The organism is Streptomyces polyrhachis (assembly GCF_042663125.1).
GTDB lineage: Bacteria > Actinomycetota > Actinomycetes > Streptomycetales > Streptomycetaceae > Streptomyces > Streptomyces polyrhachii.
This window is the reverse complement of record NZ_JBHSZO010000027.1, coordinates 1-56,997: the sequence shown is the minus strand read 5'-3', so window position 1 is coordinate 56,997 and position 56,997 is coordinate 1. Positions and strand designations below refer to the sequence as shown.

Genomic DNA, 56,997 nt, shown 5'->3' with positions numbered 1-56,997 from the left:
CGATCACCAGGATGGTGACGAAGCCGACCACGGTCTGGACGTTCTGGCGCAGGATGCCGTTGTAGAGCTGGAAGCCGACACCGTGGATGTTGAAGATCTTCTCGGTGATGATCGCGCCGGCCATGAGCTGGCCGATGTCGGCGCCGATGAAGGTCACCACGGGTATCAGCGAGTTGCGCATCAGGTGCACGCCGACGATGCGGCGGCGGGGCAGGCCCTTGGCGACGGCCGTGCGCAGGAAGTCGGTGCGCATGTTCTCGGCTACCGAGGTGCGCGTCAGGCGGGTCACGTAGGCGAGGGAGACACCCGCGACGACGAGGCCGGGGATGATCAGCTCGTTGAGGCGGACCTCGCTGGAGACGGAGACGTCGATGACGCCCCACTTCACGCCGAGCAGGTACTGCAGCACGTATCCGCTGACGAAGGTCGGGATGGCGATCAGCAGCAGGGTGAAGACAAGGGAGGCGTTGTCGACGAACTTCCCCGGGCGCAGGCCGCTCATCAGGCCGAGCGCGAGACCGATGGCGGCCTCGAAGGCTATCGCCACCAGGGTGAGCTTGAGCGTCACCGGGAAGGCGCCGGCCATGAGCTCGGAGACCGGCTGGCCGTTGAAGGCGGTGCCGAAGTCCCCGCGGAAGATGTCCAGCAGGTAGTTGCCGTACTGGACGAAGACGTTCTGGTCGAGTCCGAGCTGGTGGCGTATCTGCGCCGCCGTCGCCGGGTCGGGCTTGCGGTCGCCGAACATGGCCGCGACGGGGTCGCCGAGCACGTGCACCATGGCGAATATCAGAAAGGTGGTGCCTATGAAGACCGGCACCATCTGGAGCAGGCGTCGTATGACGTAGCGCCCCATGGGTCCTCCTCAGGAGAGCGCCGCACGCATGGGCGTGGCCGGGTCCGGGGGCACAGGGCCCCCGGACCCGGCGTCGACCGCCTGCGGCGGATGGCGCGTTACTTGACGGTGATCTCGGTGAAGACCGGCTCGCTGAACGAGTTCAGCGCGACGTTGTCGACCTTGTCCGAGTAGCCGGCGGTGCCGTTCTGGTACCACAGCGGGATGACGGGCATGTCCGTGAGGACCTGCTTCTCGGCGTCCTTGAAGTCGGCGACGGCCTTGTCGGTGTCCGACTCGCCGTAGGCCTTCTTGACGTCGGCGTCGACCTTCTCGCTGCTGTACTTGGCGTCGTTGCTGGAGCCGTTGGTGGTGTACAGCGGGGCGATGAAGTTCTCGATGTTCGGGTAGTCCATCTGCCAGCCGGTGCGGAACAGGCCGTTCATCTTCTCGTCGACGACCTGGTTGCGGTAGTCACCGAAGGTGCCGACCATGTTCGCGGTGCAGACGTTGGAGCCGAGCGTCTTGTTGATGCTGTTGCAGGCCGCGTCGATCCAGTCCTTGTGCGAACCGGTGTCGGCGTTGGAGCTGATGGTCAGCTTGCCGCCGGGGATGCCGCCACCCTCCTCGATCAGCTTCTTGGCCTCGGAGGGGTTGTAGGTGCAGGCGTCGCCGCAGAGGTCCTTCTGGTAGCCGCCGGCCTCGCCCAGCACGGGGGAGGTCAGGTCGGTGGCCGGGGTGCGGGAGTCCTGGAAGATCTGCTTGGTGATGCTCTTACGGTCGATCGCCATCGACAGGCCCTTGCGGACCTTGTCCATGCCCTCGGCCTTCCACTCCTCCTTGTACATCGGGAAGGAGAGGGTCTGGATGATGCCGGCCGGCTGGTTGATGAAGCGGCCGCCGAGGTCGGACTCCGCGTTGCCCAGCTGGGCGGCGGGGATGTCGTCGACCAGGTCGAGGTTGCCGGCCTGGAGGTCGTTGTACGCGGTGTTGTTGTCCGTGTAGACCTTCAGCTCGACGCCGTCGTTCTGCGCCTTGTTCTCGCCGGAGTAGTCCTTGTTCACGGACAGCTTCATGCCCGTGCCCTTGGTGTACGAGTCGACCTTGTACGGGCCGTTGCCGAAGGGCTTCTTCAGGTAGGCGGCGTGGTCCTTGAAGAACGCCTCGGGCAGCGGGGAGTACGCCTTGTAGCCCAGGCGCTCCGGCCACAGGGAGTTCTTCGCCGTGAGCTTGACCGTGAAGGTCGTGTCGTCGACGACCTTCAGACCGGACATGGTCTTGGCGGTCGGCTTGGCGTTCTCGTCGGCCGGGTGGACCGCGTCGTAGCCCTCGATGTCCGAGAAGAAGTACGCGTTGGCCTGCGCGTTGGTGAGCAGCGCGCCGTAGTTCCACGCGTCCACGAAGGACTTGGCGGTCACCTTGGTGCCGTCGGAGAACTTCCCGCCGTCCTTGATCTTGACGGTGAAGGTCTGCTGGTCCTTGGACTCGATCGACTCGGCGACCGCGTCCTTGGCCTCGCCCGTCTTGGCGTCGTACTTCTTCAGCCCCTCGAAGATCATCTCGAGGACCTTGCCGCCCTGCACCTCGTTGGTGTTGGCCGGCTCGAGCGGGTTCTGCGGATCTGCCCAGGACGCACGGACGATCTTGCTGCCGCCATCACTGGAACTGCTGCTGGAGTCGTCGCTGCTGCTGCAGGCGGTCGCTGCCATCGCCACGACGACGGCAGCACCGAGCCACTGGGCGCTCTTGGCACCACGCATGAGGGTTTCCTCCTCAGGAAGCCACTGTTTCTACGAGACGGGGCGGTTCCGTTTCGGCGCTGACACCCCTGACAGCAGCCGTCCGGCCGGCCCCCTGAGCTCGCGGGCATACAAATCACCCGTTGACCCGAGCTGAAGTGGCTACATCCTTGTCTACGTACGTCCCGGAAGTCACGAGCGAACACTGACGCGCACGTCACATTGCCCCGAATCGCCCAGTGAATGAGGCCCAAAACAGGACAATCGGCCGGACAAATGCGAGATGGATCACGCCCAGCCGTCCGGATAGCGGACACCGAATTCACTCTCCGGGCAACGAAAAAGGGTCGGTCCGGGTGAACCCGGACCGACCCGAAGCGGACTTACCGCCCGCCGATGCCTCAGCCGTTCTTGGCGCGCGAGGCGGCGCGCGAGCGCTCACGCTGGTCGAGGTTGACCTTCCGGATACGCACGGCCTCCGGGGTCACCTCCACGCACTCGTCGTCGCGGCAGAACTCCAGGGACTGCTCCAGCGACAGCTTGCGCGGGGGCACGATCGCCTCGAAGGAGTCGGCCGAGGACGACCGCATGTTGGTGAGCTTCTTCTCCTTGGTGATGTTGACGTCCATGTCGTCGGCGCGGGAGTTCTCGCCGACGATCATGCCCTCGTAGACCTCGGTACCGGGGTCGGTGAACAGGACGCCGCGCTCCTGGAGGTTGGTCATGGCGAAGGCCGTGACGGCACCGGAGCGGTCGGCCACCAGGGAGCCGTTGTTGCGGGTCTGCAGCGGCCCGAACCAGGGCTCGTGGCCCTCGTGGATGGAGTGCGCGATACCCGTACCACGGGTGTTCGTCAGGAACTCGGTGCGGAAGCCGATGAGGCCGCGCGAGGGCACCACGAACTCCATGCGCACCCAGCCGGAGCCGTGGTTGGACATGTTGTCCATCCGGCCCTTGCGGGTGCCCATGAGCTGCGTGACGGCGCCCATGTGCTCCTCGGGCACGTCGATGGTCATGCGCTCGACGGGCTCGTAGGTCTTGCCGTCGACCTCCTTGGTGACGACCTGCGGCTTGCCCACCGTCAGCTCGTAGCCCTCGCGGCGCATCTGCTCGACCAGGATGGCCAGCGCCAGCTCACCGCGGCCCTGCACCTCCCAGGCGTCGGGGCGCTCGGTGTCGAGCACCCGCAGCGAGACGTTGCCGACCAGCTCGCGGTCGAGGCGGTCCTTGACCTGGCGGGCGGTGACCTTGCGGTCCTTGACGGCGGCCTTGGCCTCCGCGCCCTTGCCCGTGCCGCCGCGGCCGACCAGCGGCGAGGTGTTCGTACCGATGGTCATGGAGATCGCCGGCTCGTCGACCGTGATCAGCGGCAGCGCGATCGGGTTCTCCGGGTCGGCCAGGGTCTCGCCGATCATGATCTCGGGGATGCCGGCCACCGCGCAGATGTCACCGGGGCCGGCCTTCTCCGCCGGCTTGCGCGTCAGCGCCTCGGTCATCATCAGCTCGGTGATGCGGACGTTCTGCATCGTGCCGTCGCGCTTGATCCACGTGACGGTCTGGCCCTTGCGCAGCTCGCCCTGCTCCACGCGCAGCAGCGCGATACGGCCGAGGAAGTTGTCGGCGTCGAGGTTCGTCACGTGGGCCTGCAGCGGCGCGTCCTCGTCGTACGAGGGGGCGGGCACCGTCTCCAGGATGGTCGTGAAGAACGGCGCCAGGCTGTCGGAGTCCTGCGGAACGGTGCCGTCGGCCGGCTTGGTCAGCGAGGCGACACCGTCACGCGCGCACGCGTAGACGATGGGGAACTCGATCTGCTCCTCGTCGGCGTCGAGGTCGAGGAAGAGGTCGTACGTCTCGTTGACGACCTCGTCGATCCGCGAGTCGGGCCGGTCGGTCTTGTTGATGCACAGGATGACGGGCATCCGCGCCTGCAGCGCCTTGCGCAGCACGAAGCGGGTCTGCGGCAGCGGCCCCTCGGAGGCGTCGACCAGCAGCACCACCGCGTCCACCATCGACAGACCGCGCTCGACCTCACCGCCGAAGTCGGCGTGGCCGGGGGTGTCGATGATGTTGATCGTGACGACGTCGCCGCCGTCCTTGGGGTGGTACTTGACTGCGGTGTTCTTCGCGAGAATGGTGATGCCCTTCTCGCGCTCCAGATCGTTGGAGTCCATCACCCGGTCGTCGACCGACTCCAGCTGGTGGGCCGCGAAGGCGCCCGCCTGCTTGAGCATCGCGTCGACCAGGGTCGTCTTGCCGTGGTCGACGTGGGCGACGATGGCGACATTGCGGATATCGTGGCGCTGAGTGACAGCCATGCGTGCGGCGCTTCTCCCGGATCGTAAAAGGCGGCGGACGCGCCACAACCGACCGGCGACGCCTCACCCTCGCCGGGCAGGACAAGCCACGGCCACACCCATTCTACGAACCCCGCCGCCCTCCGCCGCCCGACGGGGGCGGTAGGGGCACACCGGGAATGTCACACCTGCGCCGCGGCGGCCCCCCGCGCGGCCTCAGCGCCGGTAGCCGATGTCCTGGTAGCGGGGCGTGGCGAACCCGAACGCCCCCGCGTTGTGCAGGCCCTTGCGCACCGCCACCAGCTCCGGCCGCTGGTACAGCGGCACCGACCCCGCCGCGGCCCAGATCCGTGCGTCGGCCTTGGCCAGCAGCTCATGCTCCCGCTGGGAGTCCAGTTCCGCCCCGGCGGCCGCGAACAGCCGGTCGATCTCGTCCGTGCCGACGCGCGTGTAGTTCCGCTCCACCACGAGCGACCCGTCCGCCGCGGGCACCGGCTTGGCGTAGATCGGCCGGGCGTCCGTGGCCGGGTAGGCCGTCCCCGGCCAGGAGTACAGCGCCAGGTCGTAGTCACCGGAGGCGACGTAGTCGCGCAGGTAGCTCTCGCCGTCGGCCTCCACCACCGTGGTCCGCACCCCCACCGCGTCCAGCATCCGTACGATCCGCGCGGCGACGTCCCGCTGCGGCGCGCCCTCGGCGCCACCGGGTACGACGAACCGCAGCGTCAGCGGCTTGCCGTCCTTCACGAACGGCCGCCGCACCGGATGCGCGGCGGCGTGGGCCAGCGGCGAGCTGTCCCGTACCAGCTTCGCGACCTTCGCCCGCGCCCGCTTCCTGGCCTCGGTGTACTCCTCGCTGTCCGTCCCGTTCTCGGCGGCGACCGCCGCGAGGCGGGCCTGCGCGGCCAGCGCCCCGTACTGCACGCCGAGCGCGGGCCGCACGGAGATCGGCAGCGCGGACGGCGGCGCCTCGGCCCGCCGCCCCGGCTTCGCGTCGTCCCCGCCCGGGCCGCCCTCCGGCCCGCCCGTGAAGCCGGCCTCGGCGATCAGCGCCTGCGCGGCCTGCACGTCCTGCCGCCCGAGGGCCGCGCTGCGGTCGGCGTAGCCGTCCTGGGCGGACATCAGCAGATGGCTGCCCAGCGGCGCGCCGGGCAGCCCCAGCGGATCGAGCACGCCGCGTGCGATCGAGGCGCGGTCGACGGCCCGCGCGACGGCCCGGCGCACCTGCTCGTCGGCGAGCGGACCCGAGCTGCCGTTGAGCGCGAGCTGGGTGTAGGCCGGCTCCAGCGCGCGGTGGAGGGTGTACGCGGTAGCGGGGTCGAGCTTCTTGGCGGACGTCCTGCCGGAGTTCTTGGCGGAGTCGGAACCGGAGTCGGAGTCAGAGTCAGAGCCGGAATCGGAGTCCTCCGAGGACTCCTCCGCGGCCCGCCGCATCTGCTCGACGCTGACCTGCACCTCGTCCACCCGCTGGTTGGGCGCCCCGGCCCGCCCCTGCCCGTACCCGGCCTGCCCGTGCACCGCACCACCCGGCGCCTTGCCGTCGCCGTCCCCGTCGCCGGCGTCCGCGCCCCCGGGGTTCTTCCCCTCGGCGTTCTTCCCCTCGGCGTTCTTCCGCCCCGCGTTCTTGGCGTCCGCCCGCCGCGCCTCGATCGCGAAGTCCCGCCCGACCTCGGCGATCTCCACCGTCCCGGCCCGCAGCGCGGCCTCGCGCTCGGCCTGCGGCACAGCGGTGAAGACGAGCCGGTCCAGCAGCGCCGGCTTCCCCCACCAGGCGTCGTTGCGTACGAGCGTCACCGACCCGGCGCCGCCCTTGCCCGCCCCGCCCTTCCCGGACGCCTTGGCGTCCGCGAGCCGCTGCTTGACCGCGAAGGGCCCCGCGGACACCTCCAGCCGGGTCCGCGACCGGGTGTTGAACGCCTCCGGGCTGCTCATCGTGCGCTGCGGGTAGAGCGGGGTGAAGAGGGACTCCCAGTCCGCGTACCGCTGGGAGAAGACGACCCGGACCTCGCCCGGCTTCCCGCCCGGCGAGACGGACTCGATGCGCTCGTAGCCGGCGTTGCGGGCCGTCCAGTACGCGGCGTCCTTGCCGTTGAGGGCGTGCCACTGGGCCTGGAAGTCCTCCACCGAGACCGGCTCGCCGTCGCTCCAGCGGGCGCGGGGGTTGAGCCGGTAGACCACGGTCTGCTTGGGGGAGCGCTCGACGACCTCGGCGGAGAGCAGGTAGTCGGGGTTGGCCTGGGGCCGGCCACGCTCGTCGAGGGTGAAGAGGGAGGGGAGTACGGCACCCGCGATGCGCTCGGCGGCCTCGTCGGCGTCCGCCTGGAAGACGTTGAAGGTCTGCGGGGGCGCGTCGACCGCCCAGCGCACGGTCCCGCCGGAGCGCAGGTGCAGCCGCTCCGCCGGGGAGACGTCCCCCGCGGCCCGGAGCGGGGCACCGGCTCCGTCGCTGCAACCGGTCACGGGCAGGAGCAGCCCGGCGGCGAGCAGGGCGGCGGAGTAGCGCGCGGCCCGGTGGGGGCGCGTGCTGCGGGCGGTCCGGGGCGACTGGGGACGGGACATGACCATTACCTCCGCGATGCCCTCTTTTGGGCTCTTTTGACGCTCATCACATCGGTCGACGCCCGACCACTGAAGGTGAGTGGCACGCCCTTGCGCGCGCGACACGGCGCGCCCGCCGCGCGATTCAACCCGTCCGGGCCAGTCGTGCGGCTATACGCAGGTGGGGTTTACGTACCACCGCCGCGCGGCCCGGCGGCGGCGGCCCCGACGGCGTACGGACAGAGCGGCCCCCGGGGCCCGGTGCACCCGTACGCCCGGGCGGATCCGTGCAGATCCCTTCCCAAGCGCGAGTGTGACGCGCGACACTCTCCAAGGTCAGCGCCGCACCGTCGCGGAGAGGTGAGGGCCATGTCCCCACGCAAGTCCCTGCACGCAGAACTGACCGCGGCCCAGCGCTGCCTGGACGAGCTGGCCCGCGCCATCGGCCGCCTGGAGCAGGCGGTGGGCCGCGAGACGCTGGAGATGCGCCGCGTGCGCACCGACTGCGGGCATCTGCGCGAGAGCCTCGCGCTGCTGCACGCCGGCACGCCCGCCGCGCGGCCGGAGTCGCGCGACGTGATCCGGATACCGGACCAGCCCTACGACCGCTCGCTGTGGACGGACGTCGACGACGAGGGCCTCGGCGCCCGCGACCGGCACGCCCCCTGAGCAGCCCGCCCCGATCCGCCCCTGAACAGCCCCGGAGCCACCAGCGCACCCACCACCGCCATCCACCCGCCGGAGACCGCCTTGGCAACCCAGGCCACCGAACGCCCCGCCCCCGACGAGCCGCCCGAGCCCCCGGCCGGCGGCGTGCGCGCGCCGGGCCGCGCCGCGATAGCCGCCCGCACCCTGCGCACCGACCGCTGGTGGCTGCAGCCCGCCGCCACCTTCGCCGGCCTCCTCGCCTTCGTCGTCTACTCGACCTGGCGCGCCTTCGCCGACACGGACTACTACGCGGCGCCCTACGTCTCGCCGTTCTACTCGCCCTGCCTGGCGGAGAACTGCCGGGACATGAAGGGCGGCCCCAACTTCGACCTGCTGGGCAGCTGGTGGGGCCTGTCCCCCGCGCTGCTGATCCTGGTCTTCCCGCTGGGCTTCCGGCTGACCTGCTACTACTACCGCAAGGCCTACTACCGCGCCTTCTGGTCCTCCCCGCCGGCCTGCGCGGTGGCCGAGCCGCACGCGACGTACACCGGTGAGACGCGCTTCCCGCTCGTCCTGCAGAACATGCACCGCTACTTCTTCTACGCGGCGATCCCGGTCGCGGCGATCCTGACGTACGACACGGTGCTGGCCTTCCGCGACACCCACTACGAGTGGGGCCACATGGGACTTGGCACCCTGGTCTTCCTCGTCAACATCGTGCTGATCTGGGCGTACACCCTCTCCTGCCACTCCTGCCGGCATCTCGTCGGCGGGCGGCTGCGGCACTTCTCCAAGCACCCGGTGCGCTACCGGCTGTGGACGTGGGCCGGGCGGCTCAACGAGCGGCACATGTTCTTGGCCTGGGCCTCGCTGATCAGCGTGGCCTGCGCCGACCTCTACGTCTATCTGCTGGCCACGGGCGCCTTCACGGACCCGGCGATCTTCTGACAGGGAAGCGACTCACACATGACGCACGTCGAACGGCAGCGCTGGGACGTGGTGGTCGTCGGGGCCGGCGGCGCCGGGCTGCGGGCGGCCATCGAGGCCCGCGAGCAGGGGCTGCGCACCGCGATCATCTGCAAGTCCCTCTTCGGCAAGGCCCACACGGTGATGGCCGAGGGCGGGATCGCCGCCTCCATGGGCAACGTCAACGAGGGCGACAACTGGCAGGTCCACTTCCGCGACACGATGCGCGGCGGGAAGTTCCTCAACCACTGGCGGATGGCGGAGCTGCACGCCCGTGAAGCCCCCGAGCGGGTCTGGGAGTTGGAGACCTGGGGCGCGCTCTTCGACCGTACGGCCGACGGGCGGATCTCCCAGCGCAACTTCGGCGGCCACGAGTACCCGCGCCTGGCGCACGTCGGCGACCGCACCGGACTGGAGCTGATCCGCACCCTCCAGCAGAAGGTGGTGGCGCTCCAGCAGGAGGACTTCAGGGAGAGCGGCGACTACGAGGCGCGGATCAAGGTCTTCCAGGAGGTGACGGTCACCCGCATCCTGAAGGACGGCTCTTGTGTCTCGGGGGTCTTCTGCTACGACCGCGAGTCGGGCCGCTTCTCCGTCATCGAGGCGCCCGCGGTGGTGCTGGCGACCGGCGGGATCGGCAAGTCCTTCAAGGTGACCTCCAACTCCTGGGAGTACACCGGCGACGGGCACGCGCTGGCGCTGCTGGCGGGCGGCTCGCTGATCAACATGGAGTTCGTGCAGTTCCACCCGACGGGCATGGTCTGGCCGCCCTCGGTGAAGGGGATCCTGGTCACCGAGTCGGTGCGCGGCGACGGCGGGGTGCTGCGCAACAGCGAGGGCCGGCGCTTCATGTTCGACTACATCCCGGAGGTCTTCAGGGAGAAGTACGCCCGGTCCGAGGAGGAGGGCGACCGCTGGTACACCGACCCGGACCACAACCGCCGGCCCCCCGAGCTGCTGCCGCGCGACGAGGTGGCGCGGGCCATCAACTCCGAGGTCAAGGCCGGGCGCGGCTCCCCGCACGGCGGGGTCTTCCTGGACGTCTCCACCCGGCTGCCGGCGGAGGAGATCCGGCGCCGACTGCCGTCGATGCACCACCAGTTCAAGGAGCTGGCGGATGTCGACATCACCGCCGAGCCGATGGAGGTCGGCCCCACCTGCCACTACGTGATGGGCGGCGTGGACGTCGACCCGGACACGGCCGCGGCGGTCGGGGTGCCGGGGCTCTTCGCGGCCGGCGAGGTCGCGGGCGGCATGCACGGCTCCAACCGGCTGGGCGGCAACTCCCTCTCCGACCTGCTGGTCTTCGGCCGCCGCGCGGGACTGCACGCGGCTGAGTACGCGGCGGGGCTGGCGGGAGAGCGCCCGGTGGTGGACGAGGAGCAGATCGCCGCCGCCTCGGCGGAGGCGCTGCGCCCGTTCAGCGCGGAGAGCACCGGAGAGGAGGGCACCCGGCCGCCCGAGAACCCGTACACGATCCACCAGGAGCTGCAGCAGGCCATGAACGACCTGGTCGGCATCATCAGGAAGGAGGCGGAGATGACGGAGGCGCTGCGCCGCCTGGCCGACTTCCGGGTACGGGCGCGGCGGGCCGGGGTGGAGGGCCACCGGCAGTTCAACCCGGGCTGGCACCTCGCCCTGGACCTGCGCAACATGCTGCTGGTCAGCGAGTGCGTGGCGCGGGCCGCGCGGGAGCGTACGGAATCGCGCGGCGGCCACACGCGCGACGACTACCCGGGGATGGACCGCCGCTGGCGCGGCGCGAACCTGGTCTGCCGGCTCTCCGATCCGACGGGCGGACTGGCCGCCACCGACGCGCAGCGCGGCCAGATCCGGCTGGAGCGGCGCGAGACGCCGCCGATCCGCGCCGATCTGCTCGACCTCTTCGAGAAGGAGGAGCTGGTGAAGTACCTGACGGAAGAGGAGTTGAGCGCATGACCGCCGCGCCGGCCACGGGGCCGACCAGAGAGCCGGCCGGGGACTCCGCCGGGGAGCCGGCCGGGGAGTCCGCCAAGGGCTACACCGCGCGCTTCCGGATCTGGCGCGGGGACACCGGCGGCGGTGGCCTGGCGGACTTCGAGGTCGAGGTCAACGAGGGCGAGGTCGTCCTTGACATCATCCACCGGCTGCAGGCCACCCAGGCACCCGACCTCGCGGTGCGCTGGAACTGCAAGGCGGGCAAGTGCGGTTCGTGCAGCGCGGAGGTCAACGGGCGCCCGCGGCTGATGTGCATGACGCGGATGTCGGTCTTCTCGCCGGACGAGGTCGTCACGGTCACCCCGCTGCGGGCCTTCCCGGTGATCCGCGACCTGGTGACGGACGTGGGCTTCAACTACACCAAGGCGCGCGAGGTCCCCGCCTTCGTACCGCCGCCCGGGCTGGCGCCGGGTGAGTACCGGATGGCGCAGGAGGACGTGAACCGCTCGCAGGAGTTCCGCAAGTGCATCGAGTGCTTCCTCTGCCAGGACACCTGCCACGTGGTGCGCGACCACGAGGAGAACAAGGCGGCCTTCGCCGGCCCGCGCTTCCTGATGCGGGTGGCGGAGCTGGACATGCACCCGCTGGACGCGGCCGGGGAGTCGGGCCTGGACCGCAGCCGCAGCGCGCAGGACGACCACGGCCTGGGCTACTGCAACATCACCAAGTGCTGCACGGAGGTCTGCCCGGAGCACATCAGGATCACGGACAACGCGCTGATCCCGCTGAAGGAGCGCGCGGCTGACCGCACGTACGACCCGCTGGTCTGGCTCGGCTCCAAGATCCGCAGGCGGGGGGAGTAGGGCCTGTCCGAAGCTCTCCGCCGGGCGCCGTTCACTCCGACGGAGCACACCTCATGCGGCGCGTACGGGCGCGTGTCACGCTCCAGACCCGGACACCCCTGATCGAGCGGTCCTGGTACGGAGAGGTGGGCGCGCCCGTATGCACATACGCCGACCGGCCGCGGCGCTCGCCGCCGCGCTCGCGCTGCTGCTGGCCCCCGGCGCCGCTCCGGCAGCGGGCGCCTCCGCGGACACGGTGGCCACCAGGGACACAAGGGACACCAGGGACACCGTGTCCACCGTGGACACGGCCCCGGCCGTCGACCCCGTCAACCTCGACCGCGGCAGCCAGATCACCGACCGGGTCGACGCCCTCGGCGAGCGCCGCCCGCAGGTCGCGAAGGCGCTGTCGAAGCTGGACGAGGAGCACCGCGTCCAGCTCTACGTCGTGTACGTACGCGACTTCGCCGGCCGCGGCGGGCAGGACTGGGCGGACGCCACCGCGCAGAAGAACGGCCTCGGCCAGGACGACGTGCTGCTCGCCGTCGCCACCCACGCCCGCCAGTACGCCGTCTCCGCCGCCACCGACTCCGGACTCACCGCCGCCCAGATCCGCGAGGTGAACGCCGAGGCCGTCGAGCCGGCCCTGCGCCGCAACGACTGGGCCGGGGCGGCGATCGGCGCCGCGGACGGCCTGGGCGCGGTGCTGTCGGGCTCCCCCGTCCCGCGCCCCGTGATCACCCCCGGCCCGGCGGACCCCGGCGGCTCCACGAACTCCGGTGCCGCCGTCCTGATCCCGGTGGTGCTGGTGGGCGCCGTCATCCTCGTGGTGTACCTCCTCTACGTCCGCCGCCGGCGTGCGAACGGCGGCGCGCCCACCCCGGGCGGCGCTCCCGCCCGTACACCCCCCGAGGTCCCGCTGCCGGAGCTGGACGCGCGCGCCCGGCAGGCGCTGGTGGAGACCGACGACGCGGTCCGCACCAGCGAGGAGGAACTCGGCTTCGCCGCCGCCCAGTTCGGCGAGGAGACCGCCGCGCCCTTCCAGGAGGCCGTCGGCTTCGCCAAGCAGGAGCTGACCGGGGCGTTCCGGCTGCGCCAGCAGCTCGACGACGCCCATCCCGAGGACGACGCGGCCAAGCGCCGGATGCTGGAGGAGATCGTCCAGCGCTGCGCCCGGGCCAGTGAGCGCCTGGACGCCGAGTCCGACGCCTTCGACAGCCTGCGCCAGCTGGTCGCCGGCGCCCCCGAGGCGCTGGCGCGCGCCGAGGCCGCCGCCCAGCGCCTGCCGACGGAGATCAACACCGCCGAGTCGGCGCTGTCGACGATGGCGGCGAGCTATCCGCCCAGCGCCGCCGAGGCCGTCTCGGACCATCCGCGCGCGGCCCGCGAGCGCTTCCAGTTCGCCGCCACGCACCTCAGCGAGGCGCGCGGCGCCCTGGACGCGGGCAACCGCGACGCGGCGGCCGTCCACATCCGCGCCGCCGAGGGCGCCATCGACCAGGCCGCCACCCTCGCCGGCTCGGTGCTGCGCCGGCAGGGCGAGCTGCGCGAGGCCGGCGAGCGGCTCGGCGAGGCGCTGCGCGACGCGCACGCCGACCTCGCGGACGCGCGCGGCATGGTCGGCGGGACCCCGGCCGGCGACTCCACCGCCGATCTGCGGGGCCGGATCGGCCGGTTGGAGAGCGTGGTGGCGGAGGTGGAGGGCGAGATGACGGCCGGCCCCTACGACCCGCTGACCGCGCTGCGGCGCATCGAGGAGGCGGACGCGGCGCTGGAGGAGTCGCTGACCGGCGCCCGCGAGCGCGAGGCGGCCGACCACCGGGCGCGGGTGCTGCTCGACCAGGCGCTGCTGGCGGCCCGCAGCGAGGTCGGGGCGGCCCGCGACTTCCTCACCACCCACCGGGGCGCGGTCGCCAGCCAGGCCCGTACCCGCCTGCACGAGGCCGAGCGGCATCTGGAGCAGGCGGTCGCGCTCAGTACGTCCGACGCGCCCGCCGCGCTCCAACACGCCCAGCGCGCCGATCAGTTGGGGCGGGAGGCGCGCAGCCTCGCCGAGCAGGACACCGCCGGCTACGGGCCGGGCCCGGGGCGGATGGGCGGCGGGGGGCTCAACACCGCGATGCTGGGCGGTCTCATCCTCGGCGGGATGCTCGGCGGCTCGGGCGGCGGGGGCGGGGGCGGCGGCTTTGGCGGCGGGGGCGGCGGCTTCGGTCCCGGCTCCTTCGGCGGGGTCGGTACGACCGGCCGGATGGGCGGCGGCGGCCGCTTCTGAACGTACCCCCGTCCCCCCGTCCCCCCGTCCCCTCCTCCCCCACCCCCCCCAACCACCCAGGGAGCACAGGCAGATGTCCGGAAAGCAGACCATCCTCGGCCGCACCGTCCAGCTCGCGCGGGCCAACATCAACGCGCTGATCGACCAGGCCGAGGACCCGCAGAAGATGATCGACCAGCTGATCCGCGACTACACCGCGAACATCTCCGAGGCCGAGCAGGCGGTGGCCACCACCATCGGCAACCTGCGCCTGCTGGAGCAGGACCACGCCGAGGACGTCACCGCCGCCGCCGAGTGGGGCGGCAAGGCGCTGGCCGCCAGCCGCAAGGGCGACGAGCTGCGGACCGCCGGGGACACCGTGAAGGCCGACCAGTTCGACCAGTTGGCCCGGGTGGCGCTGGAGCGCCAGCTCCAGCACGAGCGCGAGGCGAAGGACGCCGAGCCGATGATCGCCTCCCAGACGGAGGTCGTCGCGAAGCTGCGGGCCAACCTCGACGCCATGAAGCAGAAGCTCCACGACCTGAAGGCCAAGCGCGACTCGCTGGTGGCGCGGGCCCGTACCGCACAGGCGCAGAACCGGATGCTGGACGCGGTGAAGTCCATGGACGTCACCGACCCCACCTCCGAGCTCGGCCGCTTCGAGGACAAGATCCGCCGCGAGGAGGCCAGGGCGCTGGGGAAGGCGGAGCTGGCGGCGTCCTCGCTGGACGCGCAGTTCGAGTCGCTGGACGACCTGGCCACCGCCTCGGAGGTCGACGCGAGGCTGGCGGCGCTGAAGGCGGCCTGACCGGGCGGCCGTCTCCGCGGGCAGGGCTGCCGCCGGTGTTCGAAGCCGCTCAGAACACCGACAGCAGCGCCTCCACCGTGGCCTCCGAGGGGGTCGTCCCCTCGCCGGGTAGATCCAGCTCGAACCAGACCGTCTTGCCCTGGGGCGTACGACGCGAGCCCCAGCTGCTGCTGAGCAGGGAGACGAGCTGCAGCCCCCGGCCGCCCTCGTCCGTGTCGCGCGCCCGGCGCCGGCGCGGCTGGCGCAGGGCCGCGTCCCAGACCTCGCAGACCAGGGTGCGCCCGAGCAGCAGCCGCAGCCGGATCTCGCCCTCGCCGTGCCGCAGCGCGTTGGTCACCAGCTCCGAGACCAGCAGCTCGCTGGTGTCGACCAGCGCCTCCAGCCCCCAGGCCAGCAGCTGCGCGCGCGCCAACTCCCGGGCGCGGGCGACCGACTTGGGCTCCGCGTCCAGCCGCCAGTCCCCCACGCTGCCGACGGGCAGCCCGCACACCCTGGCCATGAGCAGCGCCACGTCGTCCTCTCCGTGACGGGTGTGCAGGGTGTCCAGTACGTGGTCGCAGGCGTCCTCCAGCGCGCGCGGCGAGCCGGTGAGCGCCTTGCGGAAGACCTCCAGACCCTCGTCGAGCGGATGGTCGCGGGACTCCACCAGCCCGTCGGTGTACAGGGCGAGCATCGCGCCCTCGGGCAGCTCGACCTCCACCTCCTCGAAGGGCTCGCCGCCCACGCCCAGCGGCATGCCGGTGGGGACCTCCAGCAGCAGCGGGGTCTCGCCGGGCTCGACCAGCATCGGCGGCAGGTGGCCGGCGTTGGCGATCACGCAGCGGCGGGTCACCGAGTCGTAGACGGCGTAGACGCAGGTCGCCAGGTAGACCTCGGAGACGTCGCCCAGGCCGCTGGCGATCTCGTCCAGCGCGGTCAGCACGTCGGCGGGCTCCAGGTCCAGGAGCGCGAGGGTGCGCACCGCCGTACGTAGCTCGCCCATCGCCACCGCCGCGCGCAGGCCGCGGCCCATCACGTCGCCGACGACCAGCGCGGTGCGGTGGCCGGGCAGCTCGATCACGTCGAACCAGTCGCCGCCGACCTCGGTGGCGGTGTTGCCCGGCAGGTAGCGGCAGGCGATGTCCAGCCCGGCGGCCTGCGGCTCGCCCGGGGGGAGCAGGCTGCGCTGGAGTATCAGCGCGCGGGCGTGCTCGCGGCGGTAGAGGCGGGCGTTGTCGATGCACACGGCCGCGCGCGCGGCGATCTGCACGGCCAGCGCGATGTCGCGCTCGCCGAAGCCCTCGCTGCCCTTGGTGCGGGAGAACTGCACCAGCCCGACCACCGTGTCCCCGGCGACCAGCGGCACGGCGAGCGTCGCGCGCACCGGGCCCGCCGCCCCGCCCGCCTCCTCCTCACCGACGTCCCCGGCGGGGACGAACTGCACCTGCGCGGTGCGCAGCGCGGCGGCGTACGGGGAGTGGAAGGGGAGGCGGTGGGTGGCGCCGACGGCGGTCACGGGGGCGTCGGAGACGGCGGAGGCGAAGGCGACGCGGCGCAGCTCGGCGCTGCCGTCGGCCAGTCCCGGGCGGCCCTCGTCGCCGTCGAGCAGGCTCTGGTAGAGGTCGACGCAGGCCAGGTCGCAGAACTGCGGGACGGTGACGTCGAGCAGCTCGCGGGCGGTGGTCTCCAGGTCGAGGGTGTTGCCGATCCGGGCGCCGGCCTCGTTGAGCAGGGCGAGGTTGCGGCGGGCGTTGGCGGCCTCGGTCTCGGCGCGGCGCCGGCCGGTGACGTCGTTCGCTATGGCGGCCACGCCCATCGGGCGGCCGGCGGCGCTGTGGACGCGGTAGAGGGAGACCGCCCAGCGCTGGCGCTGCGGCTCCGCCGGGGAGGGGCCCAGGATCTGCATGTCGGTGACGGGCTCGCCCGTCTCCAGCACCTGCCGGCAGGCGGCGGTGAAGCGCTCGGCCTCGGCGCGGGGGAGGTAGTCGGCGGCGCCGCGGCCGATGTGCGCGTCGGCGGGGCGGCCGAAGGCGGTGGCGAACCGCTCGTTGACGCGGATCAGCCTGAGGTCCGTACCGAAGAGGAGGAAGCCCATCGGGGACTGGCCGAAGATCGCCTGGGAGGCGGCGAGGTCGGTCTCGATCCGGCGCAGTGCGTAGACGTCGACGGCGACGCAGAGCGCGCCGCGCCGGCCGTCGGCGGTGCGGGTCGGCATCACGTACAGCTCGGTGATGCCCTCCGGCTCGTCCCCTCTGCCGTACGGGACCAGGCCGATCCACTCGCGGCCGTCCAGCACGCGCTCGGGGGTCAGCGCGGCGGCGGGGCCGCAGGAGCGGGCGGCGTCGTGGCGGAGCCCGGGCGGGATGAGCGTGGTGACGGGGTCGGCGCCCAGCGCCCGTTCGGCGGGGACGCCGAAGAGCTCGGCGGCCCGGTCGCTCCACTGCTCGATCCGGCCGTCGGGGCCCAGGCAGAAGGAGGCCACTTGGATGTGGTCGTAGATCGAGCCCGGCGGGCTGCTCTGCCACAGCGGTTCCGTCACGCAACCCCCCTCACTTCTCCTGCTCCGGGTTTCGCGTAGGCCCGAGTATGCGACAGCAAGCGCCGTCCGGAACATGGTCCTCAGATCGCGGTTGGGTCTCGGTGGTCGGCGGGACCGTCGCGATCAGTGTTCTCCCTTCTTCTAACCAGCGCGGGGGTGCTCGAACCTCCCCTTTGCCGGCGCGTCTCAGGGAGGTGTCCGGCGCGTCTCCGGCACCTCCGGAAGGGGTTTGCCCGCCCAGGGGGCCGTCAGCCCAGGAGGGCGAGTTCGAACCAGACCGTCTTGCCGCCGTGCCCCGGGAGCGAACCCCAGCTCCGGGCCGCGCAGGCGACCATCTGCAGGCCGCGGCCGCCCTCGTCCTGGGGGCCGGCGAACCGCAGGCAGGGCGGGTCGGGCAGCGGGTCGGAGACCTCCACGCGCAGGGCCGCGGCGGCGGTGGGGGCGGGGGGTCCGGTGGCGGGGACGCGGCTGAGGCGCAGGCCGATGGGACCGGCCGCGTAGCGCAGGGAGTTGGTGACCAGCTCGCTGACCAGCAGCACGGTGACGTCGCTGACCGGGTCGAGGTGCCAGCTGCGCAGGGTCTCGCGGACCACCGCGCGGGCGGTGCGCACCGCGCCGGGGTCGGCGGGGAAGGTCCACTCGGCGGGGCCGTCCGGGGGCGCCAGGACAAGACGTGGGGCAGCGGCGGCAGCAGGGGCCGCCGGGGGGAACTCCGCCGCATCAGCGGTGTGTGTCACGCCGACCACATCCCAGGTCAGAATCGGGGGATCGACTCCGAAATACCCGATATGGGAGGTTTGTCACAAAATCAATGTAACCATTGCGCCACAAACCCGGCACGTGGAGTAAGGAACGGCCCGCTGGCGACGAGGGGCGCCCCGCGCGCGGGGCGTCAATTCCCGTTGTGCGCACCCCCGATGCGCTCCACGAGATAGAGCTGCCTGCGGCCCGCGCCCTCGAAGCGCTCGGCGACGCGCTCGGCCTCGGCCCGCGTGGCATAGCTGCCCACGCGGTAGCGATTGCCGTTGCCGTCCTGGCGGATGACCGCCCAGGGACGCGCGGCCCCGCTGTCGCTCATCGCCACTCCCCCGGCCGCATCACCGAGCCATCGGATCCCCTGCTGCGCATATGCCAGAGCTTACGCATGACCTTCACGGGGTGGATACGACTTCATACAAAGCGGTGTCTTAATCGCCGCAATGTTCGAATGGTGGGGGATGGCGGCATACCGGAGGCGGCCGGGAGGAAACGGCGTCGGGGGCCGGCCGACCCCGCCCCGGACGCCCCCGCCGCCCCTCGACGCCCCCCGCCGCCCCTTGAACTGGCCCCGCTACTTCACCGGGAGGTGGTAGGTGAGGCGGTGGCGGTCGGCCAGCGTCACGATGTCCGCCGTCTCCACCGGGCGGCCCGAGGCGTGGAACGTACGGGAGACGACCAGCACCAGCTGCCCCGGGAAGCCGCCCAGCGCCGCCGTCTCCTCCGCCAGCCCCGGCCGGGCGGACACCTCCTCGACGACGTTGTCCACGACCACGTCGATCGCGGCCATCCGCTCCACGACGCCGAGCCCGGCCAGCGGCCCCTCCTCCGGCAGCATCACCGGCGTGCGGCCGGTCAGGGCCAGCGGCTCGTAGGAGAGGGAGCGCATGACCGGCCCGCCGCCCGCGTGCAGCACGTACTCGGTGCGCATCACGCGCCCGCCGCGCTCGATCCGCAGCCGGCCCGCGATGGCGCGGTCCGCCGGGACCTGCTCGCTGCTCGACTCCCAACTGCCGCAGACGCGCTCGTCGGACTGCTCCTGGCGGAACGGCGAGGAGTCGCCGATGATCCGGTAGCCCGCGCGGAAGATCGGCCGCGGGACCGGGTGTTCGCGCACGTACGTCCCCGAGCCCGACCTGCCCTCGACCAGCCCCTCGGCCATCAGCACCTTGCGCGCCTCCAGCGCCACGGTGTCGGAGACCCCGTAGTCCTCCCGGATGCGCGCCTGGGACGGCAGCCGGGAGTGCGGGGGCAGCTCCCCCTCGACGATCTTCTTGCGCAGGTCCCCCGCCACCCGCAGATACGCGGGCTGCTCACCGAACGGCACATGTGCTCCCAAAGCTTGACAGTCTGCGACAGCTTGGCAACCGGGGGTCGCGGGCCGCAAGCTCAGGCCAGAGCCTGACCGTCCGCAATGGCGGGTGGCTCGTGAGTTATCCACAGGCGGCGTGCAGCGCCCGCCGGATCCGGCGGGCGCTGTGCCACGATGGCGGACATGACGGACACGGAGAGTGGCAACGAGACGGGTTCCGGCGGGGTTTCGGCGCAGGCGTCCTCGGCGCGGGCGCCCCGGTTGGCGGCGATGCCCGAGGACTGGGAGCGCGCGCTCGCGGTCGTCGCGCACCCGGACGACCTGGAGTACGGCGCGGCGGCGGCGGTCTCGTACTGGACGGGGCAGGGCAAGGAGATCACGTACCTGCTCGTCAGCCGGGGCGAGGCCGGCATCGACGGGATGGACCCGGCCGAGGCGGCGCGGGTGCGCGAGGCGGAGCAGCGGGCGAGCGCCGCGGCGGTCGGCGTGGCGGACGTGGAGTTCCTCGACCACCACGACGGGGTGATCGAGGAGGGGCTGGCGCTGCGCCAGGACCTGGCGGCGGCGATCCGGCGGCACCGGCCGGAGCTGCTGATCACGCTCAACCACCACGACACCTTCGGTACGGGGGCGGGGGCGTTCTGGAACATGCCCGACCACCGCGCGGTCGGCCGCGCCACGCTGGACGCGGCGGGCGACGCGGGCAACCGGTGGATCTTCCCCAAGCTCCTCGGCGAGGGGCTGAAGCCGTGGGGCGGGGTGCGGTGGGTGGCGGTCGCGGGCTCCCCGCATCCCACGCACGCGGTCGGGGTGGAGGCCGCGGATCTGGAGCGGGCGGTGGACTCGCTGGCCGCGCACCGGGCGTACATCGAGGGGCTGGGCGTCGAGGAGGAGCCCCGGGCGTACGCGCAGGGGTTCATCGAGCAGATGCTCCGGGGTGCGGGTGAGCGCTCGGGGGCGGAGCTGGCGGTGGGGTTCGAGGTGTTCGGGCGGCGCTGAGCCGGGGTTGACCTTTACGTAGCGTCAACTTCTAGCGTGGTGGTCGTACCGAGGGCGAGAGGCGCCGGCGGGGTGGCCGCAGGGCTGTGGCTGGCCGTGAGGGTGCGGTGTGCCGCGGGGAGTACGGAAGGGGTGCGCGATGACGGAGTGGACCATCCACGACCTGGCGAAGGCCGCCGGGACGACCAGCCGCACCCTGCGCCACTACGGCGACAAGGGGCTGCTCCTACCCAGTCGGATCGGCGGCAACGGATACCGCTACTACGACGAGGAGGCCCTCGTCCGCCTGCAGCGGATCCTGCTGCTGCGCGAGCTGGGGCTCGGGCTGCCCGCGATCGCCGAGGTGCTCGCGGGCGCGGCGGACACCGGAGCCGCCCTGCGCACCCACCTGGCCCTGCTGGAGCAGGAGCAGCAGCGGCTGGCGCGCCGGATCACCTCGGTACGGACCACGCTGGACAAGACGGAACGAGGTGAACCGCTCATGGCGGACGAGGTGTTCGACGGATTCGACCACTCGCGGTACGAGCAGGAGGTCAAGGAGCGCTGGGGGGAGAGCGCCTGGCGCAGCGGCGACCGCTGGTGGCGCTCGCTGTCGAAGGACGACCGGGAGGGCTTCCAGCAGGCCCAGCTGGACATCGCCCGCGACTACGCCGCCGCGCTGGCGGCGGGGCGCCCGGCGGACGGCGAGGAGGTCCAGGCGATCACACGCCGCCACTACGAGTGGGTGGCGGCGGGCTGGCAGGGCCGGCGCCCCACGGCGGAGGCGTTCACGGGCCTGGGCGAGATGTACGTGGCGGACCCCCGCTTCACGGCGACCTACGACCGCCACGGCGAGGGCACGGCGGCCTTCGTCCGCGAGGCGATGCGCGTCTACGCGGAACGGGAGCTGGGAGGTCAGACGGCGTAGGCGCTGCCGCCTCCGATACCCGGGACGGAGGGTGGGATGGCGGCGGGCTCGTATACGAACCCGCCGCCCCCGCCTCGGTTTCCGGGGGCGCGGTGGGGCGCGGGGCGGCAGCGGTCGGGGCGTGGGCGGACCGCCCGTGGGTCAGGCGACGTGCCATTCGATGTAGCTCGGGGTGGAGCCGTCCGGGGTCGTCTCCACCACCGAGTAGCGGGGCGACCAGCGGTGCCAGTGCAGGCTGCCCGCGATCCACAGGCCCAGGTCGCTCATGGAGTCCTCGACCCGCGACCACTCCTCGTCCGACATCGTGAACAGCGGCCGCAGCGCCCGCAGATCACGGCAGGCGGACTGGTAGTCGCGCGTGGCGGTCTCGATCATGCCGGCCGCGGCGTCCAGCGCGCCGTCCCAGTCCGTCTCCTGGCGCTCGCGCAGGAAGGGCACGAGGTGGTCGTGGTCGCCGCGGGCCGTCTCCTTGCGGATGGAGTAGACGTCGTTGGTCCAGCAGATCGCGTCGGAGGCGGAGGCCCGTACGGCCTCGTAGGCGTCGACCTGGGTGACCTCCTCCGGGACCTCGCTGAGGTTGCCGGTCTCGATGAGGTCGAAGCTCAGCTCGCAGCCGGAGTGGATGCGCCGCCGGCGCAGGTGGGTGTAGAGGCTGGCGGCGTCCTCGGGCTCACTCGGGAGGTGCTGCAGCATCGACTGGCCGACCCAGTCCGCGTAGTGCGCGACATAGCGCTTGCGCCAGGCGACGGACATCGGGGGCGCCGAGCGCTCCCACAGGTCGGCGACGGCGGCGGTGAGCGGGCTGGTGGGGCGCGGCGCCCTGAGGTTGACCGGCATCTGCGCGAGCACCTCGCGGCAGATGCGTATTCGGTCCTCGTGCGTGGCGTCCTTGTGTCCCTCGTCCAGCAGGTCGTCGAGGATCCAGTTGTAGGCGTTCCACTCCGACATCAGGTCCAACCGCTGCGCGCGTGGGTAGGTCGCGGCGCAGAAGTATCCGTATCCGGCCTGGTAGAAGCGGTCCGCGGCGGCGTCGCTGCGGATCAGGTCGAACTTGCGGGCCCAGGTGAAGAGCCGGTCGTCGGCGCCCTCCGCCTCGGGGTGGAGGCGGAGGTCGATGGGGCACCATAGGGCGGGGATCTGGGTCACTGCCGGGAAGTCATGCGTAATGGTCACTTCTGATCTCCTCGCGATCCGATGGGCTCGAACGAAGGCGATTCAGCAACTACCTCCGTTCAAACCTGTCTTGAGTCGCTCGATACCTCCCCCAACGGTCGACCGCATAACCGTTTGAAACATTCCCGGGGCCTACGTGGCCTGAATATGCCCTTCCGCTCCGGAACCGTCCGTTCCCGCCCACCGCTACAGCAGCTCGGGTCGCTGCCACCGCTCCCCCCGCACGTGGTGGTCAAGGAAGTTCAGGAAGGTGCCGTACCAGACGCGGGCGTGGTTCGGTGTGAGGATCCAGTGGTTCTCGTCCGGGAAGTAGAGGTACGTGGCCGGAACCTGACGGCGCTGCAGGTCCTGGAAGAGCGCCGCCCCCTGGGCGACGGGCACCCGGTAGTCCCTCGCCCCGTGGATCACCAGCATCGGGGTGCGGATCGCCTCGGCGTCCGGGTACGGGTTGTCGGCCTCGTAGCGCTCGGGCCGGGCCAGCGGGTCGCCGAAGATCGTCTGGAAGTACCAGGGCGCGTCCGTGTCCCCCTGGAACGTCCGCAGGTCCCACACGCCGGCGTGCGAGACGATCGCCCGGAAGCGGTCGGTCCGGGTGGCGGTCCGGTTGGCGAGGTACCCGCCGTACGAGCCGCCGGCCAGCGCCGTGCGCTCGGCGTCGATGTCGGGGCGCGCCTCGGTGGCGTCGGTCAGCGCCATGACGTCGTCGTAGGGCCGCCCGCCCCACTGGCCCCAGCCCCGCTCGTGGTTGCGCTGCCCGTAGCCGGTGGACAGGGCGGGGTCGGGAAGCAGCACCGCGTAGCCGCGGGCCGCGAAGGGCCACGGGTTCCACCGCCAGGTCCAGCCGTTCCAGCTGCCCTGCGGGCCGCCGTGGACGGTGACGAGCAGCGGCGCCGGCTGCTCGGCGCGGGCGCCTTCGGGCAGCACCAGCCAGCCGCGCAGGGGGAAGCCGTCGTCGCCCTCGGCCCGTACCTCGGTGAGGGTGCCGGGCAGCGCGCCGATACCGCCGGGGGCGGGCAGCGGGGCGGGCTCCTGGTCGGGGGCGGCGGCGTCGAGGCGCACCGGCCGGGGCGGGGAGTCCACCGCGTGGCGCAGGGCGTAGAGCGTACGGCCGTCGGGGGCGACCTGGAGTGCGCTGTGGGCGCCGGAGGCGGTCAGCCGGGTGACGGTGCCGTCGGGGTCGCGGCGGAAGACGGGGGCGTGGCCCTGCTCGTCGGCGGTGAACCAGAGGGTGTCGTCCACCGGGGACAGGAGCGTCTCCCCGGGCCAGTTGTCGAAGCCGGGCAGCAGGTCGCTCTCCTGGCCGCCGGCCAGGTCGATCCGTACCAGCGTGAGGTCCCCGGAGGTCTCGTACGTGGGGTAGCGCATCCGGCCGCAGACCAGCGCCGTGCCGTCGGCGGTGAAGGCCGCGCTCTCGTAGAGGTGTCCGAGCCGGTCGACGAGGCGCAGCTCCGCACCGGTGGCGGCGTCGGCGACCACGACCGAGGTGCGGTTCTCGGCCGGCACCCGGCCCGCCGTGAAGCGGACGTACGCCACCCGGTCGCCGTCCGGCGAGAAGGCCGCCTCCGCGGCGTGCTCCAGCCCCACGCCCTGGCCGCCGGCGTCGACCACCGGGCCGCCGTCGGCGGGGCGGACGAGGGTGTGCGGCTCCTCGGGGCCCAGGTCGTGGTCCCACATCCGGGTGGGCCCGGCCTCGTACAGGATCGCCGTGACCTTGGCCTCCTTGCGGGCCCGGCGGAGCTTGCCGTACGCCTCGGCGTCGGCGGCGCCGTCCGCCAGTCCGCCGGTGTAGGCCAGCGCGCCCGTCCCCCGGGCGACAGTGAACCCGTCGATCCCGCCCGGGTGCTGCGCGACGAGCGCCGCCTCGCCGCGCTCGGGCAGCGCCCAGAGGGTGGCGCCCTCGTCCGCACCGTCCTGCGTCACGCCCGGGTCGTTCTCCGCCCGCCCGGAGAGGAAGAACAGCGTCCCGTCCGGCCCGAAGGCCGGCGCGGACTCGCCCTTGACGGACCGGGTCAGCCGCCGCGCCTCCCGCTCCCCCGCCGGATCGAGCTCCCACAGCCCCGACACGAACCTCGTCCCGTCACCGCTCAGCGTCTGCACGGCGGCGACCAGCCGGGTGCCGTCGGCGGAGAGCGCGAGGGAGGCGACGCGGGGTACGGCGACGAAGGCGGACAGGTCCTGGAACACGGAGGTCTCAGACATGCGCGCGATTCTGCCGCGCGGACGCCGGGGAGGACAGGGGTTTACGAGCCGCAAGGGGCGGGAGGGGACGGCAGCCCACCGCGTGGACCGGCTCCCGGCGCGGCGCCCGAACGGCGTAGCCGCCCTGCCGCCCGCACCCGGCGCGCTTATCCTCACTTTCCGGGACATGCCACCCGCACCCCGCCCACCCCACAGAACACATCGCAGGGGGAAGCTTGAAGCTCGCGCGAACTCCCGCACGCGTGACGGCGATAGCCGCGGCCCTCGCCGCCGCGGCAGTGCTGGCGGAGACGACGGCCGGCGCGACCCCCTACCCGTCCACCGTCTACGCCCACCGCGGCTTCTCCTATGCCGCGCCGGAGAACACCCTCCCCGCCGTGGACGCCGCCGCCGCGGCCGGGATCGAGTGGATGGAGAACGACGTCCAGCGCACCAGGGACGGCGCGCTGGTGGTCATACACGACGCGACCCTCGCCCGTACCACCGACGTCGAGGCGAAGTTCCCCACCCGCTCCCCGTGGCGGGTCGGGGACTTCACGCAGGCGGAGATCAACACCCTCGACGCCGGCAGTTGGAAGGGCCCGCAGTGGACGGGCACCCGGGTCCCGACCCTGGCGCGGTACCTGGCGCGGCTCGACGCCAACGGGCAGCGGCTGCTCCTGGAGGTCAAGCGCCCGGAGCTGCACCCCGGGCTCGCCGCCGACGTCGTGGCGGAGCTGCGGCGGCTCGGCTGGCTCGGCACCGCGCACACCGGCCGCCTGATCGTGCAGTCCTTCGACCTGGCGAGCCTGAAGGCCGTACGCACCCGGGCACCGCAGGTGCGGACGGCCTTCCTCACCGACGACCCCTCGCTGGCGAACCTCCCCGGCTGCACAGCGGTCGCCGACCAGATCCACCTTGAGCACACCCGCGTCACCGCCGCCTACGTCGACGCGGTCCACCTGCGCCGGGGCCCGCACCGCAGGCAGGTCAAGCTGGTGGTGTGGACGGTCGACGACCCCGCCCGCACCGGGCAGCTCCTCGCCCTGCGGGTCGACGGCTTCATCACCAACCGCCCGGACGCCATCAGCGAGGCGGCGACCACGGCGTAACCGCCCTCCCCCGCCCGCCCCACGGTCAGTGGCGGGGGTGGGGGGCGAAGACGTCACGTCACGCCGGACGGTGGACCGCGGAAGGGCGTACGAAACCCCCTTGACCAATGGTCAAGAATCGTTGACCATTGGGCGCATGCCTACCGACGATCTTCCCGAGACGCTGCACGTCACCACCGACGAGCAGTTGCGCGCCGTCGCCAACCTCACCCGCCACCGGATCATGGCCGTGCTCCGCTTCGAGCCGGCGACGATCACGCAGATCGCCGCGCGGGTGGGTCTCGCGAAGGGGAGTTCCAGTTATCACGTGCGGCTGCTGGAGCGGGCCGGGCTGGTGAAGGTGGTGCGCACGCGCAAGGTGCGGGGGGTCACCGAGCGGTACTACGCGATGGCCGCGCGGTCGATCACACTGCCGGACCCGGGGCCGGGGCAGCCGGACCTGCTGATGCGGCACGCGGTGGCGGACCTGGAAGCCGCGCCGGCGGACAGCGAGCGGCACGTACGGATGGCGCATCTGCGGCTCACCGAGGAGCAGTTCGCGGAGCTGGGGGAACGGCTGCGGGCGCTGGCGGACGAGTACCGCGAGGCGTCCGATCCGTCGCTGCCGGACGTGTCGCTCGTCTTCGCGCTGTTCCGGCCGGCGCAGCCCGAGCAGACCGAGGGGGAGTCCAAGTGACCATGAACACAAGGACGTTGCCGACCGGCTTCGGGCGGCTGTGGACCGCGCAGACGGTCTCCTCGCTCGGCGACGGGGTGATGCACGCCGCCCTGCCGCTGCTCGCGCTGACGCTGACGCACGATCCGATGGCGCTCGCCGTCGTCACGGCCGCCGGGACACTGCCGTGGCTGCTCTTCGGGGTGCTCGGCGGCGCGCTGGTGGACCGCTGGGACCGCCGGCGCACGATGTGGGTCGCGGACGCGGCGCGTGCGGCGCTGCTCGCGATACCGGCGGCGGCCGCCGCGCTCGACATGCTGAGCATCGGGCTGCTCGCCGCCGTCGCCTTCCTGCTCGGCCTCGGCGGACTCTTCTTCGACACGGCCGCCACGGCCTATCTGCCGGATCTGCTCGGCCGCGACCCCGCGCTCCTGGAGCGCGCCAACTCCCGCCTGCGCGGCACCCAGACCGCCGCCTCCGGCTTCGCGGGGCCGCCCGCGGGCAGCGCCCTGCTCGCCCTCGGGCGGACGGTTCCGCTGCTCGCCGACGCCGTGTCGTTCGCGCTCTCCGCGCTGCTCGTACGGTCGCTGCCCGCCACCCCCCGGCCCGTACCGCAGGCCGGGGAGTCCCTGCTGCGACAGGCGCGGGCCGGAGCCTCGTACGTCTTCCACGACCGGCTGCTGCTCGGGCTCGCGCTGCGCCCGGCCGTCGGGAACGTCGCCTTCCTCGCCGTGGAGACCGTCCTCGCCCTCTTCGCGCACGACCGCCTCGGCATCGGCGCCTTCGGCTTCGGCCTGCTCCTCACCGCGGAAGCCGCCGGCGGCCTGCTCGGCGCGGGCATCGCCTCCTTCCTCAGCCGCTGCCTGGGCACCGGCACCGCACTGACCTGCACGGCCGCGGTCGAGGGGCTGGCCATCCTGGGGCTCGCCGCCGCCCCGAACCCGTACGCCGCCGGCCTCGCACTCGCCGTCTGCGGCGCGGGCATGGGCGCCACGATGGTGCTCGGCCCCTCGCTGCGGCAGGCGATCGTCCCGGCGCCCCTGATGGGCCGGGTCGCCTCCACCTCCCGCATGCTCGCCATGTGCGCCGCCCCGTTCGGCGCCCTCCTCGGCGGCTGGCTGGCCACCGCCCACGACGTCCGCACCCCGCTCTACGCCGCCGCCGGCCTCCTCCTGGCCATGACCGCCGTCACGGCGACCATGACCACCAACCGCAGGGTGGAGGCGGCACTGCGCGACGCGGCCCCGACCGGCGCTCCGGGCCGCCCGGAATCCGAGGACGCGGTCCGGGAGGACGCACCCGCGCCGTCGTGACGCCTTCGCGGGAGATGGCGGGCACGGTGCGGAGGTCGACCGACAGCCGTCGTCAGTACCGACGCCACCCGGCACGGGAAAGGCAATGGGCCCGGTCTCAAGGATCGGAAGTGGCCCCGGTGGGATATCCAGGTGCCACCCACCGGGGTCGAAGCCGCCGCCCTCCCCCGCCGAACTCCGCACCCATGTACGCGCGTTGGCCGTTCCGAACACCATGATCGGAGACGATCCGAGGTTCCGCCGCCACACCTTCGACCCCGTTCCACCCCTGCGAGGCAGGATGGATGACGCTCAGTCGGCCGTGCCGGGCTCCACGACCCACTCGGCTTGCGACCCGCTCACCGAGGCGATCATGTCGAAGTCGCCGTCGTAGTGCAGGACCGTGGCCCCGTGCCGTTCTGCGGTTGCCGCGATGAGGACGTCGGCCAGCGACAGCGCCCGGTGAAAGCCGGCGTTCAGCGCCGATGCCTGGATCGCGAGCGCCTGCTCGAACTCCTCGTCGTTGCAGGGCAGGTAGTCGAAACCACGGAGCAGGGTACGCAGGCGCAGCGCCTCGGGCTTTCCGCGCGCCGAGTACAGAACCTCGTACTCGGTCGGGGCGCACACTGCCAGGAGTCCATCGCGGTCCAGCGCATCCAGCCGTGCCCGCACTGCCGGTTTGCCCCGGCGGGCCAGCGCGGACTTGTCGATGAGGTAGCGCCCTTTCACGCCGCCGAAGCCCCGTCTTCGCGCTTGAGCGAGCCGTCCGGATTCCGCGGCCCCGTCTGCGACCGGATCTCCGCGAACACGTCATCGAACTCACCATCGTCCATGGCATCGAACAGCTCCCGGCGCAGCCGCAGCCTCACCCCCTCCGCCATGGCCGCCCGCACTGCGGCGGCCTTCGTCTTCACCCCGTACACCCGCATCGCCTGCTCGACGATCTCCTCGTCCAGATCGATCACAGTCCTGGCCATCAGTTGTCCCTCCACAGCTCGACGCTCTAACAACGATATCAATTAGACCCGAGAAATGGCATCAAAATGCTGGAGCCCGTCGAGGGCGCCGCATTCAGAGCCGGGAGCACGACCTGGACTGGTTGATCAGCTTCGGATCGGCGAGCAACCGCTCGACGAGACCCTGCACGAACTCCCTTATCCGGGACCCGGCGAACGAATCGGCGCAATGTTGCCGGAGCGGCCACTCCGCACGACATGGGAAACCAGCGAGAACGAACCCGGGCGCGGCAGACTGCGCTCCCCACGACGATCGGCTCGCGGTCTCGGGAAGACTCATCAGAGTGGAACTGGCACCGGCGGCCCGTCCACGTCCCAGCACCATCCCAGCACGGGAAAAACCAAGGGCCCAGACCCGCACCGACCCCAGCCCCGCAGGCCATCGAGTCGGCGAGGTCCTTCCGCTGGATACACTCACGCCCTCCGCGCTCGTCGGCACGCGATCCGCGCATCGGCATCGAAGGCCATACCACGCTATGGTTGATGTATGGCTACCAAGAAGGTGACTATCACTCTCGACGAATCCCTGGTCGAAGCCCTGGCCGGAGCCGCCGAGGAAGAAGGCATTCCACTCTCCCGCCTCGTCGCCGGAGCAGCCGAACGCGAGCTGCGTCTGCGGGCCGGCCGGGCCGTCATCCAGGAGTGGCAGGCAGAACACGGCACCTTCACTCCCGAAGAACTAGCCGCCGCCCGCGCGGACCTTGCCGCCGCCGACGCCGAGTACCTCAGCAGCCCGCGAGCCTCGGCCGCGTGAACATCCCCTACCTGTACGACGCCGGCGTACTCATCGCCATCGACAACGACGACCGACGCATGTGGGCCCGCCACAGCCTGGCCCTCGACGACGGCCGGGACATCCATGTCCCATCCGTCGTCGTCAGCCAGGCATGGCGGGACTCCCGCCGCCAGGTCAGACTCGGCAAGTTCCTCGCCGGGTGCCGTGTCGTACCCGTCGGCCTCGAAACCGCCAAAGCCGCAGGCATCCTCTGCGGCAAGGCCGGCACTTCCGACATCGTCGACGCCACCGTCGTGACCATGGCAGCCAGCCTCGGCGCCATCATCTGGACCTCGGACCCGAACGACATCCGCACCCTCGTCGACGCCCAGGACATCAAACCCGCCCCTGTCATCCGCACCGTCTAGTTGAACCGCCCCCGTCGGCGGCCCTACTCTGCCCCGGACTCGGGCGGCTGCTCAGATTTCACCCTTCTGGTAGCCCGTCAGTCGATCAATCTGCTTGTCAAGGTTGCGTACCTGAGTTGAGTTGGCTCCGACGGAGGCCCTCTGCGTCGCGGCGATCGCCTCACGGTCGTCGAGCTGTCCCGGCTCGGCCGGTCGACGACCCAGCTGACCGCGCTGCTGCGCGACTTCAAAGACCGAGGTATCGGCCTGCGCATCCTCAACCTCGGCATCGACACCTCCACCCCGGCGGGCGAGCTCATCTTCACGATCGTGGCGCCGGGGCGAGCGGGTCGGCGGCCGGAAGCCCACGCACACGCCACAGCAGGTCGAGCGGGCGATGCACCTTCTCGACACCACCGACATGACCGGCACAGAGATCGCCGGCGCGGTCGGCATGAGCCGGTCGCGGATGTCTGCCCTCATCTCCAGGACGCGGGCAGAGCAGGAGAAGAGCACATGAGCACCAACACTGGAGTGAGCGTCAAGGGAATGCGGATTCACCAGCACGCCGCGGCGCTGCTCCTCCATCTCCCGGTGGTGCACCATGCCTACGCGGCCTTGCCACTCGTTGTCGTGCCGGCGCTCCGGCCGTCCCGGGCCAGGGATGCGCATCCGTCGCACGCTGCTCTTCGCGCTGCGGCGGTCCACGAGGTGCCGGGTCCCGTGCTCGGCCGTCAGTTCCCAGACAACGCCTTGGTACTCGATAGGCTCGACCATCACCATCGCCTACACGTCCCTTCTGGCCCGTGAGGCGTGGCTGCTCAGCCAAGGTCGGCTGCGGACTTCACGACGACGCCGTAGAGATCGCCGATCGTCGCGAGCGCGGCCTCGTGCAGCTGCTGCGCGGAGACCGGCGCGATCCCGCTCTCGAGCGGCCGGGTCGCGGAGGCATCGGCGACGACGGTGGGCTTCTTGCCGGCGAGGAACGTGCCCTCGGTGGTGAACTGCACGCACATGTTGGTCATGAAGCCGGCGATGACGACGTCGTCGTTCCCGGCCTTCTCCACGAGCTCGCCGAGCTCGGTGCCGACGTAGGCGTTCGGCGCGGTCTTGACGACCGTGGGCTCGCCGTCGATCGGCGCAACCTTCGGGTGGATCCGGCCGATCTCCGCGTTGATGTCGTAGGGCGTGCCCTCGCCGCCGTCGTTGACGATGTGGATGACCGTCGAGCCCGCCGCCCTCGCCTTGGCGAGCAGGTCGGCGGCGGCGTCGAGCGCGGGCTCCCAGCCCTCGAGCTCCATCACGCCGGTCGTGTACGTGTTCTGGTAGTCCACGAGGACGACGGTCGAGTCCTTGAGGACCGCGGGGGTCTGGTCGAATCCGTTGAGCTCGCGGAGCGTGATGCGCGCCATGGGTGTGTCCCTCTCTTTATGAGTGTTCTCGGCCGCCGATCGGCGGCCATCGTCAACGCTATGAGCGCGTGAACGTGTCGGCAATGTCGCGTAACCTGCAAATACAGACATGGCAGATCAGGGAGGACGGACGTGATCGAGCGATTCGTCGTCATCGTGCTCTTCGAGGGCGTCGACCTGCTCGACGTGACCGGACCGCCGGAGGTCTTCTCACTGCTTCAGAGGGAGATGGAAGAGCCGACCGGCTATCGGGTGGTCCTCGCCGCCGAGACGATGGACCCGGTGACGACCTCCGCTGGCGTGCGCGTCCTCCCGGACGTCACCTTCGACGAGGTCGGTGGGAGGAGCATCGACACGCTCATCGTCCCGGGCTCTGTCGAGGTCGACGAGCAGCGACGAGTCCGGGCCATCGCCGATCCGGCCGTCGTCGCCAGGATCGGCGATCTCGCCGCGAGGACCAGGCGCGTGACCTCGGTCTGCGTCGGCGCGCACATCCTCGCCGCGGCTGGACTGCTAGACGGGAAGCGGGCGACGACGCACTGGTCGACCGCCGCTCAGCTCGCCGCCGAGCATCCCGAGATCGAGGTCGACGCGGATCCGATCTTCATCCGCGACGGGGACGTGTGGACCGGGGCGGGCATCAGCTCGTGCTTGGACTTGTCCCTGGCGCTCGTCGCCGACGACTTCGGCGCGGAGCTGGCCCAGAAGGTGGCGAGGCAGCTCGTCGTCTACCTCAAGCGCCCGGGCGGGCAGAGCCAGTTCAGCGTGCCGCTCGTCCAGATCGCGACCTCGACGCGGGTCGACGACCTGCGGCTCTTCATCGCCGAGCACCTCGGCGAGCACCTGACGGTGACGAGCCTCGCCGAGAGCCTGCACATCTCGGATCGGCATCTGACCCGCATCTTCAAGACCGAGCTCGGCACGACGCCGGCGGCCTACATCGAGCAAGCGAGGATCGAGGCGGCGAAGAACCGGCTGGAGACGAGCGACGACACGCTCGCCCGCGTCGCGACGACGTGCGGGTTCGGCACCGTCGACACGCTCGCCAGGGCGTTCCGGCGCGGCCTCGGCATCACGCCCGGCGAGTACCGCCAGCGGTTCCGTCTGCAGCGGGCCTGAGGCGCTCACACGTCTCTCTTGCGGAAGACGACGATCGACGGGGTGAGGGCCGCGAGTGAAGCTTCCCCCGGCATCGCGTACCCACTCCCCGATCGCGGTGAACCCCCGCGCTCCGGCCACCACCGCGCACACCGCCACCGCGATCAAAGCACCCACCGGATGCCGCACCCCACGCCGTCGGCGCGGATCAGGTATCCGAGCGAGCAACTGGACGAGCAGCTCGTAATCCGAGACAGGCGTGCGAACAGGCGTGGGGATAAGAGACGATGACATGGCGCGGACGTGATCCCCCGGTCGGACGGTACGGCGTAGGAACCTCCATCCAACCGGACCTGACCACGTCCGCGCACACGTGGTCAGGTCCAAGCTCATCGATCAGCTCGTCGAGCAGGCCCGGAGCAAGGGGCTGCGGCTGACCGGCGAGGGCGGACTGCTGCAGCAGCTGACCAAAACGGTTCTGGAGTCCGCCCTGGAGGGCGAGATCAGTTCGGCGACGGCGATTTGGTCTTCCTGCGCGAGACATCAGCGCCCGACACGGTCGTCACCACGACACGCACGAAATGGGACGCCTTCGCACGCGGCGTCCAGGCCGGAGAGTTCGACCACTTCACCCAAGGCGCGCAGACCGCCGACGCCCCCGACTGACTCGCCGTTCAGCCCCACCCAACCACAATCCAGCCGCGGCGCAGAGAACGACGCATGATCACGGGTGACGACAGATGATGACGATCCGTCAGTTCATCCAGCCACCATCCAGCCACGGGTACGCGAACGGGGCCGACCCGAAACCGGGCCGACCCCATCTGACCTGCGAGCTTGACTAGTTCAGCAGATCCGAGCTATCGCGCGACCTAGACGTTGAAGCGGAACTCCACCACATCCCCGTCCTGCATCACGTACTCCTTGCCCTCCATGCGGGCCTTGCCCTTGGCGCGGGCCTCGGCTACCGAGCCGGTGGCGAGGAGGTCGTCGAAGGAGATGACCTCCGCCTTGATGAAGCCCTTCTGGAAGTCCGTGTGGATCACGCCGGCCGCTTCGGGGGCCGTGGCGCCCTTCTTGATCGTCCAGGCGCGGGCCTCCTTCGGGCCTGCGGTGAGGTACGTCTGCAGGCCCAGGATGTCGAAGCCGACGCGGCCGAGGGTGGCCAGGCCGGGCTCCTCCTGGCCCATGGACTGGAGGAGTTCGAGGGCTTCCTCGTCGTCCAGCTCGATCAGCTCGGACTCGATCTTCGCGTTGAGGAAGATGGCCTCCGCCGGGGCGACCAGGGCGCGCTGCTCGTTCTTGAAGTCCTCGTCGACCAGTTCGTCCTCGTCGACGTTGAAGACGTACAGGAACGGCTTCGTGGTGAGCAGGTGCAGCTCGTGCAGGAGCCGCCCCTTCTCCGTGCCCGCGGTGATGCCCGCGGAGAAGAGCGTGTCGCCCGCCTCGAGGATCTTCTGGGCCTCCTCGACCGCGGCGAGGACGGCGATCTTCTCCTTCTGGAGGCGGATCTCCTTCGTCAGGCGCGGGATGGCCTTCTCGACGGACTGCAGGTCGGCGAGGATCAGCTCGGTGTTGATCGTCTCGATGTCGTCCTTGGGCGAGACCTTGCCGTCGACGTGGACGACGTTCTCGTCCTTGAAGGCGCGGATGACCTGGCAGATCGCGTCCGACTCACGGATGTTGGCGAGGAACTTGTTGCCCAGGCCCTCGCCCTCCGAGGCGCCGCGCACGATGCCGGCGATGTCGACGAAGTCCACCGTCGCGGGGAGGATGCGCTGCGAGCCGAAGACCTCGGCGAGCTTGCCCAGGCGGGCGTCGGGGACGCCGACCACGCCGACGTTCGGCTCGATCGTGGCGAACGGGTAGTTGGCCGCCAGGACGTCGTTCTTGGTCAGGGCGTTGAAGAGGGTCGACTTGCCGACATTGGGCAGGCCGACGATTCCGATCGTGAGCGACACGTGACGACTTCCCGGGACGAGGGTGATGGGGCTTGCGCCCGATTCTACGGGCCGCGGGCATCCCCGTCCGCATCGGCTGTACGGGGGACGGCGCGGCAGACCCGACACCTCCGGCCAATCGCCCCACGGGGGCTGTTTCCCGCCACTTCGGGCCCTACGGTGGAGGGGTGCAGCATCACCGTACGGATACAGACCCTCACGCAGAGCCCCCCCACCGCCCTGCCGCCGGCCGCCTCCCCCGGCCCACTCGGGGCGAGGCCGCCGACGGGGCGCGCTCCTCGGCGCCGTCGGTCTACCGCGTCTCCGCGCGCCGCTCCGTACCGCCCGTGGTGCAGACCGTCCTCGTCCCGCCCGGCCCGCGGCTGACCGCCCTGGGCATGGGGCTGATGGCACTGGGCTCGATGCTCGCCACCGGTCTGCTGCTGGCGCTGCTGGGCGCGCACGCGCCCGTCTTCTTCGGGCTGGTCTTCGTCCTCGTCTGCGGGCTGACCGCCTCCTGGGTGCGGGCGGCGGACGCGATCACCGCGCCGGTCGCCGCGCCGCTCGCCTTCGCCACCGGGATCGTCGCCGCCGGCGAGGGCGGGGGCGGCCTCACCGGCCACGCGATGACCGCCGTGACGGAACTGGCCCTGCAGGCCCCGTGGTTGTACGCCGGGACGCTGCTGGCCGGGGTGATCGCCGTGCTGCGCCGCGTCGCCCTCATGGCCGTACGGCACACGCGGCCCCCGGAGCGCACGCGGCAGCCGCAGGCCGGCCCGCGCCCCGCTGTCCCCCGGCGGCGCGGCGCCCCCGCTGTCAGGCCCCGTCCGCCAGCGCGGCGGCGGCCTCGGCCCTGAGGTCGCGGCGCAGCTCCTTGGGCAGCGAGAAGGTGATCGACTCCTGGACCGGCTGGACGACGTCCACATCGCCCCAGCCGCGCGCGGCCAGATACTCCAGCACCCCGTCGACCAGCACCTCCGGCACCGAGGCGCCCGAGGTCACGCCGACCGTCCCCACGCCCTCCAGCCACGCCTCGTCGATCTCCGCGGCCTCGTCCACCAGGTACGACGCCTTCGCGCCGGCGCCGAGGGCGACCTCGACCAGCCGCTTGGAGTTGGAGGAGTTCTGCGAGCCGACGACGATCACCAGGTCGGAGTCCTCGCCGATCATCTTCACCGCGACCTGGCGGTTCTGCGTGGCGTAGCAGATGTCGTCGCTGGGCGGGGAGATGAGGCTGGGGAACCTCTCCTTCAGCCGGTCGACCGTCTCCATCGTCTCGTCCACGGAGAGCGTGGTCTGCGAGAGCCAGACGATCTTCTCCGGGTCGCGGACCTCGACCTTGTCCACGTCGTCGGGACCGTCGACCAGCGTGATGTGCTCGGGGGCCTCGCCGGTGGTGCCGATGACCTCCTCGTGGCCCTCGTGGCCGATGAGGAGGATGTCGTAGTCCTCGCCGGCGAAGCGGACGGCCTCCTTGTGCACCTTGGTGACCAGGGGGCAGGTGGCGTCGATGGTCGCGAGCTGCCCGCGCTGGGCCTCCTCGTGCACCTCGGGGGCCACGCCGTGCGCGGAGAACATCACGATGTTGCCGGGGGGCACCTCCTCCGTGCGCTCCACGAAGACGGCGCCCTTGCGCTCCAGCATCTTCACCACGTACTTGTTGTGCACGATCTCGTGGCGCACGTAGACCGGCGCCCCGTACTGCTTGAGCGCCTCCTCGACGGCGATCACCGCGCGGTCCACACCCGCGCAGTAGCCGCGCGGGGCGGCGAGGAGGACCCGGCGGTCGGAAGCAGCTGCAGCAGTCATGCCCCCATCGTACGGAACACCGCGCGCCCGGCGGCAGGGGCGGCAACAGCCTGTGGATAACTCCGTGCTGTCACCCCCGCCCACTAGCCTTTGGACCCATGGCCATCAACTCAGCGGAAGCCCCGCTGCCCGTCGGCGAGGTCTCGCGGAAGATCGGCGGCTGGATCGACCGGCTCGGCGCGATCTGGGTGGAGGGGCAGATCACCCAGCTCTCGCGGCGCCCGGGCGCGGGCGTGGTCTTCCTGACGCTGCGCGATCCCAGCCACGACGTCTCGCTGACGGTGACCTGCTACCGGCAGGTCTTCGACGCGGTCGCCGACGTGGTGGGCGAGGGCTCGCGGATCGTCCTGCTCGCCAAGCCCGTCTGGTACGCGCCCAACGGCAGCCTCTCCCTGCGCGCCGCGGAGATCCGCCTGGTCGGCATGGGGGAACTGCTCGCCCGGCTGGAGCAGTTGAAGAAGTCGCTGGCGGCGGAGGGGCTGTTCGCCCCGGAGCGCAAGAAGCCGCTGCCCTTCCTGCCGCGGCGGATCGGCCTGGTGACGGGGCGGGCCTCGGCGGCCGAGCGCGATGTGCTGGAGACGGCGCGCCAGCGCTGGCCGGCGGTGCGCTTCGAGGTGCGCGCGGTGGCGGTCCAGGGGGTGCACGCGGTGCCGCAGGTGGTCAAGGCGGTGCAGGAGCTGGACGGGCACGCCGAGGTGGACGTGATCATCGTGGCGCGGGGCGGGGGCAGCGTGGAGGATCTGCTGCCGTTCTCCGACGAGGCGCTGATCCGGGCGGTGGCCGCGTGCCGTACGCCGGTGGTCTCCGCGATCGGGCACGAGCCGGACAATCCGCTGCTGGACTACGTCGCCGACCTGCGCTCCCGTACGCCCACGCACGCGGCGAAGGACACCGTGCCGGACGTCGGGGAGGAGCGCGAGCGGATCGGGCAGCTGCGCGACCGGGCGCTGCGGGTGGTCGCCGGGCGGCTGGAGCGCGAGGAGCGGGGGCTGCGGGACTGGACGAGCCGGCCCTCGCTGGCGCATCCGTACGGGCTGGTCGAGGGGCGGTCGGAGGAGGTCGCGGCGCTGCTGGCGCGCGGGCGGCGGACGTGGGGGCATCTGCTGGAGCGCGCCGGGTCGGAGCTGGAGCACACCCGGGCGCGGGTGGTGGCCCTCTCGCCGGCGGCGACGCTGCGGCGGGGCTACGCGGTGCTGCAGCGCGCGGACGGCGCGGCGGTGCGGGCGCCGGGGGAGGTCGAGGCGGGCGAGGCGCTGCGGGCGCGGGTCGCGGAGGGCGAGTTGGCGGTGGTGGTGGCCGCGGCGCAGGGGTAGGGCGGCGGAGGGTTACGGGGCCGGGGGTTGCGGGCCGGGGCGTCTCACCGGGGTGCCCCCTCGGCCTCCGGGTCACCCGCCAGCGCCGCGTCCAGGCGCTCGCGGGCGCCCTCCAGCCAGCGGCGGCAGATCCGGGCCAGCTCCTCGCCGCGCTCCCACAGGGCGAGGGACTCCTCCAGCGTCGCGCCGCCGGCCTCCAGGCGCCGGACGACCTGGATCAGCTCGTCGCGCGCCTGCTCGTAGCCGAGGGAGCCCTGCTCCCCGGCCGGTGCTTCGGCGGTCTCGGTCGTCGCGTCGGTCGTCTCGGTCGTCTCAGCCATGCGGGCAAGCCTAGAGCCCGGGGCCGACAACGCCGGCCCGATCTCCGTACGACCGAGGGGAACAGCCCTTATGCCGGACGCAGTGCCGCTGCCATCGCCTTGAGCTGCGCCGCCGGGGCCGTGCCCGTCACGACGGTGACGCCCTTGGCGTCGTGCTTGACCAGCGCGTCGTACTTCGGGCCCTCGTAGCGCACCCAGTCGGCGCCGCCGATGTGCTCCACGGTGTCCGTCGCGCGCGCCCCGAACGTCACCTTGCGGACGAAGGCGTCGGTGTCCTTCGCCGCCTGCTCCACCGCGACGTAGTGCTCGGCGGCCGTCACAAAGCCCACGTGCCAGCGCGGGCCGTACGCGGCGTCCTCGGTGTAGCGCACGGAGGTCGCCCGCACGCCGGTGGGTGCGTCGACCGGCGGGGCGAGCACGGTGTAGGGCGCGATCCGGGCCACCTGGGTGGCCTCCTGCGTGTACGTGACCTGCCGCACGGGGTCCGCGCCGTCGTCCCTGGGGATGAACAGCAGCCACATCGCGCCGGAGAAGGCGCAGGTCACCAGCAGCGAGAGGACGAGGTTGCGGACGTTCTTCCGCGCGGCACGGGAGGGGGTGGGGTTCTGCGACACGCCCCCATCGTCCCCCATCGCCGCTGCCCCCCGATGACCGGGGCGTCGGCGGATGCTGTGAGAGGCGTCGCGGGCCCCTGTGGGAAAGCGCTCATCCGTAGGGCCCCCTGCTCATAGTGGCGCCGAACATATAAGGTCATAGGACCCTCCCCCCTCCGGGCGCGCCGGACCAGAAAGGCCCCACACATGACCGAGATCTCCCCTCACATGCCGCAGCAGCTCGAGGTGAGCCCGGAGGCGCCCGACCGCAACCTGGCCCTGGAGCTGGTCCGCGTCACCGAGGCCGCCGCGATGGCCGCCGGCCGCTGGGTCGGTCGCGGCGACAAGAACGGTGCGGACGGCGCGGCGGTGAAGGCGATGCGCACGCTGATCTCGACCGTCTCGATGAACGGCGTCGTGGTCATCGGCGAGGGCGAGAAGGACGACGCCCCGATGCTCTTCAACGGCGAGCGCGTGGGCGACGGTACGGGCGCGGAGTGCGACGTGGCCGTGGACCCGGTGGACGGCACGACCCTGACCGCCAAGGGCATGAGCAACGCGGTGTCGGTGCTGGCGGTGGCCGACCGGGGCACGATGTTCGACCCCTCGGCCGTCTTCTACATGGACAAGCTGGTCACGGGCCCGGAGGCCGCCGAGTTCGTCGACATCGACGCACCCGTGGAGACCAACATCCGCCGGGTCGCGAAGGCCAAGGGCTGCGCGCCGCAGGACGTCACGGTCGTGGTGCTGGACCGTCCGCGCCACGACGGCATCGTGCGCGAGATCCGCGAGACGGGTGCCCGGATCAAGTTCATCTCCGACGGCGACGTCGCCGGCGCGATCGCGGCGGTCCGCGAGGGCACGGGCGTGGACCTGATGCTGGGCATCGGCGGCACGCCGGAGGGCATCATCGCGGCCTGCGCGATCAAGTGCCTGGGCGGCACCTTCCAGGGCAAGCTCTGGCCGAAGGACGAGGCGGAGAAGAAGCGCGCGCTGGAGGCGGGCCACGACCTGGACCGGGTGCTCTTCGAGAACGACCTGGTCAGCGGCGACAACGTGTTCTTCGTCGCCACCGGCATCACCGACGGCGACCTGCTGCGCGGCGTGCGCTACCGCCGCGAGTCGGCCTACACGCAGTCGCTGGTGATGCGCTCGCGCAGCGGCACGATCCGGCAGATCGACTCGGAGCACAAGCTGTCGAAGCTGCGGGCGTACTCCGCGGTGGACTTCGACCAGGCGCGCTGAGGCCCGTACGGGACGGAAAGAGCGGGCGGGGTGCGGCCTCCGCGGCCGCACCCCGGCGTGCTCAGCCCGCCTGCGCCACGTCCGGCGCGAGCGGGGCGGCGGCGCGGCGGCGGCGGGAGAGGACCACGCGGCGCTCGGCGGCGGTGAGTCCGCCCCAGACGCCGTAGGGCTCGGGCTGGATCAGCGCGTGCTCGCGGCAGTCGAGCATCACCGGGCAGCCGGCGCAGACGCGTTTGGCGGCGGCCTCGCGGGAGAGGCGGTCGGCGGTGGGCTCCTTGGAGGGGGCGAAGAAGAGCCCGGCCTCGTCGCGGCGGCAGGCTGCCTCCGCGTGCCAGGGACCGTCGTCATCGGTGCTGCGGGTCCGGCCCCACGCCCTCGGCTCCGCCGCACCGGGCGGTATCGCCCGCCTCGGCGCCGTGGTGGTGGGGGGATCGCCCAGGGGCCGATGAGGCGGGAGCTGCGGCACGTCTACTCCTGACGACAGCGTTGGCGGGATCAGGCGGTCCCGCAGCACGGTCCGCAGGGGGTGTACGGGACCGTGTGACGCGGCGGGACGATGCGCAAGTCCTACCCGCTGTATACGCTCCTAAGCGCCTCAGTGAGCACCGCGGCGCCCCCGGAAGCCGTCAACAGAGCGTTGACACAGGCCAGTTGTACGGGCTCCGGGCCGCGCTTCCCCAACGCCTCCGAACCGCAAACCACTTCGGCCGCGCGCTCTCGCCGATCTCGCCGACCTCGCCGTCCTCAGTGGCCGAGGTGCTTGCGCAGGCGGTCCGAGAGGTCCTTGACCACCTTGCCGCGCTTGGGCTTCGCGTCCACGCCGCCCATGATCGCCAGGCCCTGGATGACGACCGTCGGGGCGCCGGGCTCCACGGCCTCCATGGTCTTGACGTCGAAGCCGCCCATGATGCCGATGCCCGACTCGCGCAGGGTGACGTTCTCCGGGACGCGGATGCTCACGCCGCCGCAGAGGGAGAAGGTGTTGATCACGACCGTCTGGTGCTCGAAGAGCGCCTCGGTGAGGTCGATGTCCACGCCGCCCATGATGGCCACCGCGTTGATCCGGGCCGGGACGCGCCAGCGGCCCTTGCGGGTCGCGCCGCCGAGGATCCCGATCAGGTTCTGCTTAGCGAGGGGGCGGCCCGGCAGCTCGTACGGGGCGGCGGGCGTCGTGCCGGCCGGGGACTTCGGGTGGTCGGCGGAAAGGCCGGCGGGAAGGTCCGCGACGAAGACGTCCAGCTCGGCGACGGTCTTCGCGCCGTACACCCCCTCAATGCGCTCGGCGTGCTCCTCCGCGTCGAGGCGGCCCTCGGCGAGCGCCTCGCGCAGGATGGCCGCGACGCGGTCGCGGTCGGCGTCGGAGGCGCGCAGGCCGGGGGCGGGAGAGGCCGCGGGCTTGACCATATTCACCGGGTCCACTGGGGTGCTTTCTTCGGCTGGGGTCGGCGTTGAGTCCGTCACATCCCTCAGCCTGCCAGACGCGATACATCGTGACTAGTGGGGGAAACCCCTAGGGGAAGGCGGTTGTCCGCCGGCCCGCTCACTCGTACGGGGCACGGAGTTGTCCGCATCCGCGCGGTCGTCCACAGGCGACCGACCTCACACCGGGCGCCACGGCGCGCCGCTCTACTCTGGTATCGCCAGCCGAAGCCGCCCGCGACCGCCCCGCCACCACCACCCTCGACCGCCCTCGACCAGCCGGCCCACACCACAGAGGAAGCGCACCCGATGTCCCCCTCCGCCCGTCCGTCCCCCGAGTTCGCCTACACCGACCTCCTCCCCCTCGGCGAGGACACCACCGAGTACCGCCTGGTCACGTCCGAGGGCGTCTCGACCGTGGAGGGGCCGGACGGCAGGACGTTCCTCAAGGTCGAGCCCGAGGCGCTGCGCCTGCTCGCCGAAGAGGCGATGCACGACATCTCGCACTACCTGCGCCCGGCGCACCTGGCGCAGCTGCGCCGGATCTGCGACGACCCGGAGGCCAGCGCCAACGACAAGTTCGTCGCCCTGGACCTGCTGAAGAACGCCAACATCGCCGCCGCCGGCGTGCTGCCCATGTGCCAGGACACGGGCACGGCGATCGTCATGGGCAAGCGCGGGCAGCAGGTCCTGACCGAGGGCCGCGACGAGGAGGCGCTCAGCCGCGGCGTCTTCGACGCCTACACCCGGCTCAACCTGCGCTACTCGCAGATGGCCCCGCTGACGATGTGGGAGGAGAGGAACACCGGGTCGAACCTGCCGGCGCAGATCGAGCTGTACGCGACGGACGGCGGCGCCTACAAGTTCCTCTTCATGGCCAAGGGCGGCGGCTCGGCCAACAAGTCCTTCCTCTACCAGGAGACGAAGGCCGTCCTCAACGAGGCGTCGATGATGCGCTTCCTGGAGGAGAGGATCCGCTCGCTGGGGACGGCCGCCTGCCCGCCGTACCACCTGGCGATCGTCGTCGGCGGCACCTCGGCGGAGTTCGCGCTGAAGACCGCGAAGTACGCCTCCGCGCACTACCTGGACGAGCTGCCCGTCGAGGGCTCCGCGACCGGACACGGCTTCCGCGACACGGAGTTGGAGGAGAAGGTCTTCGAGCTGACGCAGAAGCTCGGCATCGGCGCGCAGTTCGGCGGCAAGTACTTCTGCCACGACGTGCGCGTGGTGCGCCTCCCCCGGCACGGCGCCTCCTGCCCGGTGGCCATCGCGGTCTCCTGCTCCGCCGACCGGCAGGCGCAGGCGAAGATCACGGCGGAGGGCGTCTTCCTGGAGAAGCTGGAGAGGGACCCGGCGCGCTTCCTGCCCGACACCACGGACGAGCACCTCGACGAGGGCGAAGTCGTGCGCATCGACCTCAACCGCCCGATGGACGAGATCCTGGCGGAGCTGACCAAGTACCCGGTCAAGACCCGGCTGTCGCTCACCGGCCCGCTGGTCGTGGCGCGCGACATCGCGCACGCGAAGATCAAGGAGCGGCTGGACGCGGGCGAGGAGATGCCGCAGTACCTGAAGGACCACCCGGTCTACTACGCCGGTCCGGCCAAGACCCCCGAGGGCTACGCCTCGGGCTCCTTCGGCCCCACGACGGCCGGCCGGATGGACGCCTACGTGGACCAGTTCCAGGCGGCCGGCGGCTCGAAGGTGATGCTGGCCAAGGGCAACCGCTCCCAGCAGGTGACGGACGCCTGCGCGGCGCACGGCGGCTTCTACCTCGGCTCGATCGGCGGCCCGGCCGCGCGGCTCGCGCAGGACTGCATCAAGAAGGTCGAGGTCGTGGAGTACGCGGAGCTGGGCATGGAGGCGGTGTGGCGGATCGAGGTGGAGGACTTCCCGGCGTTCGTCGTGGTGGACGACAAGGGCAACGACTTCTTCACGTCGCGGGAGCCCGAGCAGCCGACGTTCACCAGCATCCCGGTACGCGGCCCCGGTCTGGCCTGACGCGGTCTGGTCTGACGCGGTCTGGCCAGACGCGGGACGGGCCCCGCGCCGGGCCGAAGTGCCCGGCCGCCCGGCCGGGTTGACGTGATCGCCCGTTCCCCGTCCGGCGCGCCGGACGGGGAACAACCCCCGCTGCGGAGACGCTGGTTGCGTACAGGAGGTGGATCACGTGGGTGATGGCAGGCGGCAGGACACCCGTCGGGCGCCGGACGCGGCGGGCGGGTTCCGTACGGACGAGGTGGCGGGCGCCCCCGGGGGCGAGGACGCGGCGGGGACGCGCGTCGAGCACGACTCCATGGGTGAGGTGCGGGTGCCCGCGCACGCGAAGTGGCGGGCCCAGACGCAGCGGGCCGTGGAGAACTTCCCCGTCTCCGGGCAGCGCCTCGAGAGCGCCCAGATCGCGGCGCTGGGTGCGATCAAGGCCGCGGCGGCGAAGGTCAACGGCGAGTCGGGGCTGCTGGAGGCGGACCTCGCGGCGGCGGTCCGCGCGGCCGCCGCGGAGGTGGCCGCCGGGAAGTGGGACGGGCACTTCCCCGTCGACGTCTTCCAGACCGGCTCGGGGACCTCCTCGAACATGAACGCCAACGAGGTGATCGCCACGCTGGCCGAGGAGCGCCTGGGCCGCCCCGTGCACCCCAACGACCATGTCAACGCCGGGCAGTCCTCCAACGACGTCTTCCCCTCCTCCATCCACATCGCCGCCACCGAGGGGGTGGTCCACGACCTCATCCCCGCGCTCACGCACCTCGCGGAGGCGCTGGAGCGCAAGGCGGAGGAGTTCGCGGAGGTGGTGAAGTCGGGGCGCACGCACCTGATGGACGCCACTCCCGTCACCCTGGGCCAGGAGTTCGGCGGCTACGCGGCGCAGGTGCGCCGCGGCATCGAGCGCCTGCTGGTCTCGCTGCCGCGCCTGGCCGAACTGCCGCTGGGCGGCACGGCGGTGGGCACGGGCATCAACACCCCGCCCGGCTTCCCCGCCGCCGTCGTCGCCGAGCTGGCCCGCGCCACCGGTCTGCCGCTGACCGAGGCCCGCGACCACTTCGAGGCGCAGGGCGCCCGTGACGGCCTGGTGGAGACCTCGGGCCAGCTGCGGACCATCGCGGTGAGCCTGACGAAGATCGCCAACGACCTGCGCTGGATGGCCTCCGGACCGCGCACGGGGCTCGCCGAGATCAGCCTCCCCGACCTGCAGCCCGGCTCCTCGATCATGCCCGGCAAGGTCAACCCGGTGATCCCGGAGGCGGTGCTGATGGTGGCCGCCCAGGTCGTCGGCAACGACACGACGATCACCATGGCCGGGGCCTCGGGCAACTTCGAGCTGAACGTGATGATGCCGGTGATGGGCCGCAACCTGCTGGAGTCGGTCCGCCTGCTCGCCGCCGCCGCCCGCCTGCTGGCCGACCGCACGGTGGACGGCGTCACCGCGCACGTCGAGCGGGCCCGGGAGTACGCCGAGTCCTCGCCCTCCGTCGTCACCCCGCTGGGCCGCTACCTCGGCTACGAGGAGGCCGCGAAGGTGGCGAAGAAGTCCCTGGCCGAGCGCAGGACGATCCGGCAGACGGTGCTGGAGGGCGGCTACGTGGAGCGCGGCCTGCTGACCGAGGCCCAGTTGGACGAGGCGCTGGACGTGCTGCGGATGACGCGGCCCTGAGCGCGACCCGGGCGGCGCGCACGGGGGCGTGCCGGTCGGCGCTCGGGAGGAGGGCCCGGCGCTCAATGCCAGGGCTCACACCCCTCCCCCGTACCATCGAGGGATGACCACGACGGACACCACACCAGAAAACGGGCGAAACGACCGCGATCTCGCCCGCCACTGGGCGCCCGGGGAGCACATCCTCTGGCGCTACCGGGGCAACGGCACGGACCACGTGCACATCTGCCGCCCGGTGACCGTCGTACGCGACGACGAGGAGCTGCTCGCCGTCTGGATGGCGCCCGGCACCCCGTGCGTGCGCCCGGTGCTGACGGACGGCACCCCGCCGCACCGCGAGCCGCTGGAGACCCGCTACACCAAGCCCCGGCGCGCCGCGCGCACCGAGTGGTTCGGCACCGGCGTGCTCAAGCTGGCCCGCCCCGGGCAGCCCTGGTCGGTCTGGCTCTTCTGGGAGCACGGCTGGCGCTTCAAGAACTTCTACGTCAACCTCGAGGAGCCGCGACACCGCTGGTCGGGCGGGGTGGACTCCGAGGACCACTTCCTGGACCTCGTCGTGCGCCCCGACCGCAGCTGGGCCTGGCGCGACGAGGACGAGTTCGAACGCGCCCAGCAGGTCGGCCTCATCGCCCCCGGCCAGGCGCGCGGCGTGCTCGCCGCCGGACGCTCGGCGGTGCGGGCGATCGAGGCGTGGGAGGCGCCGTTCCGGGACGGCTGGGAGCGCTGGCGACCCGATCCGCACTGGTCCGTCCCCGCCCTTCCGGCCGACTGGGACCGTACTCCGGCGCGCATGTCCTGATGCCCCTCTTGATGCGCCCCCACCTTTCAAACGTAGGATCGTCCTCCACACCGCTGTGACATCAACTGGCTTGATGCGACCGCAATTTGTCGGAGTATGTTGTCGGGGCCCCGGACACGGGGCCACGGGGCTGACGGACGGATAACCAATCGTGACGGAGCGCGAGGAAGGGGCTGCCGCCGGCGCCCTGCGGTCGGCCGGCCCGGACGGCGGGTCGACGGACCCCGCCGGCGGACGCCCCCCGCACATCGAGCCGCCCGCCCCCCGCCCGGCCCCCGAGGCCGACGCGGTGCGTCCGCGCCCCCAGCACCCCGAGCCACCCCACCAGGGCCCCGACCAGGGCTCGGGCCGACTGCGCTTCGTCGGCGCCGCGACCCGCCGGATCGCCCGGGGTATCGACCTGGACGAGATCGTGCTGGGCCTGTGCCGCTCGGTGGTGCCGGCCTTCGCCGACGCGATCCTCGTCTACCTGCGCGACCCGCTGCCCGTCGGCGACGAGCAGCCCGCCGAGCCCTTCGAACTGCGCCTGCGCCGCACCGACCTGGACACCGCCGCCCCCGGCGTGCCCGCGCTCCCCGGCCCCAGCGAGCTGATCGAGGTCGCCCCGATGGGCGCCCTGTCGGAGGTGCTGCGCGGAGTGCGGCCCGTCTTCGGCGACACCCTCGCCGCCCGCAGCGCCCTCGCCGAGCTGATCGGCAAGGGCGGCGGGAGCGGCCCGAGCACAGTCCCGCCCCCCGGCCGCCGCACGATCATCGCGCCGCTGCGCGGCCGCCGCCGTGTCACCGGCGTCGTCGTCCTGCTGCGCGGCGCCCACCGCGAGCCCTACGAGCGCGACGACCTGCTCGTCGCCGCCCAACTCGCCACCCACACCGCGCTGGGCATCGACAAGGCGGAGGTCTACCGCCGCGAGGCGTACATCGCCGACGAACTGCAGCGCACCATGCTGCCCGAGTCGCTCCCCCAGCCCACCGGAGTCAAACTCGCCAGCCGCTACCTCCCCGCCGCCGAGAGCGCCCGCGTCGGCGGCGACTGGTACGACGCGATCCCGCTCCCCGGCAGCCGCGTGGCCCTCATCGTCGGCGACGTGATGGGCCACTCCGTCGCCTCCGCCGCCATCATGGGCCAGCTGCGCACCGCCACCCAGACCCTCGCCGGCCTCGACCTGCCCCCGCACGAGGTCCTCCACCACCTCGACGAGCAGGCCCAGCGCCTCGGCGAGGAGCGGATGGCGACCTGCCTGTACGCGATCTACGACCCGATCGCCCAGCGCCTGACCCTCTCCAACGCCGGCCACCCCCCGCCCGTACTCCTGCACGGCGACGGCCGCAGCGAGGTCCTGGACGTACCGCCCGGAGCGCCCATCGGCGTCGGCGGCACCGTCTTCGAGTCGGTCGAGCTGGACGTCCCCGCCGGCGCGACCCTGCTGCTCTACACCGACGGACTGGTCGAGTCGCGGCTGTGCGACGTCTCCACCGGCATCGACCGCCTCTGCGAGCGCCTCAGCCGCAGCGCCACCCTCGCCGACCCCCTGCACCCCTCCGCGCTGGAGGCCCTGTGCGAGGAGGTCCTCGACGTCCTGGACCCCACCACCCGCGACGACGACATCGCGCTGCTCGCCGCCCGCCTGGACGGCATCGCGCCCAGCTCCGCCGCGCAGTGGCAGCTGGAACCACACACCCAGGCCCCCCGCGAGGCCCGCCGCCACGCCCGCGCCGCGCTGGCCGGCTGGGGTCTGGAGGACCTCACGGACTCGGTGGAGCTGCTGGTCAGCGAGGTCGTCACCAACGCCATCCGCTACGCCCGCCGCCCCGTCAGCCTGCGCCTGGTCAACGGCCAGCGGCTGCGCTGCGAAGTGGTCGACGACGTACCGCAGTTGCCGCGCCTGCGCCGCGCGGGTCCGGCGGACGAGGGCGGCCGGGGCATGTTCCTGGTCAACCGGGTCGCCAAGGACTGGGGCGCGGAGCGGCTGAGCACGGGGAAGGTGGTCTGGTTCGAGGTGTGACGGGGTAAGGGCACGGCGGCGCGGCGGTACGCGAAGACGCCCTCACGCCGCCGCCCTCACCCCGCCCTCACCCCGCGATCCGCACCGGCAGCTCCCCCATCGCCGCCCGCAGCGACGCCGCCAGCTCCTCGAACTCCGCGCCCCTCGCCGCCCCTTCGCGCATCACCAGCGCGATCCGCCGCGAGGGCGCGGGCTCGGCGAACGACCCCGTCGCCAGCCCCTCGCCGCGCCCGGTCTCCACCCGTAGCGCCGTCCGCGGCAGCAGCGTCACCCCCAGCCCCCCGGCCACCAGCTGCACCAGCGTCGACAGCCCCGCCGCGGTCGTCGTCGCCGAGGCCCCGCCGCACACCTCCAACGCCTGGTCGCGCAGGCAGTGCCCCTCGTCCAGCAGCAGCAACTCCTGCGCCCGCAGCGCCTCGTGCGCGATGCCCGTCCGCCCCGCCAGCGCGTGGTCGTGCGGCATCACCAGGACGAAGTCCTCGTCGAAGAGCGGCAGTTCCACCACCCCGGCCACCCCCAGCGGCACGGCGAGCAGCAGCAGGTCCAGCCGCCCCTGCGCCAGCCCCTCCACCAGCGAGGGCGTCTGCTCCTCGTGCACCTGCAGGTCCAGCGCGGGATAGTCCCGGCGCACCACGTCCAGCACCGTCGGCAGCAGGTACGGCGCCACGGTCGGGATCGCCCCCAGCCGTACGGTCCCGGTGAACGGCTCCCGCGCCGCCTGCGCCTCCGCCACCAGTTCCCCGACGGCCTCCAGCACCACCGCCGCCCGCGCGGCCACCCGCTCCCCGGCCCCCGTCAGCAGCACCCGCCGCCGGGTGCGCTCCAGCAGCCGCACCCCGAGCGCCTCCTCCAGCGCGGACACGGCCCCCGAGAGCGCGGGCTGGCTCATCCCGATAGCGGCGGCGGCATCGCGGAAGTGCAGCCGCTCGGCGACGGCGGCGAAGGCCCGCAACTGGGCGAGGGTGGGAGACTTGCCGGCGCTGATGATGTCCTCCTGCGGCTGTGTGGACCCAAACAGGCCCGAGCGGGCCTGAGCGGGCCTGAGCGGATACGAACGAACGGCTGACGGACGGCGGCCATCGACGAAGCACACCGCCCCCACCAGCAATGATAAGGACATCCGATCGCCAAGCGCGATGTGATCAATTTCCGTGAATCACGGTCCCCGTGCCAAGCTGAGCGCCGTCCCACCCCGGGGGAAGAACCGCGATCCGGTCCTTTCCGTGCCCAAGGAGTAATGCGTGCTCACCGTCGGTGACCAGTTCCCCACGTACGACCTGACCGCCTGCGTCGACCTCGACGCGGACAACGCCTTCACCCAGATCGACCACAAGACCTACGAGGGCAAGTGGCGCGTGGTGTTCTTCTGGCCGAAGGACTTCACCTTCGTCTGCCCCACCGAGATCGCCGCCTTCGGCAAGCTGAACGACGAGTTCGCCGACCGCGACGCGCAGATCCTCGGCGTCTCCGGTGACTCGGAGTTCGTGCACCACGCCTGGCGCAAGGACCACGCCGACCTGCGTGACCTGCCCTTCCCGATGCTGGCCGACGCCAAGCACGAGCTGATGCGCGACTGCGGTGTCGAGGGCGCGGACGGTTACGCCCAGCGTGCCGTCTTCATCGTGGACCCGAACAACGAGATCCAGTTCGCCATGGTGACCGCCGGCTCCGTGGGCCGCAACCCCAAGGAGGTCCTGCGGGTGCTGGACGCGCTGCAGACCGACGAGCTGTGCCCGTGCAACTGGTCCAAGGGCGACGAGACCCTCGACGCGGTCAAGCTGCTGGCGGGTGAGTGAGCGGCCATGGCCCTCGATGAGCTGAAGTCCGCTGTCCCGGACTACGCCAAGGACCTGCGCCTGAACCTCGGTTCGGTGATCGGCAACAGCGACCTGCCCGCCCAGCAGCTCTGGGGCACGGTGCTGGCCTGCGCGATCGCCTCGCGCTCGCCGATCGTGCTGCGCGAGCTGGAGCCGGAGGCGAAGGCGAACCTCTCGCCGGAGGCGTACACCGCCGCCAAGTCGGCCGCGGCCGTGATGGCGATGAACAACGTCTTCTACCGCACGCGCCACCTCCTGTCCGACCCGGAGTACGGCACGCTGCGCGCGGGCCTGCGGATGAACGTCATCGGCAACCCGGGTGTGGAGAAGGTCGACTTCGAGCTCTGGTCGCTGGCCGTCTCCGCGATCAACGGCTGCGGTCAGTGCCTGGACTCCCACGAGCAGGTGCTGCGCAAGGCGGGCGTGGAGCGCGAGACGATCCAGGAGGCGTTCAAGATCGCCGCGGTCCTCCAGGCCGTCGGCACGGTGCTGGACGCCGAGGCGTCGCTGGCGGCCTGAGGCCCCCGCGTCCCCCGTACGCCGAAGAGCGGCCGACCCCGTCAAAGGGTCGGCCGCTCTTCGGCGTTGTCACAGGCACGTTGTCACAGGCACGTGGTCAGGCAGCGGTACGGACTCACTCCCCCGCAGCCCCGCCCGCCGCCGGCGACACGTCCACCCGCGTCGAGCCGTGCGGCCCCGGCGACACGCCCTCCCGGCGCGCCAACTGCTCGCGGTGGTAGGCCCGCAGGTAGCCGACCGCCGTGTTGAGCACCGCGACCAGCGGCACGGCGACGACCGCGCCGGCGATCCCCGCGACCAGGGTGCCGGTCGCCACCGAGAGCACCACGGCGAGCGGGTGCACGCGCACCATCCGGCCGAGGATGAAGGGCTGCAGTACGTGGCCCTCGATCTGCTGCACCAGCAGCACCACGCCCAGGGCGAGCAGCGCGGTGACGATGCCGTTGGTGACGAAGGCGATGACGACGGCCACCGCGCCCGAGACCAGCGCGCCGACGAGGGGCACGAAGGAGAAGAGGAAGACGAGGACGCCGAGCGGCACGGCGAGGGGTACGTCGAGCAGGTAGAGCCCGCCGCCGATGAAGACCGCGTCGACCAGGGCCACCAGGACGGTGCCGCGGACGTAGCCGGTGAGCGTGTTCCACACCCGCGGCCCGGCGCCCGCGACGGCCGAACGGGCCTCGCGGGGCACGAAGTTCAGCGTCCAGCGCCAGATCCGCTTGCCGTCGTAGAGCAGGAAGATCGTGGTGAAGGCGGCGATGGCGGCGCCGGAGAGGAACTCGATGAAGTAGCTGACGCCCTCCAGGCCCTTGGAGGTGACCTCGCTGGTGTTCTCGCCGAGCCAGTTGCTGAGGTTGCCGGCGATGTCGTTGATCTGCGTCTCGCTGACCTTGAACGGCCCCTCGGCGAGCCATTTGCGGCCGTCCTCGATGGCGTGCTGCACCTTGTCGGTGAGCTGGTCGGCGTTCTCCATCACCTGCCAGGTGACGAACCAGCCGATGAGCCCGATGGCGACGAAGCCGCCGAGCACGGTGAGCGCGGTCGCGAGCCCCTGGGCGACGCCCATCTTGTGCAGGCGGGCCACGGTGGGCTGGAAGAGCGCGGTGATGAGCAGTCCGGCGGAGAAGGCGATGACGACGAGGCTGACCGTGCTGACGACGCGCATCAGGACGTAGAGCACGCCGGCGAAGACCAGCAGCCGCCAGCCCGCCTCGGCCGCGACGCGCATCCCCCAGGGGATCGCCAGCGCCGGGTCGGCGCGCTCGGCGGGGGGCGGTGCGGGCTCGACGGGCTCGGAGCCCAGCGGGGGCTCGGTCACGGTGACGTCGCGCTCGGCGGCGCGCCGTTCGGCCTCGGCCCGGCGGCGGGCGGCGAACCGCGCTGCCCTCTTGCGCAGGCTCTCCAGCTCGTCGGACATCTTCGACATCGCGTGCTCTCCCCCGTGTCCCGCCGTCACTTGTGTCAGTGCCCGACCGTACACCGCACGAAGCCCCCGGCCGTGGTGGGCCGGGGGCTTCGAGGGTCAACGGGCCCGCGGGGCCGCGTCGATGGAGCGCCGGGTGCTCAGTACCAGTGGTTGTTCTGCCAGAAGTTCCAGGCACCGCACGGACCGCCGTAGCGGCTGTCCATGTAGTCCAGGCCCCACTCGATCTGCGTGGCGGGGTTGGTCTGCCAGTCCGCGCCGGCGCTGACCATCTTGGATCCGGGCAGCGCCTGCATGAGGCCGTAGGCGCCGGAGGAGGGGTTGCTCGCGGTGTAGCGCCAACCCGACTCGTGGTCGACGATGTTGCTGAAGCACTGGAACTGGTCGGCGGGCACCATCTGGCGCGCGATCGCCTGCACTTCGGCGATGGTGTAGCTGGACTGCACGGAGAAGTCCCCGCCGTCGCTGCTGCGGCTGGCGGCCTGCTTGGCCTGCTCCGCGCGCTCCTCGGCGGCCTTCTTCTCGGCGGCGGCCTTCTCGGCCGCCTCCTTCTTCGCCTCGGCGTCGGACGCGGCCTGCTTGCGAGCGGACTCCAGCAGTGCGGTACGTGCCTGGGCGTGCGCGGTGTCGGCTGCGGCGTCCGCCTGGGTGGCGATCGACACGTACTGCGACGTCGCGTCCTGCTGCGCCGGCATATCGGCGAGCAGGGTCTGATCTGCGGCGGTGGCCTCGACACGGTCTGCCGTGTCCGAAGCGGGGTCTGCGCCTGCGGCGACTCCGACGACTGCGCCGACGGAGGTGACCGCGGTGGCGGATGCCACGGCGAACCCTCGAACCGAGATCCGGCTCACATACGTTCCTTCCAGCGTCGCCCGCTTAGGTGACCTCGCGGGCGCAATCGTGCCCCTGGCGCTGGCCACCCCAAGGCCGTCCCTCGCGGGCCGGTTGGTCACAGGTGGCGCGGGCCCGGTGGGGCCTTCCGTTGCGGGAAGGTCCGCGTGGTGCTCGGGCGGCGTACGGCTCACTCTGTTCTGTTGTGATCGTGCTCTGGCGCTTCCCCCGGGGGGTGGTGCGCCGTTGCCGTGCCGTACGCGGGGCCTGACAGACCCCAGACTCTGCCCGACGCAGACGTCAAACGGCAATTCCCGGTTGAGTGGGAAAGCTCACACGGTGTTTACACCATATGATTCGTCGATCCTCTCGCACGCGGCAGGGCGCAACAGCTAGGCTGCTGCGCCCTGTTGGCGTGACCCCTGGTACACGCGTGCCGGAGGGGCTCTCAGGTGCGGGTCATACCCGCCCGTCCTCCAGCATTTCGGTCACGAGCGCCGCGATCGGGGAGCGCTCCGAACGCGTGAGCGTGACATGGGCGAAGAGCGGATGGCCCTTCAACTTCTCGACCACGGCGACGACTCCGTCATGGCGGCCCACGCGCAGATTGTCCCGTTGTGCCACGTCATGGGTGAGGACGACCCGGGAGTTGCTGCCGATCCTGGACAGCACGGTCAGCAGGACGTTGCGCTCCAGCGACTGCGCCTCGTCCACGATCACGAAGGCGTCGTGCAGCGAACGGCCGCGGATGTGCGTGAGCGGCAGGACCTCTAGCATGCCGCGCGCCACCACCTCCTCGATGACCTGGCGGCTGGTCACGGCGGAGAGCGTGTCGAAGACGGCCTGCGCCCACGGGCTCATCTTCTCCGCCTCGGTGCCGGGCAGGTAGCCCAGCTCCTGGCCGCCGACCGCGTAGAGCGGGCGGAAGACCATGACCTTCTGGTGCTGGCGGCGCTCCATCACCGACTCCAGGCCGGCGCACAGCGCGAGCGCGGACTTGCCCGTGCCGGCCCGGCCGCCCATCGAGACGATGCCGATGTCCGGGTCGAGCAGCAGGTCCAGCGCGATGCGCTGCTCGGCGCTGCGGCCGTGGATGCCGAAGGCGTCGCGGTCGCCGCGCACCAGGCGCACCCTGCCGTCCGGGGTGACGCGGCCGAGCGCCTTCCCGCGCTCGGAGAGGAGGACCAGGCCGGTGTGGACGGGCAGCCCGTCGGCCTCGGGGAGGTCGACGACCTCGCCGGCGAACAGCTCGTCGACGCGCTCGCCGCCGATCGTCAGCTCCGCCATGCCCGTCCAGCCGGAGTCGGTGACCGCCAGCTCGGCGCGGTACTCCTCGGCGTCCAGGCCGACGCTGGACGCCTTGATGCGCAGCGGCAGGTCCTTGCTGACGACGGTGACGTCGTAGCCCTCGGCCTGGAGGTTGCGGGCGACGGCCAGGATGCGGCTGTCGTTGTCGCCGAGCCGGCCGCGTTCGTTCAGGAAGGCCGTGGGCAGGACCGAGGGGTCGCTGTGGTTGAGCTCCACCCGCAGGGTGCCGCCCAGGTCGCCGATCGGGATCGGGGCGTCGAGGCGCCCGTACTGGATGCGGTACTCGTCCAGCAGGCGCAGGGCCTGCCTGGCGAAGTAGCCCAGCTCCGGGTGGTTCCGCTTGGCCTCCAGTTCCGTCACGACGACGACGGGCAGCACGACCTCGTGCTCGTCGAAGCGGGACATCGCCCTGGGGTCGGCCAGCAGGACACTGGTGTCAAGGACATAGGTGCGCCGGTCGTCAGGGCGCTTCTTGCTGTTCACCACGGATGGACGAACCCCCTCGGGACGAGGATGCGCGGTCGCTGCCGCAGGGTTGGCACGGTCACCGGACCGGCCCCGTTGACGAGAACTGTGCACACGGGCCGGGCTCCGGCCCGCTGCGTCACCTGTGCGCTCCGCAGCCTCTCGGGCTGCTGCCGCATGGCCGTCGTCGTTGTGCAAGGGGCCTCCCGGACGGGGCCCGCACCCGGCCGGGGCGGTCCCGCTAGCAGGGGTATTCCCCCGAACATTCCTGCCCATGCCATGCAGTTCACGCGGGGCGGAGGGGACGGCTCCCGTTGTCCTGGCGGGGCGGGGCGGCGGGGGCGCGGTGTTCACCCGTCCGGCCCCGCGATGCCGTGCGCACGCTGCCCGCCGGGCGCTCAGCCCGAAGAGCAGCCCCGAAGAGCAGCCCCGAAGCTCAGCCCCCGAAGCGGCGGTTGCGCGCGGCGTAGTCGCGCAGGGCGCGCAGGAAGTCGACCTTGCGGAAGGCCGGCCAGAAGACGTCGCAGAAGTGGTACTCGGAGTGCGCCGTCTGCCAGAGCATGAAGCCCGAGAGGCGCTGCTCGCCGCTGGTGCGGATGACGAGGTCGGGGTCGGGCTGGCCGCGGGTGTAGAGGTGGCGGGCGATGTCCTCGACCTCGACGGTCTCCGCCAGCTCCGCCAGCTCCGTGCCGCGCCCGGCGTGCTCGGCGAGCAGGGAGCGCACCGCGTCGGCGATCTCCTGGCGCCCGCCGTAGCCGACGGCGACGTTGACCAGCAGGCCGGGGGCGTTCGCCGTGGCCTCGGCCGCCTCCTTCAGTACGTGCTGGGTGCGCGCGGGGAGCAGGTCCATCGTGCCGACGTGGTGGACGCGGAAGGTGCCGGAGGCGGCGATGCCCCGTACGCAGTCCTCGATGATGCCCAGCAGCGGGACCAGTTCGGCCTCGGGGCGGTCGAGGTTGTCGGTGGAGAGCAGCCACAGGGTGACGACCTCGACGTCCGTCTCCTCGCACCAGCTGAGCAGTTCGAAGATCTTGTCGGCGCCGGCCTGGTGGCCCTGCTCGGGCGAGCCGCCCGAGGCGCGGGCCCAGCGGCGGTTGCCGTCGAGGATGACGCCGATGTGCCCCGGCACGCGGTCGTGGTCCAGGCGGTGCTCCACCCGGCGCGCGTAGAACCGCACCACAAGGTCGCGCACGAGCTGCTTCATATGCGGGTGCCCTCCGTTCCGCCGCTGCATCGCGCCACCCTACTGCCCGGAGGGCAAGGTTCCGGAACCGGGGCGGGGAGTGCGGGGGCCCGGCCGCGGGGCGCGGGGCCCGTGATAGGCAGTCGGGATGAACGACACTCTCCACTCCCCCTACGTCCCGGCCGCCGGGCGCTACGACTCCATGGAGTACCGCCGCAGCGGCCGCAGCGGGCTCAAGCTGCCCGCCGTCTCCCTCGGCCTGTGGCACAACTTCGGCGACGACCGCACGCTGGACTCCCAGCGCGCCATCCTGCGCCGCGCCTTCGACCTCGGCGTCACGCACTTCGACCTGGCCAACAACTACGGCCCGCCGCCCGGCTCCGCGGAGCTGAACTTCGGCAGGCTCTTCGCCCAGGACCTCCGCCCCCACCGCGACGAGCTGGTGCTCTCCACGAAGGCCGGCTACCTCATGTGGGACGGCCCGTACGGCGAGTGGGGTTCCCGCAAGTACCTGCTGTCCTCGCTGGACGCCTCGCTGGCGCGGATGGGCGTGGACTACGTCGACGTCTTCTACAGCCACCGCTTCGACCCGCACACCCCGCTGGAGGAGACGATGGGCGCGCTGGCGTCCGCCGTGCAGCAGGGCAAGGCACTGTACGTGGGCGTCTCCTCGTACAACGCCGAGCAGACGCGCCAGGCGGCGGCGATCCTGCGGAAGATGGGGATCCGGCCGCTGATCCACCAGCCCTCGTACTCGATGATCAACCGCTGGACCGAGGACGACGCGCTGCTGGACACCCTGGAGGCGGAGGGCATGGGCTGCATCGCCTTCGCGCCGCTGGCGCAGGGGATGCTCACCGACAAGTACCTCGACGGCATCCCGGAGGGCTCGCGCGCCAGCCAGGGCAAGTCCCTCGACCCGCGGCTGCTGACGCCGGAGGCGGTGCGCCGGCTGCGCGGGCTGAACGAGATCGCCGCCGAGCGCGGGCAGACGCTGGCGCAGCTGGCGCTGACGTGGGTGCTGCGCGATCCGCGGATGACCTCGGCGCTGATCGGGGCGTCGAGCACGGCGCAGCTGGAGGCGAACGTGGCCGCGCTGGGCGCGCCCGCGCTGAGCGCACAGGAGCTGGAGCGGATCGACGGCTTCGCGGCGACCCAGGACGGCGTGAACATCTGGGCGGGGCGCGGGCTGTAGCCGGGGCCCGGAGGAGGGCAGAAAAAACGGGCCGGTCCGTGGGGGGGATACGGACCGGCCCGAGGGGGGGTCTCCACCATAACCCAGGGTGAGTGCTGGAATGAACTCAACGGGCCGAATACCTTGAGAAGTACGCGCGCCGTAGCTCTCCGTATACGGAAATCAGCTCGCGTCAGGCCGTGTCCACCGCTCCCACCAGCAGACCTGTCGGGGCGCCAATCGCCATAAAGGGTCCGAAAAAAGAGCCGCCCGTCTGCTCCCCCGGCGTGTCGCGATCAGCCGCGGCAGCAGGTGGCCCCTGGGGTCGTCGCGGGGTGCGGGTCAGCGCCGTGGCGTGAGTGTCCCGCGTACGGGGGGATTGGAGCCCGGTGGGGCATGGAGGCGGGGCGCCATGATCACGGATGGGGTCGTGAATCTGTCTGCGGCTGTCGCGGTGGTGTGCGTTGCGGGGCTCGGGGCTCTCGGGGGGCTGGGCGGGGGTGGCGTGCTCGCCGGGTCCGCTGCCGCCGTGTCCCGTACGGGCGTTCCGGCACAGGGGGGTGCGTGCGTGCTGGTGGGGGTGGAGCTGTCGCTGGCGGAGCTGGCGCGCATCGCGCGGGAGCAGGGGGTGGACGCGGCGGTGCGGGAGGCGTGCGAGACGCCGGCGCCGAAACCGCCGCCGGTGCCCAAGCCGCCGCCTGCGCCGAAACCTCCGCCTGCGCCCAAGCCCCCTCCTCCGCCGCCGCCCGGGCCAGCGCCTCCCCCGCCGCCGTGGCCGCCGCCCGCGCCGCCGCCTCCGCCCG

General features: G+C 72.0%; 50 protein-coding genes and 2 pseudogenes (1 of these 52 only partly in view). 27 read left to right on the top strand and 25 right to left on the bottom strand.

Annotation, left to right across the window (positions count from 1 at the left end):
- The 4 genes from ACFQLX_RS17745 to ACFQLX_RS17730 form a co-directional block, all read right to left on the bottom strand.
- Positions 1-853, bottom strand: partial view of an ABC transporter permease gene (locus tag ACFQLX_RS17745; RefSeq protein WP_386416310.1) — the 5' portion only. Its footprint begins 71 nt before the window's first position; the window shows 853 of its 924 coding nt (coding positions 1-853); the start codon lies at positions 851-853; its stop codon lies beyond the left edge, outside the window.
- 98 nt (positions 854-951) lie between these two features.
- The gene (locus tag ACFQLX_RS17740; protein ID WP_386416308.1) at positions 952-2,592 is read right to left on the bottom strand and encodes a peptide ABC transporter substrate-binding protein; all 1,641 of its coding nucleotides are present in this window, start codon (positions 2,590-2,592) and stop codon (positions 952-954) included.
- Positions 2,593-2,972: 380 nt separating this feature from the next.
- Positions 2,973-4,886 carry a translational GTPase TypA gene (gene typA / locus ACFQLX_RS17735; protein WP_386416305.1) on the bottom strand — a complete coding sequence of 638 codons (1,914 nt, stop codon included), beginning with the start codon at positions 4,884-4,886 and terminating at the stop codon, positions 2,973-2,975.
- A gap of 195 nt (positions 4,887-5,081) precedes the next feature.
- Positions 5,082-7,421, bottom strand: coding sequence for an ABC transporter family substrate-binding protein (locus tag ACFQLX_RS17730; RefSeq protein WP_386416303.1), 2,340 nt, complete (start codon positions 7,419-7,421; stop codon positions 5,082-5,084).
- A gap of 348 nt (positions 7,422-7,769) precedes the next feature.
- Between ACFQLX_RS17730 and ACFQLX_RS17725 the strand changes: the two genes are divergently transcribed.
- From ACFQLX_RS17725 to ACFQLX_RS17700, 6 genes are all read left to right on the top strand, one after another.
- Positions 7,770-8,069 carry a hypothetical protein gene (locus ACFQLX_RS17725; protein WP_386416301.1) on the top strand — a complete coding sequence of 100 codons (300 nt, stop codon included), beginning with the start codon at positions 7,770-7,772 and terminating at the stop codon, positions 8,067-8,069.
- Positions 8,070-8,150: 81 nt separating this feature from the next.
- Positions 8,151-8,996, top strand: a complete 846-nt coding sequence (locus ACFQLX_RS17720) for a hypothetical protein (RefSeq protein WP_386416298.1) — start codon at positions 8,151-8,153, stop codon at positions 8,994-8,996.
- A gap of 18 nt (positions 8,997-9,014) precedes the next feature.
- Positions 9,015-10,952, top strand: coding sequence for a fumarate reductase/succinate dehydrogenase flavoprotein subunit (locus ACFQLX_RS17715; RefSeq protein ID WP_386416297.1), 1,938 nt, complete (start codon positions 9,015-9,017; stop codon positions 10,950-10,952).
- A complete protein-coding gene (locus ACFQLX_RS17710; RefSeq protein WP_386416295.1) occupies positions 10,949-11,794 on the top strand; it encodes a succinate dehydrogenase/fumarate reductase iron-sulfur subunit in 846 nt (281 codons plus the stop codon). The genes ACFQLX_RS17715 and ACFQLX_RS17710 overlap by 4 nt, the downstream gene beginning before the upstream one ends.
- A gap of 139 nt (positions 11,795-11,933) precedes the next feature.
- Positions 11,934-14,045, top strand: coding sequence for a TPM domain-containing protein (locus tag ACFQLX_RS17705; RefSeq protein WP_386416292.1), 2,112 nt, complete (start codon positions 11,934-11,936; stop codon positions 14,043-14,045).
- A gap of 73 nt (positions 14,046-14,118) precedes the next feature.
- Positions 14,119-14,832 (top strand): PspA/IM30 family protein, encoded by a 714-nt coding sequence (locus tag ACFQLX_RS17700; RefSeq protein WP_386416289.1) that lies wholly within the window; start codon positions 14,119-14,121, stop codon positions 14,830-14,832.
- Between the two features lie 49 nt (positions 14,833-14,881).
- Here ACFQLX_RS17700 and ACFQLX_RS17695 read toward each other — a convergent pair whose 3' ends face one another.
- From ACFQLX_RS17695 to ACFQLX_RS17680, 4 genes are all read right to left on the bottom strand, one after another.
- Positions 14,882-17,350 (bottom strand): SpoIIE family protein phosphatase, encoded by a 2,469-nt coding sequence (locus tag ACFQLX_RS17695; RefSeq protein ID WP_386416286.1) that lies wholly within the window; start codon positions 17,348-17,350, stop codon positions 14,882-14,884.
- Positions 17,351-17,598: 248 nt separating this feature from the next.
- Positions 17,599-18,015, bottom strand: coding sequence for an ATP-binding protein (locus ACFQLX_RS17690; protein WP_386416383.1), 417 nt, complete (start codon positions 18,013-18,015; stop codon positions 17,599-17,601).
- 227 nt (positions 18,016-18,242) lie between these two features.
- The gene (locus ACFQLX_RS17685; protein ID WP_386416283.1) at positions 18,243-18,428 is read right to left on the bottom strand and encodes an SPOR domain-containing protein; all 186 of its coding nucleotides are present in this window, start codon (positions 18,426-18,428) and stop codon (positions 18,243-18,245) included.
- A 252-nt stretch (positions 18,429-18,680) separates the two neighbouring features.
- A complete protein-coding gene (locus tag ACFQLX_RS17680; protein WP_386416280.1) occupies positions 18,681-19,433 on the bottom strand; it encodes a GntR family transcriptional regulator in 753 nt (250 codons plus the stop codon).
- 255 nt (positions 19,434-19,688) lie between these two features.
- Here ACFQLX_RS17680 and ACFQLX_RS17675 point away from each other — a divergent pair, with 255 nt between their 5' ends.
- Positions 19,689-20,417, top strand: a complete 729-nt coding sequence (locus ACFQLX_RS17675) for a PIG-L deacetylase family protein (protein WP_386416381.1) — start codon at positions 19,689-19,691, stop codon at positions 20,415-20,417.
- Positions 20,418-20,556: 139 nt separating this feature from the next.
- Positions 20,557-21,324 (top strand): MerR family transcriptional regulator, encoded by a 768-nt coding sequence (locus ACFQLX_RS17670; protein WP_386416277.1) that lies wholly within the window; start codon positions 20,557-20,559, stop codon positions 21,322-21,324.
- Positions 21,325-21,465: 141 nt separating this feature from the next.
- On the opposite strand, the gene ACFQLX_RS17665 is transcribed toward ACFQLX_RS17670, so the two are convergent.
- Positions 21,466-22,497: a terpene synthase family protein gene (locus ACFQLX_RS17665; protein ID WP_386416275.1), complete on the bottom strand. Its 1,032-nt coding sequence runs from the start codon at positions 22,495-22,497 to the stop codon at positions 21,466-21,468.
- 186 nt (positions 22,498-22,683) lie between these two features.
- The gene (locus ACFQLX_RS17660) at positions 22,684-24,696 is read right to left on the bottom strand and encodes a S9 family peptidase (RefSeq protein WP_386416273.1); all 2,013 of its coding nucleotides are present in this window, start codon (positions 24,694-24,696) and stop codon (positions 22,684-22,686) included.
- A 242-nt stretch (positions 24,697-24,938) separates the two neighbouring features.
- On the opposite strand from ACFQLX_RS17660, the gene ACFQLX_RS17655 reads away from it, so the two are divergent.
- The 3 genes from ACFQLX_RS17655 (at position 24,939) to ACFQLX_RS17645 (ending at position 27,755) form a co-directional block, all read left to right on the top strand.
- The gene (locus tag ACFQLX_RS17655; RefSeq protein WP_386416271.1) at positions 24,939-25,787 is read left to right on the top strand and encodes a glycerophosphodiester phosphodiesterase; all 849 of its coding nucleotides are present in this window, start codon (positions 24,939-24,941) and stop codon (positions 25,785-25,787) included.
- 136 nt (positions 25,788-25,923) lie between these two features.
- Entirely contained in the window at positions 25,924-26,463 is a 540-nt protein-coding gene (locus ACFQLX_RS17650) for an ArsR/SmtB family transcription factor (RefSeq protein ID WP_386416270.1), read from the top strand.
- A gap of 2 nt (positions 26,464-26,465) precedes the next feature.
- Positions 26,466-27,755, top strand: a complete 1,290-nt coding sequence (locus ACFQLX_RS17645) for an MFS transporter (RefSeq protein WP_386416379.1) — start codon at positions 26,466-26,468, stop codon at positions 27,753-27,755.
- A gap of 291 nt (positions 27,756-28,046) precedes the next feature.
- Here ACFQLX_RS17645 and ACFQLX_RS17640 read toward each other — a convergent pair whose 3' ends face one another.
- Together ACFQLX_RS17640 and ACFQLX_RS17635 are read right to left on the bottom strand one after the other, a co-directional pair.
- Positions 28,047-28,463: a PIN domain nuclease gene (locus ACFQLX_RS17640; protein WP_386416267.1), complete on the bottom strand. Its 417-nt coding sequence runs from the start codon at positions 28,461-28,463 to the stop codon at positions 28,047-28,049.
- Positions 28,460-28,711 carry a type II toxin-antitoxin system VapB family antitoxin gene (locus ACFQLX_RS17635; protein WP_386416377.1) on the bottom strand — a complete coding sequence of 84 codons (252 nt, stop codon included), beginning with the start codon at positions 28,709-28,711 and terminating at the stop codon, positions 28,460-28,462. Before ACFQLX_RS17635 ends, ACFQLX_RS17640 begins: the two co-directional genes overlap by 4 nt.
- 526 nt (positions 28,712-29,237) lie before the next feature.
- On the opposite strand from ACFQLX_RS17635, the gene ACFQLX_RS17630 reads away from it, so the two are divergent.
- From ACFQLX_RS17630 to ACFQLX_RS17620, 3 genes are all read left to right on the top strand, one after another.
- On the top strand, positions 29,238-29,504 hold the full coding sequence (locus tag ACFQLX_RS17630) for a hypothetical protein (RefSeq protein WP_386416265.1): 267 nt from the start codon (positions 29,238-29,240) through the stop codon (positions 29,502-29,504).
- A complete protein-coding gene (locus ACFQLX_RS17625; protein WP_386416263.1) occupies positions 29,501-29,893 on the top strand; it encodes a PIN domain-containing protein in 393 nt (130 codons plus the stop codon). Before ACFQLX_RS17630 ends, ACFQLX_RS17625 begins: the two co-directional genes overlap by 4 nt.
- A 141-nt stretch (positions 29,894-30,034) precedes the next feature.
- Positions 30,035-30,682: a recombinase family protein gene (locus ACFQLX_RS17620; protein WP_386416375.1), complete on the top strand. Its 648-nt coding sequence runs from the start codon at positions 30,035-30,037 to the stop codon at positions 30,680-30,682.
- An 11-nt stretch (positions 30,683-30,693) separates the two neighbouring features.
- On the opposite strand, the gene ACFQLX_RS17615 is transcribed toward ACFQLX_RS17620, so the two are convergent.
- Positions 30,694-31,284 (bottom strand): isochorismatase family protein, encoded by a 591-nt coding sequence (locus tag ACFQLX_RS17615; protein ID WP_386416260.1) that lies wholly within the window; start codon positions 31,282-31,284, stop codon positions 30,694-30,696.
- A 132-nt stretch (positions 31,285-31,416) separates the two neighbouring features.
- On the opposite strand from ACFQLX_RS17615, the gene ACFQLX_RS17610 reads away from it, so the two are divergent.
- Positions 31,417-32,403: a GlxA family transcriptional regulator gene (locus tag ACFQLX_RS17610; RefSeq protein ID WP_386416258.1), complete on the top strand. Its 987-nt coding sequence runs from the start codon at positions 31,417-31,419 to the stop codon at positions 32,401-32,403.
- A 30-nt stretch (positions 32,404-32,433) separates the two neighbouring features.
- On the opposite strand, the pseudogene ACFQLX_RS17605 reads toward ACFQLX_RS17610, so the two are convergent.
- Positions 32,434-32,676 (bottom strand): annotated as a pseudogene (locus ACFQLX_RS17605) (transposase family protein); the annotation flags it as partial.
- Positions 32,677-32,755: 79 nt separating this feature from the next.
- Between ACFQLX_RS17605 and ACFQLX_RS17600 the strand changes: the two are divergent.
- Positions 32,756-32,876: pseudogene (locus ACFQLX_RS17600) on the top strand (transposase); the annotation flags it as partial.
- Between the two features lie 28 nt (positions 32,877-32,904).
- A complete protein-coding gene (locus ACFQLX_RS17595; protein ID WP_386416256.1) occupies positions 32,905-33,048 on the top strand; it encodes a hypothetical protein in 144 nt (47 codons plus the stop codon).
- Positions 33,049-33,254: 206 nt separating this feature from the next.
- Here the strand turns inward: ACFQLX_RS17595 and ychF are convergent, their stop codons facing one another.
- Complete coding sequence (gene ychF, locus ACFQLX_RS17590) at positions 33,255-34,343, bottom strand: redox-regulated ATPase YchF (protein ID WP_386416254.1); 1,089 nt, start codon at positions 34,341-34,343, stop codon at positions 33,255-33,257.
- Positions 34,344-34,669: 326 nt separating this feature from the next.
- Between ychF and ACFQLX_RS17585 the strand changes: the two genes are divergently transcribed.
- A complete protein-coding gene (locus tag ACFQLX_RS17585) occupies positions 34,670-35,179 on the top strand; it encodes a DUF6542 domain-containing protein (RefSeq protein ID WP_386416251.1) in 510 nt (169 codons plus the stop codon).
- Here the strand turns inward: ACFQLX_RS17585 and ACFQLX_RS17580 are convergent.
- Entirely contained in the window at positions 35,139-36,131 is a 993-nt protein-coding gene (locus ACFQLX_RS17580; protein WP_386416249.1) for a 4-hydroxy-3-methylbut-2-enyl diphosphate reductase, read from the bottom strand. The genes ACFQLX_RS17585 and ACFQLX_RS17580 overlap by 41 nt on opposite strands.
- 98 nt (positions 36,132-36,229) lie before the next feature.
- Here ACFQLX_RS17580 and xseA point away from each other — a divergent pair, with 98 nt between their 5' ends.
- Positions 36,230-37,444: an exodeoxyribonuclease VII large subunit gene (gene xseA, locus ACFQLX_RS17575; protein WP_386416246.1), complete on the top strand. Its 1,215-nt coding sequence runs from the start codon at positions 36,230-36,232 to the stop codon at positions 37,442-37,444.
- Positions 37,445-37,488: 44 nt separating this feature from the next.
- Here the strand turns inward: xseA and ACFQLX_RS17570 are convergent, their stop codons facing one another.
- On the bottom strand, positions 37,489-37,764 hold the full coding sequence (locus tag ACFQLX_RS17570) for an exodeoxyribonuclease VII small subunit (protein WP_386416243.1): 276 nt from the start codon (positions 37,762-37,764) through the stop codon (positions 37,489-37,491).
- A gap of 68 nt (positions 37,765-37,832) precedes the next feature.
- A complete protein-coding gene (locus ACFQLX_RS17565; protein WP_386416240.1) occupies positions 37,833-38,378 on the bottom strand; it encodes a DUF4245 domain-containing protein in 546 nt (181 codons plus the stop codon).
- 186 nt (positions 38,379-38,564) lie between these two features.
- Here ACFQLX_RS17565 and glpX point away from each other — a divergent pair, with 186 nt between their 5' ends.
- On the top strand, positions 38,565-39,602 hold the full coding sequence (glpX, locus tag ACFQLX_RS17560) for a class II fructose-bisphosphatase (protein WP_386416238.1): 1,038 nt from the start codon (positions 38,565-38,567) through the stop codon (positions 39,600-39,602).
- Between the two features lie 61 nt (positions 39,603-39,663).
- Here the strand turns inward: glpX and ACFQLX_RS17555 are convergent, their stop codons facing one another.
- Both ACFQLX_RS17555 and ACFQLX_RS17550 read right to left on the bottom strand, forming a co-directional pair.
- Positions 39,664-40,068, bottom strand: coding sequence for a WhiB family transcriptional regulator (locus ACFQLX_RS17555; RefSeq protein ID WP_386416236.1), 405 nt, complete (start codon positions 40,066-40,068; stop codon positions 39,664-39,666).
- 278 nt (positions 40,069-40,346) lie between these two features.
- Positions 40,347-41,006 (bottom strand): DUF1707 SHOCT-like domain-containing protein, encoded by a 660-nt coding sequence (locus ACFQLX_RS17550; RefSeq protein ID WP_386416234.1) that lies wholly within the window; start codon positions 41,004-41,006, stop codon positions 40,347-40,349.
- A gap of 324 nt (positions 41,007-41,330) precedes the next feature.
- Between ACFQLX_RS17550 and ACFQLX_RS17545 the strand changes: the two genes are divergently transcribed.
- The 4 genes from ACFQLX_RS17545 (at position 41,331) to ACFQLX_RS17530 (ending at position 47,474) form a co-directional block, all read left to right on the top strand.
- Positions 41,331-43,022 (top strand): fumarate hydratase, encoded by a 1,692-nt coding sequence (locus tag ACFQLX_RS17545; RefSeq protein ID WP_386416232.1) that lies wholly within the window; start codon positions 41,331-41,333, stop codon positions 43,020-43,022.
- Between the two features lie 238 nt (positions 43,023-43,260).
- On the top strand, positions 43,261-44,673 hold the full coding sequence (locus tag ACFQLX_RS17540; RefSeq protein WP_386416373.1) for a class II fumarate hydratase: 1,413 nt from the start codon (positions 43,261-43,263) through the stop codon (positions 44,671-44,673).
- Positions 44,674-44,776: 103 nt separating this feature from the next.
- Entirely contained in the window at positions 44,777-45,472 is a 696-nt protein-coding gene (gene fomD / locus ACFQLX_RS17535; RefSeq protein ID WP_386416230.1) for a cytidylyl-2-hydroxypropylphosphonate hydrolase, read from the top strand.
- A gap of 151 nt (positions 45,473-45,623) precedes the next feature.
- Positions 45,624-47,474, top strand: coding sequence for a SpoIIE family protein phosphatase (locus ACFQLX_RS17530; protein ID WP_417846473.1), 1,851 nt, complete (start codon positions 45,624-45,626; stop codon positions 47,472-47,474).
- 67 nt (positions 47,475-47,541) lie between these two features.
- Here ACFQLX_RS17530 and ACFQLX_RS17525 read toward each other — a convergent pair whose 3' ends face one another.
- A complete protein-coding gene (locus ACFQLX_RS17525; RefSeq protein ID WP_386416228.1) occupies positions 47,542-48,426 on the bottom strand; it encodes a hydrogen peroxide-inducible genes activator in 885 nt (294 codons plus the stop codon).
- A gap of 289 nt (positions 48,427-48,715) precedes the next feature.
- On the opposite strand from ACFQLX_RS17525, the gene ACFQLX_RS17520 reads away from it, so the two are divergent.
- Together ACFQLX_RS17520 and ACFQLX_RS17515 are read left to right on the top strand one after the other, a co-directional pair.
- A complete protein-coding gene (locus tag ACFQLX_RS17520) occupies positions 48,716-49,270 on the top strand; it encodes a peroxiredoxin (RefSeq protein WP_386416226.1) in 555 nt (184 codons plus the stop codon).
- A 6-nt stretch (positions 49,271-49,276) separates the two neighbouring features.
- Positions 49,277-49,810, top strand: coding sequence for an alkyl hydroperoxide reductase (locus ACFQLX_RS17515; RefSeq protein WP_386416223.1), 534 nt, complete (start codon positions 49,277-49,279; stop codon positions 49,808-49,810).
- Positions 49,811-49,925: 115 nt separating this feature from the next.
- Here ACFQLX_RS17515 and ACFQLX_RS17510 read toward each other — a convergent pair whose 3' ends face one another.
- The 4 genes from ACFQLX_RS17510 to ACFQLX_RS17495 all read right to left on the bottom strand — a co-directional run bounded on the left by ACFQLX_RS17510 (position 49,926) and on the right by ACFQLX_RS17495 (position 55,041).
- Complete coding sequence (locus tag ACFQLX_RS17510; RefSeq protein WP_386416221.1) at positions 49,926-51,236, bottom strand: AI-2E family transporter; 1,311 nt, start codon at positions 51,234-51,236, stop codon at positions 49,926-49,928.
- 137 nt (positions 51,237-51,373) lie between these two features.
- Entirely contained in the window at positions 51,374-52,084 is a 711-nt protein-coding gene (locus tag ACFQLX_RS17505; protein WP_386416219.1) for an aggregation-promoting factor C-terminal-like domain-containing protein, read from the bottom strand.
- Between the two features lie 439 nt (positions 52,085-52,523).
- Entirely contained in the window at positions 52,524-53,858 is a 1,335-nt protein-coding gene (locus tag ACFQLX_RS17500; RefSeq protein WP_386416217.1) for a PhoH family protein, read from the bottom strand.
- Between the two features lie 415 nt (positions 53,859-54,273).
- Positions 54,274-55,041 carry an isoprenyl transferase gene (locus tag ACFQLX_RS17495; RefSeq protein WP_386416214.1) on the bottom strand — a complete coding sequence of 256 codons (768 nt, stop codon included), beginning with the start codon at positions 55,039-55,041 and terminating at the stop codon, positions 54,274-54,276.
- Between the two features lie 127 nt (positions 55,042-55,168).
- Between ACFQLX_RS17495 and mgrA the strand changes: the two genes are divergently transcribed.
- Positions 55,169-56,215, top strand: coding sequence for an L-glyceraldehyde 3-phosphate reductase (gene mgrA / locus ACFQLX_RS17490; protein ID WP_386416211.1), 1,047 nt, complete (start codon positions 55,169-55,171; stop codon positions 56,213-56,215).
- Positions 56,216-56,997: the final 782 nt, after the last annotated feature.

Coding starts and splice junctions, on each gene's coding strand:
- ACFQLX_RS17740 (WP_386416308.1), bottom strand. CDS start 2,592: ATGCGTGGTGCCAAGAGCGCCCAGTGGCTCGGTGCTGCCGTCGTCGTG.
- typA (WP_386416305.1), bottom strand. CDS start 4,886: ATGGCTGTCACTCAGCGCCACGATATCCGCAATGTCGCCATCGTCGCC.
- ACFQLX_RS17730 (WP_386416303.1), bottom strand. CDS start 7,421: ATGTCCCGTCCCCAGTCGCCCCGGACCGCCCGCAGCACGCGCCCCCAC.
- ACFQLX_RS17725 (WP_386416301.1), top strand. CDS start 7,770: ATGTCCCCACGCAAGTCCCTGCACGCAGAACTGACCGCGGCCCAGCGC.
- ACFQLX_RS17715 (WP_386416297.1), top strand. CDS start 9,015: ATGACGCACGTCGAACGGCAGCGCTGGGACGTGGTGGTCGTCGGGGCC.
- ACFQLX_RS17710 (WP_386416295.1), top strand. CDS start 10,949: ATGACCGCCGCGCCGGCCACGGGGCCGACCAGAGAGCCGGCCGGGGAC.
- ACFQLX_RS17705 (WP_386416292.1), top strand. CDS start 11,934: ATGCACATACGCCGACCGGCCGCGGCGCTCGCCGCCGCGCTCGCGCTG.
- ACFQLX_RS17700 (WP_386416289.1), top strand. CDS start 14,119: ATGTCCGGAAAGCAGACCATCCTCGGCCGCACCGTCCAGCTCGCGCGG.
- ACFQLX_RS17685 (WP_386416283.1), bottom strand. CDS start 18,428: ATGAGCGACAGCGGGGCCGCGCGTCCCTGGGCGGTCATCCGCCAGGAC.
- ACFQLX_RS17675 (WP_386416381.1), top strand. CDS start 19,689: ATGCCCGAGGACTGGGAGCGCGCGCTCGCGGTCGTCGCGCACCCGGAC.
- ACFQLX_RS17670 (WP_386416277.1), top strand. CDS start 20,557: ATGACGGAGTGGACCATCCACGACCTGGCGAAGGCCGCCGGGACGACC.
- ACFQLX_RS17660 (WP_386416273.1), bottom strand. CDS start 24,696: ATGTCTGAGACCTCCGTGTTCCAGGACCTGTCCGCCTTCGTCGCCGTA.
- ACFQLX_RS17650 (WP_386416270.1), top strand. CDS start 25,924: ATGCCTACCGACGATCTTCCCGAGACGCTGCACGTCACCACCGACGAG.
- ACFQLX_RS17645 (WP_386416379.1), top strand. CDS start 26,466: ATGAACACAAGGACGTTGCCGACCGGCTTCGGGCGGCTGTGGACCGCG.
- ACFQLX_RS17635 (WP_386416377.1), bottom strand. CDS start 28,711: ATGGCCAGGACTGTGATCGATCTGGACGAGGAGATCGTCGAGCAGGCG.
- ACFQLX_RS17630 (WP_386416265.1), top strand. CDS start 29,238: ATGGCTACCAAGAAGGTGACTATCACTCTCGACGAATCCCTGGTCGAA.
- ACFQLX_RS17615 (WP_386416260.1), bottom strand. CDS start 31,284: ATGGCGCGCATCACGCTCCGCGAGCTCAACGGATTCGACCAGACCCCC.
- ACFQLX_RS17580 (WP_386416249.1), bottom strand. CDS start 36,131: ATGACTGCTGCAGCTGCTTCCGACCGCCGGGTCCTCCTCGCCGCCCCG.
- xseA (WP_386416246.1), top strand. CDS start 36,230: ATGGCCATCAACTCAGCGGAAGCCCCGCTGCCCGTCGGCGAGGTCTCG.
- ACFQLX_RS17570 (WP_386416243.1), bottom strand. CDS start 37,764: ATGGCTGAGACGACCGAGACGACCGACGCGACGACCGAGACCGCCGAA.
- glpX (WP_386416238.1), top strand. CDS start 38,565: ATGACCGAGATCTCCCCTCACATGCCGCAGCAGCTCGAGGTGAGCCCG.
- ACFQLX_RS17550 (WP_386416234.1), bottom strand. CDS start 41,006: ATGGTCAAGCCCGCGGCCTCTCCCGCCCCCGGCCTGCGCGCCTCCGAC.
- ACFQLX_RS17545 (WP_386416232.1), top strand. CDS start 41,331: ATGTCCCCCTCCGCCCGTCCGTCCCCCGAGTTCGCCTACACCGACCTC.
- fomD (WP_386416230.1), top strand. CDS start 44,777: ATGACCACGACGGACACCACACCAGAAAACGGGCGAAACGACCGCGAT.
- ACFQLX_RS17515 (WP_386416223.1), top strand. CDS start 49,277: ATGGCCCTCGATGAGCTGAAGTCCGCTGTCCCGGACTACGCCAAGGAC.
- ACFQLX_RS17510 (WP_386416221.1), bottom strand. CDS start 51,236: ATGTCGAAGATGTCCGACGAGCTGGAGAGCCTGCGCAAGAGGGCAGCG.
- ACFQLX_RS17495 (WP_386416214.1), bottom strand. CDS start 55,041: ATGAAGCAGCTCGTGCGCGACCTTGTGGTGCGGTTCTACGCGCGCCGG.
- mgrA (WP_386416211.1), top strand. CDS start 55,169: ATGAACGACACTCTCCACTCCCCCTACGTCCCGGCCGCCGGGCGCTAC.